Source organism: Humitalea rosea (assembly GCF_003253705.1).
Lineage (GTDB): Bacteria > Pseudomonadota > Alphaproteobacteria > Acetobacterales > Acetobacteraceae > Humitalea > Humitalea rosea.
In genome coordinates, this window is sequence record NZ_QKYU01000013.1 from 111578 (window position 1) to 152860 (window position 41283).

Below are 41283 nucleotides of genomic sequence, written 5' to 3' on the forward strand. Positions count from 1 at the left end.
GCTGGAACAGCGGATGAATGATGCCCTGGCCGAAACCGACTGGGGCTTCGTCGAGATCTCCTTCGACCAGGAGCGCGACCGCCTGGTGTTGAGCCACGCCGCCGCCCCGGCCATCGCCACGGAAAGCGATGCCGGCGGTGGCTGGATCGCGCCGGTGCTGGAGGGGCTCTACACCGCCTGGTTCGCCGCCCAGGAGGGCAGCGTGCCCGAGCTCGCCGCCACCGCCGTCGAGGTGACCGTCGGCCGGCTGCAGCTGGATTACGGGCTGGCGTAAGCCGCCGTCGAGGCCCGCACCACAAGCTGTGGCACAAGCCGGACGGACTCGGCTGGCTCCTCCGTGCCGCACAGCCGCCCGAGCAGCGCCTCGGCCGCAAGGCGCCCCATGGTCGCGTGCTGGATCCGCACCGTGGTCAGGGGGGGCGCGACCCGGTCCATCAGCGGCATGTCGTTGAATCCGGTGACCGACATCCCCCCGGGCACGGCAATGCCCGCTTCCTCCAGCGCGTCATAGGCGCCCATCGCCAGCAGATCGTTGGCGGTGGTGATCGCGGTAAATCCGCCCGTGGCCAGCAAGGCCTGCATGGCGACCCGCCCGGCGGCGCGGGAATAGGCGCTGGCCTGGGCCAGGGGGGCGGCATCGAGCACCAGCCCCGCTGCGGCCAGGCCCTCGCGGAAGCCCTGCAGCCGGTCGGCGGCGGTCGCGGTGCCGGCCGGGCCGCCCAGATGGGCGATGCGCCGATGCCCCAGGGCCACCAGATGCGCCACCGCCGCCCGCAGCCCCGCCGCATCATCCGAGCCGAAGCTGATCGCCGAGCCGTCCTCGCCAGGCGGCAGGCGCCGGTTCACCAGAACCAGCGGCAGGCCTAGCCGCGCGGCGAGGGCGACCGCCGGCCCGCCGCGCGCCGCCGAGGCCAGGATCAGCCCATCCGCGCCCTGCGCCGCCATGCGCTCGACGATCAGCCGCTCACGCTCCACATCGCCCGCGGTGTTCGCGAGCAGGGTGACGTAGCCGCGCGCGGCCAGGCTCTGCTCGATCGCTTCCACGATCGGCGGGAACACCGGATTGGTCAGGTCGGGCACCAGCACCCCCACCGTGCGGCTGCGGCCGGAGCGCAGCCCCGCCGCCAGGGCGGAGGGCCGGTAGCCGAGCGCCGCCGCGGCCTCGGTCACCCGCAGCGCCACGGCATCGCTGATGCGGTGGCGCGCGGCCGGGTCCATCGCGCGGGACACGGTGGAGGCATGGACGCCCGCGGCACGCGCGACATCGGCGATGGTGGGGCGGGTGGGGGGCGGCGCGTCACGGTTCATGTCGGAAGCCTATCACATCCAGGGCGCATCGAGCTGCCGTGTGCAATCGGTTGCATTTTTTGCTTGACCCTGTTTCGCCATCACCTCTATGCCGCTGCCAACGTCAGGAGCGCCCCATGTCCGCAGCGGAAAGCACCGCCCCTTCAGCCGGATACCGCGCCGCGCGCTTCGCCGGTTTCGGCGCCCCGGAGGTGCTTGAGGTCGTGTTCCGCGATCCCCCGTGCCTGGATGTGGGGGAGGCGCTGGTGCAGGTGCGGGCCGCCAGCATCAACCCGTCGGATGTGAAGAACGTCGCTGGCCGGATGCGCCAGACCGTGCCGCCGCGCACCCCCGGCCGCGACTTCGCGGGAACTGTGGTCGCGGGTCCGGCGGAGTGGCTCGGCGTCGATGTCTGGGGCACGGGCGGCGACATCGGCTTCACCCGCGACGGCAGCCATGCGGAGATGCTCGCGCTTCCCGTCGCCGCTTTGACCCGCAAGCCCGAGGCGCTGTCCTTCGCCGAGGCCGGGGCGGTCGGCGTCAACTATGTCACGGCCTGGATCGGGCTGATGGACGACGCCGGGCTGCGCGCCGGGGAAACCGTGATGGTGCTTGGCGCGAGCGGCGGTGTCGGCGGCGCGGCCTGCGCCCTTGCCCGTGCCAAGGGCGCCCGTGTGATCGCCTGCGTGCGGGGGGAGGTCGCCGAGACCGCCGTTTGCCGCCAGGTCGGCGCGGAGCTTCTGGACCTGCGCGGCATCGATTTGGCGCAGAGCCTGCGCGAGATGACCGGCGGCCGTGGTGCGGATGTCATCTATGATTGCGTCGGCACGCCTGCGCTGTTCGAGCCCGCCATCGAGGCCCTGGCCCAGCGCGGCCGCATGATCGTCATCGCCGGTACGCCGGGGGAGGCGATGCGGATCGAGCTGATCCCCTTCTACCGCAAGGAAGCCCGGCTGATCGGGGTGGACAGCCTCAAGCGCGGGGCTGCCGCCTGTGCGCCGATGATGGCGGCCATGGCCGAGGGCTTCGTGACCGGCGCCTATCCCGCCCCGGTCATCGCCCAGTCCCTGCCGCTCGACCACGTCCGCGAAGCCTATGCCGCCGTCGCCGCCGGCACCCGTGGCCGTGTGGTCCTGACCCAGCCGGCCTGAAACGAGGAGGAGAACCCCCCATGCCCGACATCCACAGCGCCACCGATACCGAGACGACGCTGACCGACCAGGTCATCGCCCGCATCCGTCCCGATGCCGATGAGCGTGTGCACCAGGTGATGACCGCGCTGATCCGCCACGTGCATGGCTTCGTGAAGGAGGTCGAGCTGACCCCCGCCGAATGGGAAAAGGGCGTCGCCTTCCTCTCCGAGCTTGGCAATTGGTGCAACGAGAAGCGGCAGGAGGTGATCCTGCTGTCCGACATCCTCGGCGTCTCGATGCTGGTCGATGCCATCGCCCATCGCCACCACAACCCCGAGGTGACCGAGAGCACCGTGCTCGGCCCCTTCCACCGCATGGGCGCGCCGCATGTCGAAAATGGCGCCGATATCTCGGGCGGCATCGCCGGCGAACCGCTCGACGTGCGCGTGACCGTCACCGACCCGGCCGGCACGCCGATCGAGGGCGTGCAGGTCGATGTCTGGCACACCAGCCCCGATGGGCTCTACGACAGCCAGTTCGGCGATGAGCACGCGCTGCGCGGCGTGTTCCGCACCGATGCTGCGGGGTTGGTCGCCTTCACCAGCATTATGCCCAGCGCCTATCCGGTGCCGCATGATGGGCCGGTGGGCCAGGTGCTGGCCGGGATGGGCCGCGGCCCGATGCGCCCCGCGCACGTGCATTTCTGGCTGCGGCGGGAGGGTTACCGCCCGCTGGTCACCCAGGTCTTCGCGGCGGGCGATGCGTATCTGGCCGATGACGCGGTGTTCGGCGTGAAGGCGAGCCTGATCCACGACTACCGCGCGGAGGCCGCCGCCGCCGGTCAGCCCGGCCATAAGCTGAGCTGGACTTTCGTGCTGCCGCCCGAACAGGTCTAATTCGCGGGCCGCATCCATTTGGGGGAAGTCACTTGAAGAACAAGGTCATAATCAGCTGCGCCGTCACCGGCAACATCACCCAGCCGAGCCAGACGCCGTACCTGCCCATCACCCCGGAACAGATCGCCCAGGCCTGCATCGACGCCGCCGATGCCGGCGCCGCCATCGCCCATATCCATGTGCGTGACCCGGAGACGGGCGCGCCCTCGATGCGGGTCGACCTCTACGAAGAGGTGATGAACCGCATCAAGGCCAGCGGCCGGGACGTGCTGATCAACCTCACCACCGGCCCCGGCGGGCGCTTCATGCCCTCGCGCCAGGACCCGCGCATCGCCGATCCCTCCAGCACCATCCTGCCCCCGGAAAAGCGCATCGAGCATATCCTGGCGCTGAAGCCCGATATCGCCACGCTCGACCTCAACACCATGTGGTCGGGCACCGCCGTCGTCATCAACGCGCCCTGGGCGGTGAAGGTGATGGCGGATGCGATCTATGCCGCCGGCTCGATCCCGGAGCTTGAGGTCTTCGACAGCGGCGATATCCAGCTCGCCCATGCGCTGATCGCCGATGGCACGCTGGCGGCGCCCTGCCTGTTCCAGATCGTCATGGGCATCCGCTACGGCTTCGCCTGGGATCCGATGACCCTGGCCTATGCGAAGTCCATGTTGCCGGCCGGCAGCCATTGGGCCGCCTTTGCCATCGGCCGCATGGAATTCCCGATGGTGGCGCAGGCCGCCCTGCTTGGCGGCCATGTGCGCGTCGGGCTGGAGGACAACATCTATTATGCGCGCGGCGAACTCGCGACCAGCAACACCGTGCTGGTGGAACGCGCGGTGCGGCTGCTGCGGGAAATGGGCGTCGAGCCGATGAGCCCGGCCGAGGCCCGCGCCGAACTTTCCACAGTCGGCCGCCGCGCGTGACCGGGCTGCTGCTCGTCACCGGGGCCGGTCGCGGCATCGGCGCGGCCATTGCCCGCGCCGCCGCCCGTGACGGCTGGCAGGTCGTGGTGAATTACGCGCGGGACGCCGAGAGTGCTGCCGCCGTCGTCGCCGCGATCACGGCGGCGGGCGGCAGCGCCCAGGCGGTGCAGGGCGATGCGACCACGGTCGAGGGCATTGCCGCCCTCTTCGCCGCTGTGGACGCCATCGGCCCGATCAAGGGGCTGGTGAACAATGCCGGCGGCAGCGCGGATTTCGCGATCGCCGACATGACCGCCGGGGATTACGACGGCATCCTGAACGCCAACCTGCGTTCCACCGCCTTCTGCTCCGCCGCCGCCGTGCAGCGGATGACGGCGGGGGGTGCCATCGTGAACATCGGCAGCCGGGCCAGCCAGACCGGCGGCCAGCCGCTGCGGGTGATGTATGCCGCGGCCAAGGGCGCGGTGGATGGCTTCACCAAGGGGCTGGCGAATGAGGTCGGCAAGCGCGGCATCCGCGTGAACTGCGTCCGCCCGGGCGTGATCCGCACCGCCACGCATGAGGCCCGCGCCGGCGCCCAGCGCCTGGCGCAGATGACGGCGCCCGCGGCCCTCGGCCGGCCGGGTGAGCCTGAGGAGGTGGCCGAACTCGTCGTCTTCCTCCTCAGCGATCGTGCCGCCTACATGACCGGTGCCCTGGTGGACATCGGCGGAGGGCGCTGAAGCCAACACAACACCACCGGGAGGCAAACAAAAGATGTCCATGATCCGTCGCGTATTCGCGGGGGCGGCCGCGGCTGCCCTGCTCGCGTTGCCCGCCTTCGCCCAGAGCTACCCCACCCAGGCGATCAGCCTCGTGGTGCCCTTCGCGCCCGGGGGGCCGACCGATGCGCTCGCGCGGCTGATGGTCGAGCCCTTCTCCCGCGAGTTGGGCGTCTCGGTCGTGATCGAGAACCTTGGCGGTGCGGGCGGCACCATCGGGGTCGGGCGCGTCGCCTCGGCGCGGCCGGATGGCTACACGCTGCTGCTGCACAACATCGGCATGGCGACGGCGCCGACGCTGTACCGGCGCCTGCCCTACGACCCGCTGACTGCCTTCGAGACCATTGGCCTCGTCGCCCCGGTGCCTATGGTCTGGATCGGCCGGCCGAATTTCCCCGGCACGAACTTCGCCGACATGCTCGCCTTCATCCGCGAGAACGGGGACAAGGTGAATGTCGCCCATGCCGGGCTCGGCAGCGCCTCGCAGCTATGCGCCACGCTGTTGCAGGCGCAGATACGACAGTCCGTGACCACTGTCGCCTTCCGCGGCACCGGGCCGGTGTTCGCCGAGATCATGGGCGGCCGCATCGATCTCGTCTGTGACCAGACCAGCAGCACCACGCCCTACATCACCTCCGGCCGGGTGAAGGCCTTCGCCATCACCAGCGCCCAGCGCCTGTCCAGCCTGCCGGATCTGCCCACGGCAACCGAGCAGGGCACCCCTTTTGAAGTTACCGTGTGGCATGGCATGTATGCTCCGCGTGGGACACCGCGCGCGATTGTCGATCGGGTGAACGCGGCGCTGCGCGTCACGCTGGGCGAACCCCGGCTGATTGCGCGGCTCGCCGAGCTTGGCATCGCGCCGGAGCCCCAGGAGCGCATTACGCCGGAAGCGCATCGTGCCTTCCTGGAAGCCGAGATCGCCCGCTGGCGGCCGATTCTCACTGCTGCTGGTGAATATGCCGACTGATCTGACTGCCCTTCTCGACCAGACCGCCGCCCGGCGCCCAGATGCGCCGGCGGTCATGGCCTATGGTGGCGCGGCCCTGACCTGGGCCGCCTTCGCCGCCGCCAGCCGGCGCATCGCCCAGGGCCTGGCGGCCGCCGGCATTGGTCCGGGGGACCGGGTGGCCATCTGGCTGTCGAACCGCCCCGAATATCTGATCGCGCTTTTCGCCTGCGCCCGCCTCGGCGTCACGGTCGTTCATATCAACACCCGCTTCCGCGCGCCCGAGGTGCAGGCGTTGCTGGACCGCACCCGGCCCTCCGCGCTGCTGACCGCGCCGCCGCTGATGGCGCTCCTGCCCGAGATCCTGGCCGATGCGCGGGGCCCGCTGCGCTTCGTCATCGGCCTCGATGCCGGCGGCGTCACCGAGGTCGGCGGCCTGCCCGTGATGGCCTGGGCGGCGCTGGATGCGGCCCCCGAGCGCCTCGCCAATGACGCGACGGCCGAGACCGCCTGCCTGACCTTCACCACCTCCGGCACCACCTCGGGGCCGAAGCTCGTGCTGCATACCCAGGGCTCCATCGCGACCCATGCGCGGGACGTCGCCGCGGCGACCGGCACGGATGGGGAAGGGGCGGCGCTGCTTTCGGTGGTGCCGCTCTGCGGGACCTTTGGCCTCGCCTTCGCGATGGCCGGCGTGGCCGGCGGCGCCCTGATCGTGACCATGGAGCGCTTCGATGCGGAGGCCGCCGATGCCGCCATCCGGGCGCATGGCATCTCGCATCTGATCGGCTCGGACGACATGTTCCTGCGGATCGCGGCCGTCGCCGGGGAGCGTGCCTATGCGCCCTTCCGCTTCTCCGGCTTCGCCAGCTTCAGCCCCGGCGCGGATCGGGTCATGGAGGTGTGCGGCGGGTTGAACATGGCGCCCCGCGGCATTTACGGCAGCAGCGAGATGCAGGCGCTGTTCGCGCAGCAGGATGCGGCCGACCCCATCCGCGCCCGCATCGGCGGCGGGACCCCGGTGAGCAAGCGCGCGGAAGTGCGCGCCCGCGACCTGGAAACCGGCATCCTGGCCGCGCATGGTGAGTTGGAATTCCGCAGTCCGTCGATGTTCTCGGGCTACCTGAACAATCCGGAGGCGACCGCCAAGGCGATGACGGCGGATGGCTTCTACCGTTCGGGCGACCTTGGCCGGGTGCATCACGGCCATAGCTTCGATTTCGAGACGCGGATCGGCGATGCGCTGCGCCTCGGCGGCTTCCTGGTGAACCCGGAGGAGATCGAGGTCTTCCTCAAGCGCCAGGCGGGCGTGGTCGAGGCCCAGGTGGTCGGCGCCCGCGGCGGCACCGTGGCCGTCGCCTTCGTGCAGGGCGATGCGCCGGACCCGGAGGCCCTGCGCGCCGCCTGCGTCGCCTCGCTCGCGCGGTTCAAGGTGCCGGCGGCGATCCTGGCGCTGGAGGCCTTCCCGGTCACCGACAGCCCGAATGGTGTGAAGATCCAGCGCGCCCGCCTGCGCGAGATGGCCGACGCGGCCTTGGCCGAGACCGTTTAGCAGGCCTCTTCGCGGAGTTTTCACCAGGCGGCGTTTATGCTGTGGCTGGGAGCGTGCCATGCTGGCGCGCACCCGTGCCAAAGAAGGCTGATCCAATGCCTCGTCTGCTTGCCCTGCTGATGTTTCTCCTGGCCGTTCCGGCCTCGGCGCAGATGCTGAATTTCGAACCGCAGGGCGTGCAGCGCGATGGGGCGGCCTATGAGGCCCAACTCAGCCGCCGCTTCCCCGCCGGGGGCACGCCGGCACAGCGGACGGCAGCCGAGGCGCGTGCGACCGCCGCCGAGCGTTCGGGCAAATGGGACCAGGCGGTGCAGGCCTGGGAAGAGCGGATCGGCGCCGGCAACCCGACCGCGGAGACCTGGCTGGCGCTGTCCCGCGCCCAGCTTGAGCGCACCCCGCCCGAGGCCGCGCGCGCGCTGCAGGCGGCGTGGCAATCCTTCATGCTGGTTCCCTCCGGGCCGCCGGAAATCCCCTCGCTGCGGATGATGGCCCAGGCCCTGGCCCGGCAGGGCCAATTGGGCGAGGCGCTGGCCGCCACCGCCGCCGCGCAGTCCCGCGACCCGGAGAATCCGGCGCTGCGGCGGGAACTGGCCGATGCGCGGCAGGCCGCCGGCATGCTCTTCACCCGTGCGAGGGTGGAGGCGGAGGCCGAGCCCGCCCGCGCCTGCCTCGCCTTCACCGTGCCGCCGCGCCGGGGTGATGACTGGCAGCCGCAGGATTGGGCCCGCGCCGAGCCGCCGCTGCCGGGGATGGCGGTGGAGCGCGACGGCGACCAGATCTGCGTCACGGGCCTGCCCTATGGCCGCGCGACGCGGGTGGTGTTGCGCGCCGGGCTGCCCGGTGAGGGCGGGGTGAACCTGCGGACCGAAACCACGGTCGCGGTGTCGGTGCCGAACCGGCGGCCGCGCATCGCCTTCGACAACCGCTCCTATTTGTTGCCGCGCGGTCAGGCGCCGCGCATCGCCGTCGCCACCATCAACGTCTCCAGCCTGGATATCCGGGTGATGCGGGTCGGCGAGCGCGGGCTGGTGCCGCTGCGGCGGGACTGGAAGCCGGGCGATGAGATGGAAGGCTGGACGGCCATGCGCCTTTCCGAGGAGAGCGCGCCGACGATCTGGTCCGGCCGCGCCGAGGTGCCGCGCTTCCAGGCCAACCAGTCCCAGAACACCATCCTGCCGCTGCCGGAGGCGGTGCGCACGGCGGGCCCCGGGCTCTACGTCGTCTGGGTCAAGGCCGGGGATGGGCAGGACCAGGGCGTGTCCGGCGCGGCGCTGCCGCTCGTCATCACCGACCTTGGCCTGACCGCGTGGCGGTCCTCGCAGGGGCTGGCGGTGCAGGCGCGGTCCTTTGCCGAGGCGATGCCGCGTGCCGGCGTGCAGGTCACGCTGATGTCGCGGGGGAATGAGATCCTGGCCAGCGCCGAGACCGGCGCGGATGGCGTGGCCCGTTTCGCCGCGGCGCTGCTGCGCGGGCAGGGGCCCCTGGCGCCGATCTCGGTGCATGCGGCGACGGCGGATGACCTCGCGGCGCTGGATCTGGAGGCGGCCTCCTTCGACCTGTCGGATCGCGGCGCCAGCGGGCTGCCGCATCCGGGGGCGCTCGACGCCTTCCTGTGGCTGGACCGCGGCATCTACCGCCCCGGCGAGACGGTGCAGACCATGGCGCTGCTGCGCGATGCCAGCGGCGTGCCGCAGGAACTGCCGATCCGCCTGCGGCTGCGCCGCCCGAATGGCCAGATCGCGGAGGAGTTCGTGCCGTCGCGGCAGGAAGGTGGCGCCTTCGCCTGGCCGATCCGCCTCTCCCGCTCCGCCCAGGTCGGCGTCTGGACGGTCGAGGCGCTGGCCGACCCCGACGCGCCGCCGATCGGGCGCACCACCTTCCGCGTCGATGCCTTCGTGCCGGAAACCCTGGCGATCGAGGCCGGGCCGCTGCCGCCCGCGATCACCCTGGGCCGGCCGGTCACGGTGCCGCTCTCGGCGCGCTTCCTTTATGGCGCCCCGGCCGCCGGGCTGTCGGGGCGTGCCGAACTGCGGCTGCGGCAGGCGCCCGAGCAATGGCCCGCCTGGCGCGGCTGGCACATCGGGCTGATCGAGGACCCCTTCGATCCGGGCCTGGGTTCGGCCGATATCGCGCCGCTCAACGAGCAGGGCCGCGGTGAGGTCGGTTTCACCATCGACAGCATGCCCGACACCAGCCGGCCGGTGGCGCTGGAGGTCGCGGTCAGCCTGTCCGATCCGGGCGGGCGGGAGAGCCGGACCAGCTTCTCGCTGCCGGTGATCGGCACCACCCCCTTCCTCGCGATCCGCCCGGCCTTCAAGGATGACGCGGTGGATGATGGCGCCGAGGCGGCCTTCGACATCGCCGCCCTGTCGCCGGCCGGCGAGGCGACCGCCGCCGCGCTGAAGCTGCGTCTGGTCCGCGAACGCCCCGATTGGCGCATGGTCGTCAGCGACGGGCAGGCCCGTTGGCAGACGGTCTGGCGCGACGAGGCGGTGGATACCGCCGATCTGCAAACCACACCCGGCCAGCCGGCCCGCTTCGCCCGCTCTTTGGGCTTCGGCCGCTACCGGATCGAGGTGACGCGCCCCGGCACGCTGGCCATCGCCAGCTACCGTTTCCGCGCCGGCTGGGCCACCAGCGAGAACGCCGAGGTCCCGGACAAGGTCGATGTCGCCGCCGATCAGGCCAGCTACGCCCCCGGTGCCTCTGCTCGCATCCGCATCACCCCGCCCTTCGCCGGCCACGCCAGCGTGGCGGTGCTGACTGACCGCCTGGTTTCGGTGCAGGAGGTCGAGGTTCCTGTGGGCGGCGCCGAGGTTTCGGTGCCGGTCGATGCCGCCTGGGGGCCGGGCGCCTATGTCGCCGTCACCGTCTTCCGCGCCGGTACCGCCGCAGCCGGTGCGCCCGCCCGGGCGCTCGGCCTTGCCTGGGTCGGGCTGGACCCGGCCACGCGCACCCTGGCCGTCGCCATCGAGGGCGAGCCCATGGTCCGCCCCCGCACCCGCGTCACCATCCCCGTCCGCCTCACCGGGGCCACCGGGGCGGCGCGGCTGACCCTGGCCGCGGTGGATGAGGGCATCCTGCGCATCACCCGCTTCCCCACCCCCGATCCGGTGCGCCACTTCACCGGCCGCCGGGTGCTGGGCGTGGATATCCGCGACGATTACGGCCGGCTGATCGCGCCCCCCGATGGCGAGGCCACTGTGCTGCGCCAGGGTGGCGACGGGTTTGAGGGTGACCTCTCGGTGCAGCCGCCGCAGCGGGTGGTGGCGCTGTTCAGCGGCATCGTCACCCCCGGCCCGGATGGGGTCGCGATGGTGCCGCTCGACCTGCCGGATTTCGCGGGCGAATTGCGCCTGATGGCGGTTGCCTGGGATGGCACGCGCATCGGCGCCGCCGCCCGGCCGCTGACCGTGCGGGACCAGGTGGTGGCCGAGGCGTTGCTGCCCCGCTTCCTCGCCCCCGGCGATGAGGCGCGGCTGCCGCTGCTGGTCCACAACCTGGACCTGCCCAGCGGCGAGATCATCGTGACCTTGGCGACCGAGGGGCCGTTGGCGCTCCAGGGCCCGGCGCGCTTCGCGACCATGCTCGCGACCGGCGAACGCGCCCGGCCCGTGACCACCCTGGCCGCGACCGGGGCGGGGGAGGCGGTGTTGCGCCTGACCGTCACCGGACCGCAGGGCTTCTCGGCCACGCGCGAATCCCGCATCACCATCCGCTCCGCCCGCCCCTGGGCGAGCAGCGTCGCGACCAGCACGCTGGCGCCGGGCACGGAGGCGCGGATCGAACCGCCGCTCGCGCGCTTCGTGCCGGGCACGACGCGGGCGACCGTCACCTTCGGCGGCATCCTGCGCTATGACGCCGCGGCACTTTTGCGGGCGGTGGTCGATTATTCCTTCGGCTGCACCGAACAGACCGCCTCCCGCATCATGGCGCTGGCGACCGCCCCCCCGGCGCTGGCACCGGAGAACAGGGAGGCCGCGCTGACCCAGGCGATCACCGCGCTCTTCGACCGCCAGCGCTACGATGGGATGCTGGGGCTGTGGTCCTCGGGCGGCGAGGCCGAGGATTGGGTCAGCGCCTATGCCGCCGAGACGCTGCTGCGCGCCAAGGCCGAGGGCGCGGTGTTGCCGGAGGCGGCGATGGGAGCATTGCTCTCGGCGCTGGAGGAACGCAGCGAGCGGGCGCCGGATGACCCGTCCTCCCGCGCCAACCAGGCCTATCGGCTGCATGTGCTGGCCATGGCCGGGCGGCACCGGCTGGGTGCGGCGCGGCGGCTGATGGAGCAGTTGGATGACCTGCCGACGCCGCTGTCCCGTGCGCAGCTTGGCTCGGCCTTCGCGCTGGGCGGGGATACGCCGCGGGCGGAGCTGGCCTTTGCCGCGGCTTTGGCCAGCCCTGCGCGCCAGTATTGGCACCAGGACTATGGCAGCCCGGCCCGCGATGCCATCGCCGTCGCGGTGCTGCTGCGGGAAAGCGGCGTGCTGGCGGCGCGGCTGTCAGACGCCATCGGGCGCCTGCCGGGGGCGGATTTCACCCCCGAACGCAGCTCGACCCAGGAACAGGCCTGGGCGGTGCTTGCCTCCCGCGTGCTGAACGCGGGCGGCCGGCCGGTGCAGGTCTCGGTCGGGGGGCGGAGCCTGCCGGTCGGGCTCAGCGCCATGGCGCCGCTGACGGGGCCGCTGACGGGGCCGGTCGCGGTGCGGAATCTCGGCGATGCGCCGGTGCTGCAATCCATCAGCGTCACCGGCCTGCCGGCGCAGCCGCTGCCGGCGGCGCGGGCGGGGATGCGCATCACCCGGCGCTTCTTCACACCGAACGGGGAGGCACTGAACCTCGACGCGCTGAAGCAGACGCAGTCCTTCGTGCTGCTGCTGGAAGCCACCAGCGAGACCGGCGACACACATAACGCGCTGATCCAGCAGGGGCTGCCGGCGGGCTTCGAGATCATCGGCCGGCTGCCGGCGGGCGAAGTGCCGGGGATGGATTTCCTTGGCGAATTGTCGAGCGTCGAGGCCGAGCCGGCGCTGGACGACCGCTACGCCGCCGCCGTCGTCCTGAGCCCCGACTCCCGCGTGGCACGGGTCGCGGTCCGGCTGCGGGCCGTGACGGCGGGCCGGTTCGAACTGCCGGGGGCCGAGGTCGCGGACATGTACCGCCCCGCCGTTTTCGCGCGGCAGAACACCGGGCGGCTGACCATCGCGCCGCAGGACTAAGCAATGCGGCGGTGGCGGCGCTGGGGCTTCGGCCTGGCTCTGGTGGTGGGATCGGTCCTGCTGCTGGACCGGCTCTGCCCGCCCGACCTGTCGCGGTTCGAGGCGGTGGCGCGGGAGGTGGTGGACCGTCAGGGCCGGCCGCTTTCAATGCTGCCGGTGCGGGGCGGCATCTGGCGGTTGCGGACCACGGCGGCGGATGTGCCGCCCTCGCTGCTCGCTATGCTGGTGGCGGCCGAGGACCGCCGCTTCGACTGGCATCCGGGGGTGGATCCCATCGCCGTGCTGCGCGCCGCCGGGCAATGGATCGCGGCGGGGCGGGTGGTTTCCGGTGCATCGACCTTGTCGATGCAGGCGGCACGGCTGCTGGAACCGCGCCCGCGCAGCCTGCGCGCCAAGGCGATCGAGGCCTTCCGGGCCGTCCAGCTTGAGGCCCGCTACGGCAAGCAGGGCGTGCTGTCGATCTGGCTGACCCTGGCGCCCCAGGGCGGCAATCTGGAGGGGGTGCGCGCTGGAGCCCTTGCCTGGTTCGGGCGCGAGGCGCGTGACCTCGACCCCGCCGAATCCGCGCTGCTGATCGCTTTGGCCCGGCGGCCGGAGGCGCTGCGTCCCGATCGCCACCCCGTCGCCGCCCGCGCCGCGCGGGACGCCGTGCTGGCGATCCGCGCCGCCGATGCCAAGGGGCTGAGCGCCGCCGACCAGCGCATTGGCCTTGCCAGCGCCATGCCCGCGGGGCGGCAGGCGATGCCGCATCTGGCGCCGCATCTGTCCCGTTCGCTGGAGGCCAACGGAATCCGGGTGCCGACCACGCTGGATGCCGCCTTGCAACGCTCGGCCGAGGCGCTGGCCGAGGCCACGCTGCTGCGCCTGCCGGAGCGCGCCGCTCTGGCCATGGTCATCGCCGAGATCGGTCCGCGCGAAATGCGGGCGCTCGTCGGCGGCGACTGGCTCTCGGCCTCCCGTGCCGGATCGCTGGACCTGACCCGTGCCGTCCGCTCGCCGGGCAGCGCGCTGAAACCCGCGCTTTATGCCCTGGCGTTCGAGATGGGCGTCGCGGAACCCGGCCGGGTGCTGGAGGATTTGCCGCACCTGTTCGGCGGCTATGCGCCCGAAAATTTCGATCGCGCCTTCACCGGTCGGGTGACGGCGGCCACGGCGCTACGGCATTCGCTTAACCTGCCCGCCGTCGCCTTGCTCGACCGGGTCGGACCGTTCCGCTTCGCCGGGCTGTTGCGCGATGCCGGGGCGGCCCCGCGCCTGCCGGCACGCGCGGCCCCGAGCCTGCCGCTGGCATTGGGCGGCGCGGGGCTGACCTTGCGGGAACTGACCGGACTCTACGCCATGCTGGGCGGGCAGGGGATGGCGGCCCCCTTGGCGGTGCAGCCCGGACCGGCGCCAGAGTTGCACCGCGTGCTCTCGGCCCGCGCGGCAGGGCAGGTCGCGGGCGTGCTGGTGCAGAATTTTCCGGGTGGTGGTCCCACCGGGATTGCCTGGAAGACCGGCACGAGTTGGGGCGGGCGTGACGCCTGGGCCTTTGGCTTCGACGGCAAGCATGTGGCGGGCGTCTGGATCGGGCGGCCGGATGGCACCGCGCTGCCCGGGGCGACGGGGCTGCATCTGGCGCTGCCGGTGCTGGCGCAGATTTTTTCCCGCCTGCCCGCGGCACCCCTGGAGCCGATGGTCGTGCGGGCTTCGACCAATGACAGGTCGGCCGATCGCCTGCGGCTGGTCTTCCCCAGCCCCGGCGCGGTGCTGCGGCGCGACGATGAGGCGATGTCCGTCACTTTGCGGGCCCAGGGCGGCCAGCGGCCGCTGGCCTTCCTGGTGGATGGCGCCCCGCTGCCGGCGGAACCGGCGCGGCGGGAGGCCGCCTGGCACCCACCCGGACCCGGATTCTATCGCATCACGGTGCTGGATGCGCTGGGCGGTGCCGCGCGGGCGGAGGTCAGGGTGGTGGAGCCCGAGTAGAACAGGCCGCAATCGCCGCGCGCATGTGCTCGGGCACCGGGGCTTCCACCTCGATCCGCCCCCCCGGCGAATCCCCGTCCGGCCAGTCGAAGCCGATCCGCCGCGCCAGCAGGTGCAGCCCGCCGCCGGCCTTGCCATACACGGGGTCGCCGAGGATCGCCCCCCCGAGCGCCGCCGCCGCATGCACCCGAAGCTGATGGGTCCGCCCGGTGCGGGGCGTGAATTCCAGCCAGCACAGCCCATCCCCGCGCCCCAGCACGCGCCAGCCAGTCACCGCCGATTGCCCCGCGGGATCGGGGATCATGCGCCAGCCCGCCGCCTTGGTGCTGTGCTTGAGCAAGGGCAGGCTGACCTCGCCCGACTCCCCCGCCGGCCCGCCGCGCGTCACCGCCCAATAGGTCTTGGCCACCGCGCCCGCCGCGAACAGCGCCCCCAGGGCGGCCAGCGCGGGCTTGGTCCGCCCCAGCACCAGGCAGCCGGCGGTATCGGTGTCCAGCCGGTGCGCGGGCTGCGGCAGATGCCGCTTGCCCATCTGCAACCCCGGCAGCCAGGCTTCCAGGCTCGGCTTTCCGCCCGGCCCCGAATGGACCGGAAGGCCGGCCGGCTTGTTCAGCACCATCAGCGCCGGGTGTAGAAGCAGGATAGGGTAGGATAAGACGGAGGCTTCAGCGCGCATGGGCAAGGATACGACCGCATCCCCTTCGGCGACAGTGATCTGCTGTGGCCAGGTGGTCATCGACCACACCTTCCGGGTCGATGAGATCGATCCTCCCCCCTCCAAGACCACGGCGCGGGCCTATCATCTGGGGGTTGGCGGGATGGGCGCGCATGCCGCCATCGCGGTGGTGCGCCTCGGCGGCCGGGCGCTGTTCTGGGGCCGGGTCGGGGATGACGAGGCCGGCGCCGCCGCCTGCGAGGCGCTGGCCGAGGAGGGGGTGGACGTCACCCATCTGCGCCGGATCGAGGGCGCCAAGACCGCGCTCTCGGCGGTGATCGTGGACAAGCATGGGGAGCGCGCGATCGTCACCTATCGCGGCTCCGGGCTCGGCACCGACCCAGCATGGCTGCCGCTGGACCAGATGGGTCAGGCCGGGGCGATCCTGGTCGATCCGCGCTGGCCGGAAGGGGTGCATCATGTGCTGGACGCGGCCCGGGCGCAGGGCGTCCCCACCGTGATCGACGCCGAAAAAAGCGAGGCCCGCATCCTGCACGATCTGGTGCCGCGGGTGGACCACGCGATCTTCGCGATGACGGGGCTCTCGGTGTTTGCCGGGGGCGCGCCGCCGCTGCGCGGTCTGCGCCAGGCGCTGGACTCGGGCGTCACCAAGCTGGTTGCGGTCACGCGGGGCGAGAACAGCACCCTGTGGATGCGGCCGGGCGATGAGAAGGCGCATGAGATGCCGGCCTTCCCGGTCGCTGCCACCAACACCACGGGGGCGGGGGATGTGTTCCACGGCGCCTATGCGCTGGCGATCGCCGAGGGGCAGGAGATCGAGGCCGCCCTGCGCTTCGCCTCCGCCGCCGGGGCGCTGCGGGCGCGGGACGGGCAAACCCCCGACCGGGCGATGGTTGAGGCCCTGATCGCGGGGGGCTGAACGCGGCACCGCCCCGACGCCCGTCTCCGGCACGTCGGGGCGGCCCATGGGCTGTGAGGTCTCAGGCGGCCTTGAGCGGGATCGCCACGAAGCTGTGCTGCCCGCCACGCGCGACCTGCAGCAGCAGCGCCTCCTTGCCCCCGCTGCGGGCCGAGGCCAGCGCGCGGATCACATCCTCGGGCCGCGTCACCGCGGCATTGCCGGCGCGGATGATGAGGTCGCCCGGCCGCAGCCCGGCTTCGGCACCGGGGCCATCCGGCTGCACCGCCGCGATGACCGCGCCTGCCTCATCCGCGCCCTTCGGGGCCGGGGCGAGAGCCAGGCCGAGGGACTGCGGCCCCGACTGCTGGCCGGCATTGGCCTCGCGCTGCTGCTGCGGCTGGGTGCCGATCCGCAGGGTCACCGTGCGCGAAGACCCATCCCGCCAGAGCTCCACCGTGCTGCTCTCGCCCGGTTTGGCATCGGCCGCGGCGCGGGCCACGGCGCCGGCATTCACCACGGCGGTCCCGCCGAAGGCGAGGAGCAGGTCGCCCTCACGGATCCCGGCCTGCTGCGCCGGGGAATTCGGCTCAACCGCCGCAACCAGCGCGCCCTTGCGGTCCGGGCGGCCCAGCGCCTGGGCCATGGCCGGCGACAAGGTCTGCAAGGTGACGCCGAGGAAGCCGCGCTCCACCGAGCCATGTTCGCGCAGCTGCGACACCACATGCGCCGCGATCGAGGAGGGGATCGCGAAGCCGATGCCGATGCTGCCGCCGGAGGGCGAGAAGATCGCCGTGTTCACGCCGACCACCTGGCCATGCAGGTCAAACAGCGGGCCGCCGGAATTGCCGGGGTTGATGGGCGCATCGGTCTGGATGAAGTCATCATAGGGCCCGGCGCCGATCTGGCGGCCGCGGGCCGAGATGATGCCGGCGGTCACGGTGCCGCCAAGGCCGAAGGGGTTGCCCATGGCCATCACCCAGTCACCGACCCGGGCCGAGCTGTCATCGCTGAAGGCAACCGTGGGCAGCGGGCCATCCGCATCGATCTTGATCACCGCCAGATCCGTGCGGGCGTCCTTGCCAAGCACGCGGGCCGCTATTTCACGCCCGTCGGTCAGGGTGACGGTGACGGTCTGGGCGGAGCCGACGACGTGGTTGTTGGTGACGATGATGCCGCTGGGATCGACGATGAAGCCCGAACCCTCGCCGCGGACGCGCCGCTGCGGTTCGGCGAAGCGCCGCATGAAGGGGGGCAGGTTTTTTCCATCCTCATCGGATTGCGGCTCGGAGGCGGTGCCGGTCACGGCGATCCGCACCACCGCCGGGCTGACGCGTTCGGCCAGGTCGGCGAAGGAGGAGGGGGCCATCGCTCGCGGCATCACGATCGCCGGGGGCGTGTCGGAGGGACTCGCGGCCATTCCCTGCTGCCACAGGATGCCGGTCAGCGCGGTGCTGGCCAGCGCCAGCGTGGCCAGGGTGCCGGCAATGCGGCGGCGGCGGCGGGGGGCCTCGGGGTGGATTGTCTCAGTCATCGCTTGTCTCCTGGGCCGCGGCCTTGGGGTGCCGCTCGGCCAGCATCAGGCACTGCCGGCCTTCGCCGCGTGCTGGCCGGTCCTATACGGATCGGTTATCGCGGGAGGCCGGGGGACGGGATCATGACGGATCGGTATAGCCACCGTGCTGCCGCGACGAGGAAGGCCGCGCCAGGATGTGGCGACAGAAGCGGAAAGGCCGGACAACATGAAGATCCTGCTGGTCGAGGATGACCGGGAGACCGCCGACTACGTCGCCCAGGGCCTGACCGAGGCGGGCCATGTCATGGACACGGCGGCGACGGGGAAGGAGGGCCTCTTCCTGGCGGCCGGGGAGGCTTATGACGTCATCATTCTCGACCGGATGCTGCCGGGGCTGGATGGCATCGGCATCGTCAGGACCATCCGCGCGGCGGGCATCGGCACGCCGGTGCTGATGCTGACCACGCGCGGCGGGGTTGCCGACCGGGTCAGCGGGCTGGAGGCCGGGGCCGATGACTATCTGGTCAAGCCCTTCGCCTTCGCCGAGCTGCAGGCCCGTGTGAACGCCCTGGCCCGCCGCCCGGCGGTGAGCGGGGAAGCAACCGTGCTGCGCGTGGCCGATCTGGAGATGGACCTGATCCGCCGCAGCGTCACCCGCGCGGGCAAAAGGATCGAGTTGCAGCCCCGGGAATTCCGGTTGCTGGAATATTTGCTGCGCCACGCCGAGCAGGTGGTCACCCGCACCATGCTGCTGGAGGCGGTGTGGGATTTCCATTTCGACCCGCAGACCAATGTCGTGGAAACCCACATCAGCCGGGTGCGGGGCAAGATCGACCGCGGCTTCCCCGCCGAGCTGATCCACACTGTCCGCGGCGCCGGCTACGTCATTCGCGCGCCTGACTGAGATGCTGCGCTCGCTCCTCGGGCTGGTCCGCACCAGCGCCAGCCGGGCCGGGCTGCTGCATGCCGGGCTGACCCTGCTCGCGACGCTCGCGATCCTCGGCACCGTCTATGTCACCACCGCCGTCTATGAACGCCGCGCGACCGAGGATGCGATCTCGGCCGAGGTCCGCGCCCTGGGCCGTGCCGGGGCCGAGGGCGGGTTGCCGGAGCTGGCGCGGCAGCTCGACCTGCGGGCCGCCACGGATACGACCGGGCGCGCGCTCTACGCGCTGCTCGACCGCAGCGGCCGCACCGTCGCGGGGAATCTGGTGCGGCTGGAGCCGACCGTCGGCTGGCATTCCATCGCGATTTCCGGCGGCGCGCATGAGGGGGACCGGGCGCTCGGCTTCGGCGTGGTGGTGCCGGGCGGGGCCTTCCTGTTTGTCGGGCGGCATCTGGGCCAGTTGGAGGAGCTGGAGGCACTGATGGTCCGCGCCATCGCCATCGCCGGCGGCGTCGCCATCCTGCTCTCGATCCTGGGCGGGGCGCTGCTCGGCCGTTCGGTGCAGCGGCGGGCGACGGAGATCAACCAGGCGCTGGCGGCGGTGGCGGAGGGCGACCTCGGCCGCCGCCTGCCGGCACGCAAGGGCGGTGACGAGTTCGACGCTTTGGCCACGTCGGTGAACGCGACCCTGGCGCGGCTGGAGGCCGCGGTCGCCGGGATGCACCAGGTCACCGGGGATATCGCGCATGACCTGCGGACGCCACTCTCCCGCATGCGGCAGCGGCTGGAACGCGTGGCGCGGGAGGCGGGCGAGGGCAGCGTGCCGGTCGAGGTGGTGGAGCGCGCCATCGCCGATATCGACGAGGTGCTGCGCATCTTCGCGGCCCTGCTGCGGATCGCGCAGATCGAATCCGGCGAGCGCCGCGCGAGCTTCGCTGAATTCGATCTGTCGGCGGCGTTGGGCGACGTGGTCGAGGCGCTGACGCCGAGCGCCGAGGATGCGGGCCGCGTGCTGGTGGTCGAGATCCAGCCCGGCATCCGGCTGCGCGGGGACCGGGAGCTGGTGCAGCAGGCGCTGGTGAACCTGATCGAGAATGCCTTCCGCCACACGCTGCCCGGAGCGCCGGTGCGCGTGGCGCTGACGCAAGGCGGTGGCGCGATCCGGGCCAGCGTCACCGATCGCGGGCCCGGCATCCCCGAGGCGGATCGGGAGCGCGTGCTGCGCCCCTTCGTGCGGCTGGATGAAAGCCGCTCGACGCCCGGCACGGGACTCGGGCTGGCGCTGGTGCAGGCGGTCGCGGAGCTTCATGGCGCGACGTTGATCCTGGCGGATGCGGCGCCAGGGCTGCGGGCGACGCTGCGGTTTCGCCCGAACGGTCAGGCCGGCGCTTCCTCGGCATAATGGCAGGCCGCCTGGCGGCCGCCGGCGAAGCGGCGCAGTTCCGGCATCTCCACGCCGCAGCGGTCGGTGCCGATCGGGCAGCGGCCATGGAAGCGGCAGGCATTGGGGTCGGGGTCGATCGGGCTCTTGGGGTCGCCAACCAGGCGCAAGGCATCGGCGCGGACGCCATCCAGCCGCGGCACAGCCGCGACCAGCCCGCGCGTATAGGGATGCAGCGGCGCATCGAAGACGGCGCGCGCCGGCCCGACCTCCACGATGCGGCCGAGGTACATCACCACCACCCGGTCGCACAGCAGCCGCACCACATTCAGGTCATGGCTGACAAAGACATAGGAGATGCCGAGGCTTTCGCGCAACGACACCAGCAATTGCAGGATCGTGACCTGGACGGAGACATCCAGTGCCGCCGTCGGTTCATCCAGCACCAGCAGGTCGGGGCGCGGCCCGATCGCGCGGGCGATGCCGACGCGGGCGCGCTGCCCCCCCGACAGCTGATGCGGAAAGCGCGCCAGCAGTTCCAGCGGCAGGCCGCAGAGGGTGGCGGCTTCCTCGACCTTCTGGCGCAGCGTGTCGCCGGTCAGTCCTTGGAGCTGGCGCAGCGGGTCGGCGATGGCATCGGCGGCGGTAAAGCGCGGGTTGATGCTCTCGCCCGCGTCCTGGAAGACGATCTGGATGCGGGCGCGATCGGGGTCTCGGGCGAAATCCTTCGCCGGGATCGCCGACAGTTCGCGGGTGCCGAAGCGGATGGAGCCGGAGGTCGGATCGGTCAGCCGCGCCAGCAGCCGCACCAGGGTCGATTTGCCGCAGCCGGATTCCCCGACCAGGCCCAGCGTCTCGCCCCGCGCCAGGGTCAGGGACACGTCATCGACGGCATGCACCAGCGAATGCGACTTGCCGCTGAGCCAGCCGGTCTTGCCGACCGGGAAGCGCTTGGAGACTTCGGCGATATCGAGCAGCAGCGGGCCTTCGGCCTCGGGCGGGGTCGGCTGGTTGCCGATCTGGCCGCTCATGCCGGGTTCCAGCAGGCGACGCGGTGGTGCGGTTCCAGCTCCCGCCACTGCATCGGCGCCTCGCAGGCCGGCAGGCGCCGGTCGCAGCGCGCGGCGAAGCGGCAGGGCGGCAGATCGTCACGCCGCAGATCCGGCAGATTGCCGGGGATGGAGCGCAGATCAGCAAGATTGCCCGCCGCTGTCGGTGTCGCCGCCAGCAGTCGGCGCGTATAGGGGTGGCGCGGATACAGCAGCAGGGTCTTGGTCGGCGCATCTTCGACGATGTGGCCCGCATGCATCACGGCGATGCGGCCGCTGCGTTCGGCCGCCAGTGCCAGGTCATGGGTGATGAGGATGGTCGCCATGCCGGTCTCGGCCGCGAGCCGCCCCATGATGTCCATCACCACGGCCTGGGTGGTGACATCCAGGCCGGTGGTGGGCTCGTCGGCGATCAGCAGCGCGGGGCGGGTGGCGACGGCGATGGCGATCATCACGCGCTGGCACATGCCACCCGAGAGTTCGAACGGATAGGCGCCGGCGCGGCGCGCCGGGTCGGGAATGCCGACGGCGCGCAGCATCTCGATGGCCTCGGCGGCGGCGGCACGGGCGCCCAACCCGGCATGGCGGCGCAGCACATCGCCGATCTGCTTGCCGACGTTGCGGATCGGGTTCAGCGCCGCGCGCGGATTCTGGAAGATCATCGCCGCCCGCTTGCCACGGATGGCCGACAGCGCGGCGGGGGAGGCGGAGGTCAGTTCCGTGCCCTCCAGTCGCGCGCTGCCGCCGGTGATGCGCCCGGCCGCATCCAGCAGCCCCAGCAGCGCATAGGCGGTGACGGATTTGCCCGAACCGGATTCTCCGACCAGCGCCATGGTTTCACCGCGCCCAACGCTGAAGGCGACGCGGTCCAGCGCGCGGACGATGCCTGCGCGGGTGCGGAATTCGACCGAGAAATCGGTGACGTCGAGCACTGATTGAGAGGCAGCAGCCGCGGGCGTCGCCGCGCTCACGTGCGCCGCCGCGGATCGACGATGTCGCGCAGCCCATCGCCGAGCAGGTTGAAGCAGAACACCGCCGTCATCAGCATCGCACCCGGGAACAGCGCCACCCACCATTCGCCGGAGACGATGAAGGAGGCGCCCTCGGCCACCATGATCCCCCATTCCGGCGTCGGCGCCCGCACGCCCAGCCCGATGAAGGACAGCCCCGCCGCATTCAGGATCGCATAGCCCATGGTCAGCGACATCTGCACGACCATGATCGGCATGATGTTGGGCGCGACCTGTCCCAGCAGCACGCCCATGTCACGATGCCCGGCGATGCGGGCGGCATCGACGAAACCGGCCTCGCGCCGCTGCACCGTCTCGGCTCGCGCGACGCGGACATAGAGCGGGAAGTTGATGATCCCTGTCGCCAGCACGATGTTCGGCACGGTATTGCCGAGTGCGGCCACGATCGCCATCGCCAGCACGAAGAGCGGAAAGGCCATGATGGTGTCGGAGACGCGTCCGATCACCTGATCCACCCAGCCGCCGAAAAACCCCGAGACCAGCCCGGCGAAGCCACCGAAGGCGAAGACCAGCGCCACCGAGGCCGCGGCGATGCCAAGGTCCAGGCGCGTCGCCACCACCACCCGTGAAAAAATGTCGCGCCCGATCTGGTCGGTGCCGAACCAGTGCTGCCCCGAGGGGGCCTGCAAGGCATTGGCGGTATCGCTCGCCAATGGATCATAGGGCACGAGGCTGGGGCCGAAGATCGCCGCCAGTACGAAGAGGATGAACAGCGCCAGCGCGAAGCCGGTGACGGGATTCTCCGTCACCACATGGCGGGCGTGACCAAGCGCGGTGTCGCTCATGTGTGCCGCGCCCGTGGGTCCAGCGCCCGGTTCACGAGATCGATGGCCAGGTTCAGTAGGATATAAAGGATTGCCATGGTCAGGACGAAGCCTTGCACCGGCGCGCCATCGGAGGCGATCAGCGCCTCGACCGCATAGCTGCCGATGCCAGGCCAGGCGAAGACCTTCTCCACCAGCACATTCGCGCCGAGCAGGAAGGAGAAGACCATGCCGAGCGTCGTCACCACCGGCAACAACGCGTTCCGCAGCGCATAGGTCAGGATCAAGGTGCGCGACGACAACCCCGAAGCACGCGCCGTGCGGATGAACTCCGCCCCGAGCACGGCCAGCATCGAGGCGCGGGTGATGCGCGCGATCGGCGCCAGCGCGAACAGCCCGAGCGTCACCGCCGGCAGGATCAGCTGCGCCGCGGCACCGCGCCAGGTTTCCCAATCGCCGATCAGCGCCGCGTCGATCAAATAGAAGCCGGTGACGGCGGGCGGCGGCGAGGCGAAGGCATCCAGCCGCCCCAGCGGCGCCGGCGACCAACCCAGCAGGAAGTAGAAGACGTAGACCAGCAACAGCCCGGTGAAGAACACCGGCAGCGACACCCCCGCCGTGACGATTACCCGGCAGGCGTGGTCGGCCAACGACCCCTGCCGCACCGCGGCGATGATGCCGAGCGGAATGGCGATGGCCATGCCGATGAGCAACCCACACAGCGTCAATTCGGCCGAGGCCGGCAGCCGCGCCAGGATGTCGGTCAGCACCGGCTGCCCGGTGGTGAGCGACATGCCGAGATCGCCATGCACCAAGGCCTGCACATAGCTCCAGAACTGCTCCGGCAACGGCCGGTCCAGGCCGAGCTCCGCGCGGATCTGCGCGATGGACTCCGCACTGGCGGTCGGCCCCGCGAAATAAGTCGCGGTGTCGCCCGGCAGCACGCGGGTCAGCACGAAGGTGACAATGATCACCGCCACCAACGCCGGCAGCGACCCCGCGAGCCGAAGCAGGAGCCCGCGCATCAGCCCTTCGTCAGGTAGCGGAAATCGGGCTCGCGGCAGGGCCAGAACTGGTAGCCGCCGATGGTCCGCTGCATCGCCACGTCGTGGTAGGGCTGCACGATCGGCACAAAAGGCACGTCATGCATGCCGAGTTCCAGGAAGCCGCGGACATTGGTGTCGTAGCTCGCCTCATCCGGGGCGAAACGCGCCGCATCGATCAGCCGATCCATCGCCGGGTTTTGGTATGATGGGATGTTGAAGATCGAATTGTTGCCGTGATAGTTCCAGAAGAAAAAGTAATCCGGCCAATCGAGCCAGCCGCCGAAGCGGTTGATCACCATCGGCGCGGTCTTCTTGTTCAGCTCGCCCCGGAAATTCGCGCCGGGGATCTTGTTCAGCTCGATGGTGATGCCGAGTGGGGCGAGGGCTTCCTTGATCAGCACGGCCATGGGTTCACCGATGGTGCCCGAACCCGCGTCATAGAGCAGCGTGGTGCTGAAGGGCGCCACGCCCGATTCCGCCATCAGCGCGCGGGCGCGCTCGATGTTGGTGGAATAGGGGAAGGGCACCGGCCATTTCAGCTCGGCCGGCGTCGAGGGCCCGCCCCACATCGGCACGCCGCGCCCGAACAGCGAGCCTTGCAGGATGTGCTCATAGGGCATCGCCCAGGCGACGGCCTGACGCAGCTTCACGTTGTTGAAGGGCGGCAGCGCCGCGTTCAGCGCCACATACCAGATCGCGTTCGGCACTGGCACGGCCGAGACCTTCAAGCGCCCGGCGTCCACCAGATCCTTGAAATCCTTCGGCGGCAGGCCGTAGCTGATGTCGGCATCGCCACGCTCGATCAGCGCCCGGCGGGTGCTGGGGGAGGGGATGTCGCGCGCAATGATCCGGCGCAGCTTGGGCAGCGGCCCGCTCTTCCAGTCGTCGAAGCGGGAATAGATGGTCTCGGTGCCCGGCCGCCAGGCCTCGACCTTGAAGGCGCCGCCGCCGCAGATGTTGTTCTTCAGGTAATCCTTGGCCCAGACATCGCCGCCGGAATTGGCGATCGCCTTCTCGCTGTCGAAGACGAAGGGGATGGTGACCGCGAGGTTCGGCATCGTCAGCTTGTCGCGGCGCAGGAAATCGACCCGAAAGGTCTTGTCGTCCACGGCGACGAATTGTTCGGCCTTCTCAAGGCTGCCGGCGGCCATCTGGGTGGTGGCGAAGCCGCCGATGCTCACGGCGCGGTCCAGTGACCACTTCACATCGCGGGCGGTGACACTGCGGCCGCTATGGAAACGGGCATCTGCACGAATCTTGAACGTTACGCTGGTGCCATCGCTGGCTTCCTGCCAGCTCTCGGCCAGCTCCGGCTCCAGCGCCTTGATGTCGAAGGAGGTGGTGACATCGTCGAAGGGCTTGCGCTTGAAGCGCACCAGCCGGTCGTAGCAGTTCAGCGCCACGCCATTGACCGGCTGCGAGGAGCCGATGCCCTGCATGTCCAGGCTGTTGGGGCCGTATTCCTGGACCAGCAACAGGGTTTCGTTGCGGGTCGGGGCCGCCTGTGCCGCCGCGTCGCGCGGGGCCGCACCGATGGCGGGTGCGGCAAGCGCGATGGCGGGCGCTGCCTTGAGGAAACTACGGCGCTTCATGCGGAACTCCCGATGGAGGGGCGTGCCGATCTGCTGCCCCGTTTGAGGTGATGCAGCAAAGCATGTGCCATGGTCCCCGCCCGGGCGGATTTGTTGCGGCAGCGACTGCCAAGCTCCGGTTCGAGAGAACTGAGCCATCCATATCCATATACGCAGGGCGCGCGGTGCCCCCCCGCAGTCATGAAGACGGATCGGATGGTGGCGCGGGTGCAGTTTGGCTTCCGAAGGAGCAATGGCATGCCAACCCCGTCACTGGACGAGGCCAACTGAGTCCGGCCGCCTCGCCCCGGCTGGCGCGCGCCTGGCCTGCCAACCGGCACGCCATGATCCGCAGCACCCCGGTTGCGCTTGCCGCCCCGCCGGGCGACACCCGGTGCGCATGACCGCCTGGATCGACGCCTTCGCCCCCGCCTTCGGGCTTCTCATCCTCGGCGCCGTCCTGCGGGCGCGGCTGCTGCGGGATGACGCGGTCTGGGCCGGTATCGAGCGGCTGGTCTTCTGGGTGTTGCTGCCCTGCCTGCTGGCCGCGAGCATCTCCAGCGTCGATCTGATGGCGCTGCCCTTCGGGCGGATGGCGGCGGTGTTCTGGGTCGCGCTGCTGTCGGGGACGGCGCTGAGCCTGCTCGTCGCGCGCGTGCTGGGCCTCGGGCATCCGGCCATGACCTCGGTGCTGCAAGGCGGCATCCGCTTCAACAATCTGATGGGGTTCGCCATCGCGGGCAGCGTGTTCGGCCGTGAGGGGTTGGTGCTGGGCGCGGTCGCGACCGGGCTGATCGTGCCCTGCGTGCAGGTGGTGACGACGCTGGCCTTCGCCTTCGGCCGCGGCGTCCGGCCACGGCCCCTGGCGGTGGCGCGGCAGGTGTTGCTGAACCCGTTGATCATCGGCTGCGCCGTGGGTTTTGCCGTGGCCCTGCTTGGCGGCATGCCGCCGGGGATCGGGCCGATGCTGCGGGTGCTGGGCAATGCCTCGGTGGCGCTGGGGCTGCTGACCGTGGGGGCGGCGCTGTCGGCCGATGCGATGCGCGACCGGCTGAAACTGCAGGCGGTGACCGGGGCGCTGAAGCTGATGGTCATGCCGCTTCTCACCTGGGGGCTGGCGATGGCGTTCGGCCTGGGCCCGCTGCCGACGGCGATCAGCGTGCTGTTCATGGCGCTGCCGACGGCCGCCACCTCCTATGTCATGGCGCGCGCGATGGGCGGCGACGCGCCGCTGATGGCGGCGATCACCACCACCGAGCATATCGCCGCGGTGCTGACCCTGCCGTTGTGGGTGCTGCTGCTGACATCACCATAGCTGCCTGCCGCCTTCCTGCCCGGCTTGGCATATCCGGGCGGGGTTCACACCAGCGCGTGATCGCTTCGCGGTATTACGCTGCACCTATATTTTTTTGCGCAATTTCATCATCTTATGAATTTAGACCGATTTGATGTGAGGCGTCCTTTTCTTGCCTGAGACCATCAGTCTCAGGTACAATTACACGTTAATAATCAATAAAGCTGCTGCCGATGCTCTCTCTCCCTGGTATTCTTAAAAAAGTATTTGGAATCCGTACTGATCGGTCGCTCCGCGGCCCCGCGGCCACGGCGCCAGTCCCCAAGGAGGAGAATCTCTTTCAGGTGCTGGCGGACCATAGTGCCGACTTGATCGTACGGCTCGGGCCGGACCATGTGGCGAGGTATGTCTCGCCCTCCTCGCTGCGCATTCTCGGCTGGACGCCGGAAGAAATGGTTGGGCAGTCCCCGGAGAATTTCGTTCTGGCGGAAGATATTCCGGTCATGGCCGCCGCAGTCGGCCGCATCGTGGCCGGGGAAGCCGAGACCGGTACTGGCGTGGTCCGCATGCTGCGCAAGGACGGCTCTGCCGTCTGGACCGAAGGCAGCCTTCGCATGATCCGTGATCCTGTCACGGGCGCGCCTGGCGACCTTGTCGTCATCGTGCGCGACATCACGGACCGCAAAGCTCTGGAAGACAAGCTTACCGCCCTGGCAATGACGGATGGGCTGACCGGTCTGATGAACCGGCGTGCCTTTGACCAGGCATTGGAACGTGAATGGCAGCGCACCTTGCGCGAGGGCACGCAGATGTCCTTGCTGCTGCTGGACCTCGACCACTTCAAGATGTTCAACGATCACTACGGTCATCAGGTGGGCGACGATTGCCTGCGCGCCGTGGCTGCCGCCGTGCAGAAGAATATGCGCCGCCCTGGCGATGTCGCGGCCCGTTATGGCGGGGAGGAGCTCGCCGTGATTTTGCCCAATACCGATGCCACCGGGGCCGTCCAGGTTGCAGGACAGCTGCGGTTGGCGGTTGAGGTGCTGCACCTGCCCCAATTGCCCAGTGCAGAGCATGGCGACTGGCTGACGGTAAGCATCGGCGCTGCCACGGTGCTGTGCCGGGAGGGAGGCAGGATGCAGATGCCGGAAGCCTTGCTCGCGGCGGCGGATGCCGCGCTCTACCGGGCCAAGCGCGACGGGCGCAACTGTGTGGCGAACACTCTGCTGCTGGCGACCGGAGAGCGCTCCTAGGGCAGGATCGCTTTGCGATGCTGCCGGGGGGATGCTGCCTTGCGCCGCCGTTCCTTGCGGTTGGCGGCCAATTCGCCTAATCGCCGCAGTCATTCTTCGGATCAAGGATCAGGAACATGGGCTACAGGATCGCGGTCATGGGCGCCACCGGGGCGGTCGGGCGCGAGACGATCAAGACGCTCGCCGAACGGGGTTTCCCCGCCAGCGAGGTCATCGCCTTGGCTTCCGCCCGCTCGGTTGGGCAGGAGATTTCCTATGGCGAGAAAACGATCCTGAAGGTCCGCAACCTCGACACCTTTGATTTCACCGGTACGGATCTGGTCTTCGGCGCCGCTGGCGCCTCGGTCTCGGCGATCCATGCTCCCCGCGCCGCCGCGGCCGGTGCCATTGTGATCGACAAGACCAGCCAGTTCCGCATGGAGCCGGACGTCCCTTTGATCGTGCCCGAGGTGAACCCGCATCACCTCTCCCAGGTGCGCCGCCGCGGCATCATCGCGGTGCCGAACTGCTCGACCATCCAGATGGTGCTGGCGCTGAAGCCGCTGCATCAGATCGCGCGCATCAAGCGCGTCGTCGTCTCGACCTACCAGGCGGTTTCGGGCGCCGGCAAGGAAGCGATGGATGAGCTGTTCAACCAGACCCGCGGCGTCTACGTGAACGACCCGCCGACGGTTGAGCAGTTCACCAAGCCGATCGCCTTCAACTGCATCCCGCACATCGATTCCTTCATGGCCGATGGCCAGACCAAGGAAGAGTGGAAGATGGCGGTCGAGACCCGGAAGATTCTGGACCCGGATATCAAGGTCATCGCGACCTGCGTCCGCGTGCCCGTCTTCATCGGCCATGCCGAAGCGATCAACGTCGAGTTCGAGACGGCGATCACCGAGAAGCAGGCCTGGGATGCCTGGCGTGGGCAGGAAGGCCTGACCGTGCTCGACCACCGCGAGGATGGCGGCTACGCGACCCAGACCGAGACCGCCGGCGAAGACCCGGTCTTCGTCTCCCGCCTGCGTCGTGATCCGACGGTGGAACACGGCCTGGTCTTCTGGTGCGTCGCCGACAATCTGCGGAAGGGTGCGGCGCTGAACGCCGTCCAGATCGCGGAGCTTCTGGTCAAGGAAGGCATGCTGGGGAAGAAGAAGGCAGCGTAAGCCTTCAGGCCTCGGCTGAGCGGCGGACTTCCTCCCGGATGTCCGCCATCAGCCTGGCCTTCAGCGCCGCGAATTCCGGTGAGGTTTTGACGGTCCAGTCGCGCGGATAGGGCAAAGGCACCGGCACCTCGGCCTTGATCCGACCCGGCCGCGCCGAGATGACCAGCACGCGCGAGGCGAGGAAGACCGCCTCGTCGATGTCATGCGTGACAAAGAGCACGGTCTTGCGGTCCGCCTCCCAGATCTCCAGCAGCAACTCCTGCATCAATTCGCGGGTCTGGTGGTCCAGCGCGCCGAAAGGCTCGTCCAGCAGCAGCATTTCGGGGTCATTCGCCAGGGCGCGCGCCAAGGCGCAGCGCTGCTGCATGCCGCCCGAAAGCTGCTTGGGCCAGTGGTTCTCAAACCCTGTGAGGCCGGTGCGGGCGATGAAGCGGGCGGCGATCTCCCGCTGTTCGGCCTCCGGCCGGCCGGCCTCGCGCAGGCCGAAGCGGATGTTCTGCTCGACCGTCAGCCAGGGAAACAGCGTGTAGGACTGGAACACCATGCCGCGTTCCGGCCCCGGGCCGGTGACGGGGGTGGCGTCCAGGGCGACCGTGCCCGCGGTCGGCCGGTCCAGCCCCGCGACGATCCGCAGCAAGGTCGATTTGCCGCAGCCGGATGGGCCGAGGACGGCGACGAACTCGCCCGGCGCCACGGTCAGGTCGACCGGCTGCAAGGCCAGCATATCGCCAAAACTGCGGGTGACGCCCTGGATATGCAGGGTCTTATCCGACATCAGATCACCGCCCAGGGAAACAGCCGGCGGTTCAGCGCCTTCACCAGCACATCGGTGACGAGTCCGATCAGCCCGATCATCACGATGCCGAAGATCATCTGCCCGGTGTCGAGCAGCCTCTGGCTGTCCATGATCATATGGCCGATGCCCGATTGCGCGCCGATCAGCTCGGCCACGATCACATAGGTCCAGGCCCAGCCGAGCACGAGCCGAAGCGTCTCCGCCACCTGCGGTGCCGCCGAGGGGATGATCACCCGGAATACCACGCCCCAGGAGCGTGCGCCCAAGGTGCTCGCCGCCTCCACCAGATCGCGGCGGGTGGCGGCGGCGATGACGGCCACCATGATGATGATCTGGAACACGCTGCCGATGAAGATCACCGCCAGCTTCTGGGCCTCATCCACCCCGGCCCAGAGGATCAGCAGCGGGATGAAGGCAGAGGCCGGCAGGTAGCGCGCGAAGGAGACGAAGGGTTCGAGAAAGGCCTCGACGGATTTGAACGCGCCCATCGCTAGCCCGACCGGCACCGCGATGGCGGCGGCGATCAGGAAGCCGCAGACGACCCGGAACACGGTGATCGCGATGTCGCCGATAAAATTGAATTCGGTGAACAGCGACCAACCCGCCACCAGGGTCGCCCCCGGCGAGGCCAGGAACAGCGGCGGCACCATCCCGCCATAGGTGATCGCCGCCCAGGCAGCGACGAACACCACGAAGAAGCCGATCCCGAGCAGCAGCCGTGCTGCGCGGGAGACCGGGGCGAGAGGTGTCACCCGCCCTCGTCAGCCGCGGATGAAGCGGTCGTCAAACAGCTTGGAGACATCGACATCGGCGCGCAGCACGCCGGTCTCGCGCTGCACGGTATGCGCCTTGCGGGCGAAATCGAGCAGGCCACTGCCGAAATACGCGCGGTTCTTCGCCTGATCCTGCCATTCGATGTATTGCGCGGAGGCCCCGAAGGCCTCGGCATTCTGGTTCACCCGCTTGCCCATGATCTCATTGGCGCGGGCGCTCTCGCGCTGGATCATTTCCAGCGCCTGCCACCAGGAGGCGACGAGGCGGCGCACCGCATCGGTATTCGCGGCGATGAAGGCGGGCTGGAAGGCCAGCGTATCGACGACGCAGGCGTAGTCGATCGTCGTCGCCAGGATCTTGCCGGTCGGCCCCATGGCGCGGACCTGGGAGAGGTAGGGCTCATAGGTCGAGCAGCCGTCGAACTGCCCGGCGACGAAGGCCTGGGCTGCGGGCTGCGGCGCCAGGGTCGGTGTCTGCACATCGCGGATGCTGAGCCCGTTCTCGCGCAGCATATAGGCCAGCACGAAGTAGGGGGTGGTCCCGGCGCCATCGACGGCGATGGACTTGCCCTTCATGTCGGCCCAGCCGCTGATCGCCGGCCGCACCGCAACGCCATCGCCGCCGCGTGACTTGTCGAGCACCAGAACCTGTACCAGCGGGATCGCGCTGGCCCATTGGATCATGGTGTCCACGGTGGTGACGACGCAGTTGAGCGCGCCCGAGGCCAGCGCCAGGTTGCGCTCCCGCTGCGGCACGAAGCGGGTTTCGACATCCAGCCCATTGGCGCGGAAGATGCCGGCCTCCTGCGCCAAGGTCAGGGGGGCGAAGCCGGTCCAGCCGCTCATCCCGATGGTGATCTTGGGCGCCGTCTGTGCGTGCAGCAAAACGGGGCTGGCCAGGACGCTGGCGGTCGCGGCGGCGGAGCCGGCGAGGATGGTGCGGCGAAGCATCGGCAGGGTCTCCCGGAAATCACGGTGACGTTACGCGGTCGCGGGCTTCGCCGCCAAGTGTCTAGCGACCGCCGCCGGTCACGGCGCCGATCACCGCGCCACCAGCGCCGCCCAGGACCGCGCCCGTCACCAATGAGCCGCCGGTGACGGCACCCAGGACCGCACCACCCGCCGCACCGATGGCGCCGCCGGAGAGGGCGCGCTGCTGGGTGCGCGACATGTTCTCGCAACCAGCAAGAAGAAGCGTGATGAGGGCAAGGCTGGCGAACAGGCGGGAGGTCATGTGCGGGTTCCGATGCTGTGCGGGCCGGGGCGGGGCCCGGCCGAGCGGGAACCATGGTCCGCGATTGCGGCGCGGATGCGACTGCCGGACATGCAAACGGCGCCGGGGTTGCCCCCGGCGCCGTCGCCATCTGGTTACGCTACCGGCTACCGGCTACCGGCTATCAGCTGCGGACGCGGGCCGGCTGGGTATAATGCGTGGTCACGTCATCCGCGAAGATGTCGCGCTTGTAGGTCTCGGGCACGAAGAAGATGCCGATGACCACCGTCCCAAGCGCCACCACCACCGGGTACCACAGCCCGTAATAGACATCGCCGGTCTGGGCGATCATCGCGAAGGCGGTCGCCGGCAACAGGCCGCCGAACCAGCCATTGCCGATGTGATAGGGCAGCGACATCGAGGTGTAGCGGATGCGGGTGGGGAACAACTCGACCAACGCCGCCGCGATCGGGCCATAGACTGCCGTCACATACAGCACCATCACCGTCATGATGAGGATCAGCAGCGCCGGCTGGGCGCGGAAGATGTCGAATGGGTGCGACATCTTCACGACGGTCGGGTTGGACGCCGAGGGATAGCCCGCGGCGGTCAGGGCCGTGGACAACTCGCCCGCGAAGGTCGGCGTGCCCGCCAGGATGGGCGTTCCGCTGGCGATCCGCACCGCGGCCTGGGTGCCGACCGGCACCTCCTCCACCAGATAGTTCACCGAGGCCCGGGCCAGCGCCGCCTTGGCGACGTCGCAGGGCTTGGTGAAGGTGACCGTCCCGGTCGGGTTGAACTGGAAGGAGCAATCGGCCGGGTTGGCGAGGACGCGGACCGCGATGTTCTCATGCGCCGCGGCCAAAGCGGGGTTCGCTTCCTTGCTGAGCATGTGGAACAGCGGGAAGTAGGTCAGCGCCGCGATCAGGCAGCCGCCGAGGATGATCGGCTTGCGACCGATCTTATCCGAGAGCCAGCCGAACAGGACGAAGCCGCCGGAGCCGAGCACGAGCGACCATGCGACCAGCATGTTGGTCGTGAAGCCATCGACCTTCAGCACCGCACCGAGGAAGAACAGCACGTAGAACTGGCCAGTGTACCAGACCACCGCCTGCCCCGCGACGAGGCCGAGCAGGGCGAAGATCGCGATCTTGGCGTTCTTCCACTGCCCGAAGGCCTCGCTGATCGGCGCCTTGGAACCGGTACCCTCTTCCTTCATTTTTTTGAAGGCGGGGCTTTCGTTCATCTGCAACCGGATCCAGACCGAGATGCCGAGCAGGAAGACCGAAACCAGGAAGGGCACGCGCCAGCCCCAGGCTGCGAAGGCCTCATCGCCCACGGCGACGCGGGTCAGCAGGATCACCAGCAGCGACATGAACAGGCCGGCCGTCGCGGTGATCTGGATGAAGGAGGTGTAGAAGCCGCGGCGCCCATTCGGCGCGTGCTCGGCGACATAGGTCGCGGCCCCGCCGTATTCGCCACCAAGGGCCAGACCCTGCAGCAGGCGCAAGCCGATCAGGATGACGGGCGCGAGGATGCCGATGCTGGCCGAGGTGGGCAGGATGCCGACGAGGAAGGTCGAGGTGCCCATGATCACGATGGTGACCAGGAAGGTGTATTTTCGCCCAACGAGGTCGCCAAGCCGGCCGAACACCAGCGCGCCGAAGGGGCGAACCAGGAAGCCCGCGGCAAAGGCCAGGAGCGCGAAGACGTTCCGCGTCGCCTCTGGGTACATGCCGAAGAAATTGGCGCCAATAATGGCGGCCAGTGACCCATACAGATAGAAATCATACCATTCGAAAACGGTACCGAGCGACGAGGCCAGAATGACCTTCCGCTCTTCCTTGGTCATGGGGGCCGTCTTTGCCCCGCTCGACGTTGTTGCCGACATGAGCCGGTCTCTCCCCGTAATTCGTTGCAATCGCTGGCCGCAAACGATGCGGCAGCGCGTGCTTGATCACCCGTCAAGATGTCGAGCCAACCAAGCATATCCATGCGTGGCTTACGTCAAGCAAGACGAAACGTGATCTGCACCGAATTATCCCGCGAACGGGGAGAGATTTGCGGCCGCCAATGGCCGTCGCAATGGCCGGCGAGGCGTCCGGGAGGGCCCGGACGCCTTGAAATCAGCCGGCCTTGCGCTGCTTCGATTCGCTATTGGCCGGGGTGAGGCCAGCGGTGCGGATGGAGGCCTCGGCCTCGGCCATCGTCGAGCGGATTTCGCGCAGCAGGGCGGCGCCCTTCACGGTGCGCTGGACGAGCACGCTGCGGCGATCGGCCGGATCGGTCTTGCGGCGGGCGAGATCGAGATCACCGAGGCGATCGAGCGCACGGGTGATCGCCGGCTTGGACACGTTGAGCTGTCCGGCCAGGCCACGGACCGTGTGCGGCCCTTCGTTGAGGTACACTGTCAGCAATACGGCCTGCTGGCGCGCGGACAAATCGGGACCATCACGGCGCACCAGGGCGACGGTGGTTTCGCGCAGGATGCTGACGAGCTGTTCGGCGGTGAGATATGCGGGCATTACATGAAAATCCTTTTCTGTCAGGGCGGCTCTCTGGCCGCCGCAAAGTCGTCGCTCCCCAGGAATGGTGGGGCGATAAAAACTGGCCGGCCCGACGGGAACCCCGGGACGAGGTCCGCTCGGGTCGTTGCGACCAGTTGGCCGGATCAGTGCGTTATCAACGCATCCGGCCGTGGTTTCGTTGCACCAAATTGGCGAACGAGGGCAGCGAGTCCATCCCGCAGCCCACGCATAGCCTGACACTCCCCGCCTTCAGGCCGCCCGGGCCGGCTTTGGTCGTTCCAGGCATACACGTCGAGATGCGCCCAAGGCACATCCGAAGGCACGAACCGCCGCAGAAATAATGCGGCCACGACGGCACCCGCCATCGGCCTCGTTGCGACATTGACCAAATCTGCCACAGGGCTGTCCAGCCACGAACCGTAACTTTCATGTATCGGCAGGCGCCACACCGCATCGTGAGCGGCCATCCCTGAGTTACAGAAGGCCGCAGCGACCGATTCATCATCCGAGAACAGTGCTGGCAGGTCGGGGCCGAGCGCGACCCGGGCGGCGCCAGTCAGCGTCGCGGCATCAAGGATCAGCGCCGGCGCCTGTTCGGCGGCATAGGTGAGCAGATCCGCGAGAACAAGGCGTCCTTCGGCATCGGTATTACCAACTTCGACCGTCAACCCCTTGCGGGTGCGCAGGATATCTCCCGGACGGAACGATAGCGGGCCGACACTGTTTTCGACCGCGCCGACGAGCAAAAGCAGCCGCACCGGCATGCGCGCGGTCATGATCGATTCGGCCAGTGCGATCATGATCGCGGCCCCGCCCATGTCCTTCTTCATGCGGCGCATGCCCTCGGCGGGCTTGAGGTCCAGCCCCCCGGTATCGAAGCACACCCCCTTGCCGCACAGGGCGACCAGCGGATGCGCGGGATCGCCCCAGCGCAGCACCGCCACGCGGGGCTCACGGCCCGAGGCGGCGGCGAGGCCCACGGCGCGCAGCGCCGGGAAGCCGGCGGCCAGGGCCTCGCCCTCGATAATGCCGGTGGTGGCGCCATGCGTCGCGCCCAGCGCCAGCACGGCCGCGGCCAGCTCAGCCGGGCCGCAATCCGCGGCGGGGGTGTTGATGAGGTCGCGGGCGCGGCAGATGGCGCGGGCGGTGGCGATCGCCGGCTCGGCTTCGGCGGGCGGAAGCAGCCGCGCGGGATGATATGGGCCGCTGCGGAAGCGGCGGAAGCGATAGGCGCCGAGCAGCCAGCCAAGCGTCGCCGCCTGGGGATCCGCGCCGGCGCCAAGATGCCAGCAGGACCCTTCCGGCAGCGCCAGGGGCAGCGCGCCATAGGCCCACGGGCTATCCGGCGCCTGCTCCCCCAGTCCAAGCACCGCAGCGGAAACGCCATCGGCCGTCGGTAGCAGGGCAATCTGCTGCGCCCGGGCCTTGAAGCCGCTGGCACGGAGGAATTCGGCCTGCTCCGGCGCAAGTCCGCCCAGCCAGGCCTCGAGGCCGGCGGGCGCGACAACATGCACGGGACGACTAGGGGTAAGGGCGGCGGCAAGCCCGTCCAATTGCGTATCCATTCTGATTGCTGGGCCAGAAGAATACGGCGACGGGCCTTCAGTGGGAAGGTCGAGATGCCGCTTTGAAGGTGTACAGGACAAGATCTTTTCTTGAGCAACTCACGGCCGGTGGAGTCGTCAGCGGCTGCTCGTGGCCAAGGTCGCGGCATGCGCCCGCGGTACGCCATCGATCATCGCTTCCGCAACGGCGGCAGAGAGGCAGGCATAGCCGCGATCATTATGATGCAGCCCGTCGGGGATCAGCATGGCCTCGGGGGGCGCGCCACGCGCCGTCCAGGCATCCATCAGAGCACCGCGGGGGAACAGCGCGACCCCCGGCAGGTCGGCAAGGTCGGCGAGGACTTGGTCGAAGGCAGCCCGCTCCGGTGCTGCGCGGGCCCAGGCGCCACGCTGGCTGTCCATCAGCAGCACATCCACGCCGGCGGCGCGCGCCTGGTCGACGCCGGCTGTGATCATCTCGCGGAAGCGGAGCGGCGAGTTGCGGCGCAGCGCGCCATTCACCCCCACCTGCCAGATTAGCAGCGTCGGATGCAGGGAGAGCGCATCGGATTCCAGCCTTTGCAGCATCTCGGAGGCATCCTGACCGCTGACGCCCTTGTTGATGACCTCGATCTCCTGGCCTGGCAGGGCCGCCCGCAGATCGGCCTCCAACTGCGCCGGATAGGTCGCACCCCGGCTGCTGGCGCCGACACCCTCGGTGGAGGAGGAGCCCAGGGCCACGATCCGCAGCGGCCGCCCCGCCGCCAGTGCCGCGGCGACACTGGGCAGGCGCAGCACCGGCATGGCGGCCTGAGGACAATCCAACGGGCCCGCCATGGCGGGTCGCGTCAGGGCGAGGAGCAGCCCCAGGAGGGGCAGGAGGGAAGGGCGGGTCAAGGCGAGATCGACCTTAGCAAGCGTCGGGCCGCGGGCAACAGCCCATTTCCGGGCGGCCTCATCGCTTCAGGAAATGCGTCCCCGTCGCGTCCAGCACCACCACCCCATCGGCAATGCGGGTGGCGAGGTAGCGCAGCCGTGCCACGCCCAGCGCGGGGCGGCTCGCTGATGGCCGGACGTCCAGCACCTCGACCCGCACCGCCACCTCCTCATCCGGGCGCAGGGCGGCGGGCCATTTCACATCCATCTGGTTGCCGCCGAGGGAGATCTCGCTGATCAGCCCCGAGGCGATCACATGGCCGAAAACTGCCGAAAGCGTGTGCAGGCCAGAGGCGACCAGGGTGCGGAACAGGCTCGTCGCCGCCGCCGCCTCGTCCAGGTGGAAGGGCTGGGCATCATAGCGCGAGGCGAATGCGACAATCTCCGCCAGCGACAGCGACAGGGTGCCGAGCTCGAAGCTCTGCCCCGGCGCCAGATCGTCGAGCGAGGCGAGGCGGGCGACCATCAGCGCGGCCCCGCCTTGATGATCCCGCCCGCTAGGGTCGCCGGGTTCCGCAGCGGCCAGCGCCCGGCATCGACCATGGTCACGAAGTCCAGCACCGCGGCGTTGAAGGCGGCGGGCTCCTCCAGGTTCATGGTGTGCCCGCAATGCGGCAGCACCATCAGCGCCGCGGAGGAGATGGTGCGCTTGAGGAACAGGGCGGGCTCCAGGGTGGGCTCGTCCTCATCGCCGGCGATGATGAGGGTCGGCACCGTCATGGCGCGGAACCCGGCCTCAAGGTCCAGCAGGGCGGGGCGCTCGCGCTGCACCGCCATCATGGTGTTGACGCTGCCGAGGGTGGAATGTCCGGCAAGCTGCGCCACGAATTCGGCGAAGCCGCGCGGGTCCTTCCGCTCGTGCTGCAGCCGGGTCGGGCCATGGGCATAGATCGGGGCGAAGTGGCCCATGCCCTCGCCGCGCATGCGGGTGGCGGTGGTCTCGACCTCGGCACGGAACTGCTCGCGCTTGCCGGGGGCGGCGCCATAGCCGACGCCGGCGGCGACCAGGCTGCGGGCCAGTTCCGGGTAGCGCAGGCCCAGATGCAGGGTCGCGAAGGCGCCCATGGAGAGGCCCACGACATGCGCGGGCGCCAGGTCCAGCCCCTTGATGACCGCCGCGACATCATCCGTCGCCCGATCCTGGCCGTAGGAAGCGGGGCTTTCGGGCACATCCGAGGGCGGATAGCCGCGGGCCGAAAAGGCGATGCAGCGGTAGCGGCGGGCGAAGAAGCGCAGCTGCGGCTCCCAGGAGCGGGCGTCGCCCGCGAATTCATGGACGAACACCATAGGCGCGCCGCTGCCGACATCCTCATAATGCAGCCGGACGCCATCATCGGTGGTGACATGGGGCATGGGTCGTCCTCCTGCGTTGCGGCGGCGCATCCTGTTCGCGCTGGCAGGGCTCGGCAAGCCGGTCGGGGTCCTTGACGAAGCGGGGGGGCAAGCGCATTTGAGATCGCATAGAGGACCGTACTGGTCCTGTATGATGATCGAGAGGGGTCCCATCGTTGTTGCGTCTGTCGAAACTGGCGGATTATGCGGTGGTCGTGCTCACCCGGCTGGAAGAATCCGGCGGCGCCGCCTCCGCTCCCGGCCTGTCGGTCGCGACCGGGATTGCCGAGCCGACCGTCGCCAAGGTGCTGAAAACCCTGGCCCAGGCCAATCTGGTGATCGGGACGCGTGGCGCCCAGGGTGGCTACCGCCTTGTGCGCCCCCTCTGCGCGGTGCCGATCTCGGAGGTGATTGTCGCGGTCGACGGTCCCATCGCCCTGACCGCCTGCGTCGATGGCGCGGTCGGGGCCTGCGATGCCGAGGCGACCTGCCCGGTGCGCGGCCGTTGGGATCCGGTAAATGACGCGATCCGCTCCGCCCTCTCCGCGATCACTTTGGCTGACCTGAAGCGCCCCGCGCGCCAGCCGAAAACCCCTTCCCCCGTGGCCGCCTTGGCCGCCGAGTAGGACAGATACGATATGGCCGCCGTCGCCGAGACCCTCGACACCGTCCAGACCGTCACAGATGGCGGCTACAAGTGGGGGTTCGAAACCGAAATCGAGATGGACTTCGCCCCCAAGGGGCTGAACGAGGACATCGTGCGTTTCATCAGCGCCAAAAAAGAGGAGCCGCAATGGCTGCTCGACTGGCGGCTGAAGGCCTTCGCGCTGTGGAAGACGATGGTGGAGCCGAACTGGGCCGCCGTCGGCTACCCGCCGATCGATTACCAGGACGCCTTCTACTACGCGGCACCCAAGAACAAGGTCGTACCGAAGAGCCTGGATGAGGTCGATCCCGAGCTGCTGCGGACCTATGAGAAGCTGGGCATTCCGCTGCGCGAGCAGGAGCGGCTGCAGAACATCGCCGTCGATGCGGTGTTCGACAGCGTCAGCGTGGCCACGACCTTCAAGGACCGGCTGCACAAGGAAGGCATCATCTTCTGCCCGATCAGCGAGGCGGTGCGCGACCACCCCGAGCTGGTCCAGAAATACCTCGGCAGCGTGGTGCCGCAGGGCGATAATTTCTTCGCGGCGCTGAACAGCGCTGTCTTCACCGATGGCAGCTTCGTCTACATCCCGAAGGGCGTGCGCTGCCCGATGGAGCTGTCCACCTATTTCCGCATCAACGCCAAGAGCACCGGCCAGTTCGAACGCACGCTGATCATCGCCGATGCGGGCTCCAAGGTCTCCTATCTGGAAGGCTGCACCGCGCCGATGCGCGATGAGAACCAGCTGCATGCCGCGGTGGTCGAGCTGGTGGCGATGGAAGATGCCAGCATCAAATACAGCACGGTGCAGAACTGGTACCCCGGCGACGCCGAGGGCCGCGGCGGCATCTACAACTTCGTGACCAAGCGCGCCGCCTGCCGTGGCGCCCGCAGCAAGGTCTCCTGGACTCAGGTCGAGACCGGCAGCGCCATCACCTGGAAATATCCATCCTGCATCCTGCAGGGCGATGATTCGGTGGGCGAGTTCTACTCGGTGGCGATCACCAACAACCGCCAGCAGGCCGATACCGGGACGAAGATGTTCCATATCGGCAAGAACACGAAGTCCACCATCGTGTCCAAGGGCATCTCGGCCGGGCGCGGCCAGAACACCTATCGCGGGCTGGTGCGGATCGGGGCCAAGGCCACGGGCGCGCGCAATTACACGCAATGCGACAGCCTGCTGATCGGCGACCAGTGCGGCGCGCATACCGTGCCCTATATCGAAAACCGCTGCATGACGGCCAAGGTCGAGCATGAGGCGACCACCAGCCGCATCGCCGAGGACCAGCTGTTCTATTGCCGTCAGCGCGGCATGACGCAGGAAGACGCGGTGGGCCTGATCGTGAATGGGTTTTGCCGCGAGGTGTTGAAGGAGCTGCCGATGGAATTCGCCGTCGAGGCCCAGAAGCTCTTGCAGATCTCTCTTGAAGGAAGTGTTGGCTGATGTTGCGGATCGAGAATCTTGTTGTCGAGGTTGAAGGCAAGCGGATCCTGGATGGGCTGCATCTGACGGTCCCCTCCGGCGAGGTGCATGCCATCATGGGCCCCAATGGCTCGGGCAAATCGACCCTGTCCTATGTGCTGGCCGGCCGCGAAGGCTATGAGGTCATCGATGGCAGCGTCGAGTTCGACGGCCAGGACCTGCTGGCCATGGAGCCGGAGCTGCGCGCGACCAGCGGGTTGTTCCTGGCCTTCCAGAGCCCGGTCGAGCTGCCCGGCGTCGGCAATGCGACCTTCCTGCGCACCGCGCTGAACGCGATCCGTCGCGGCCGTGGCGAGAGCGAACTGGACGCCATGCAGTTCCTGAAAGTCGTGCGCGGCAAGATGACCGCGCTCGGCATGAAGGACGAGATGCTGAAGCGCGGCGTCAACGAAGGCTTTTCGGGTGGCGAGAAGAAGCGCAACGAGATGCTGCAGATGGCACTGCTGGAGCCGAAGTTCGCGATCTTGGACGAGACCGACAGCGGGCTCGACATCGATGCGCTGAAGCTGGTCGCCGATACGGTGAATTCCATGCGCAACCCGGGCTTCTCAGCGCTGGTCATCACCCATTACCAGCGCCTGCTGGACCATATCGTGCCCGACCGGGTGCATGTCCTGTCGCGCGGGCGGATCATCACCTCCGGAGGCCCGGAACTCGCCCACAAGCTGGAAGCGGAAGGCTATGCCGGCGTGGTGAAGGCGGCAGCCTAATGGCTCAGTCAAGCGGCCATTTTGAATCTGGTCTGGAAGGGCGTGCGGTTTTGCACGACGGCCCAGAGCACGTTCACGCGGCGTCTTGCGAGGGCGATGACGGCCTGATGGTGGCGTTTTCCTT

Annotated in this window: 36 protein-coding genes (1 of these 36 running past the window's edge); 18 read left to right on the forward strand and 18 right to left on the reverse strand. The window is 69.5% G+C overall.

Annotated elements, in window-relative coordinates; genetic code table 11:
* Positions 1-274: the 3' portion of a cellulose biosynthesis protein BcsD gene (bcsD, locus tag C8P66_RS12770; protein WP_146422849.1), read on the forward strand. The gene continues 194 nt to the left of window position 1, outside the view; only the last 274 of its 468 coding nucleotides appear in the window; its start codon lies off the left edge, out of view; its stop codon occupies positions 272-274.
* Here bcsD and C8P66_RS12775 read toward each other — a convergent pair.
* Positions 259-1308 (reverse strand): LacI family DNA-binding transcriptional regulator, encoded by a 1050-nt coding sequence (locus C8P66_RS12775; RefSeq protein WP_111398652.1) that lies wholly within the window; start codon positions 1306-1308, stop codon positions 259-261. The two genes, bcsD and C8P66_RS12775, sit on opposite strands and share 16 nt — an antisense overlap.
* 116 nt (positions 1309-1424) lie before the next feature.
* Here C8P66_RS12775 and C8P66_RS12780 point away from each other — a divergent pair, with 116 nt between their 5' ends.
* The 8 genes from C8P66_RS12780 to pbpC all read left to right on the forward strand — a co-directional run bounded on the left by C8P66_RS12780 (position 1425) and on the right by pbpC (position 14679).
* The gene (locus tag C8P66_RS12780; protein WP_111398653.1) at positions 1425-2438 is read left to right on the forward strand and encodes a quinone oxidoreductase family protein; all 1014 of its coding nucleotides are present in this window, start codon (positions 1425-1427) and stop codon (positions 2436-2438) included.
* A 20-nt stretch (positions 2439-2458) separates the two neighbouring features.
* Complete coding sequence (locus C8P66_RS12785; protein ID WP_111398654.1) at positions 2459-3316, forward strand: dioxygenase family protein; 858 nt, start codon at positions 2459-2461, stop codon at positions 3314-3316.
* Positions 3317-3348: 32 nt separating this feature from the next.
* Positions 3349-4236, forward strand: coding sequence for a BKACE family enzyme (locus C8P66_RS12790; protein ID WP_111398655.1), 888 nt, complete (start codon positions 3349-3351; stop codon positions 4234-4236).
* Complete coding sequence (locus C8P66_RS12795; protein ID WP_111398656.1) at positions 4233-4958, forward strand: SDR family NAD(P)-dependent oxidoreductase; 726 nt, start codon at positions 4233-4235, stop codon at positions 4956-4958. The genes C8P66_RS12790 and C8P66_RS12795 overlap by 4 nt, the downstream gene beginning before the upstream one ends.
* A 34-nt stretch (positions 4959-4992) precedes the next feature.
* The gene (locus C8P66_RS12800) at positions 4993-5967 is read left to right on the forward strand and encodes a tripartite tricarboxylate transporter substrate-binding protein (RefSeq protein WP_245903486.1); all 975 of its coding nucleotides are present in this window, start codon (positions 4993-4995) and stop codon (positions 5965-5967) included.
* Positions 5957-7498, forward strand: a complete 1542-nt coding sequence (locus C8P66_RS12805) for an AMP-binding protein (protein ID WP_111398658.1) — start codon at positions 5957-5959, stop codon at positions 7496-7498. The genes C8P66_RS12800 and C8P66_RS12805 overlap by 11 nt, the downstream gene beginning before the upstream one ends.
* Positions 7499-7593: 95 nt before the next feature.
* The gene (locus tag C8P66_RS12810) at positions 7594-12714 is read left to right on the forward strand and encodes an alpha-2-macroglobulin (protein WP_111398659.1); all 5121 of its coding nucleotides are present in this window, start codon (positions 7594-7596) and stop codon (positions 12712-12714) included.
* A 3-nt stretch (positions 12715-12717) separates the two neighbouring features.
* Positions 12718-14679, forward strand: coding sequence for a penicillin-binding protein 1C (gene pbpC / locus C8P66_RS12815; RefSeq protein ID WP_111398660.1), 1962 nt, complete (start codon positions 12718-12720; stop codon positions 14677-14679).
* Here the strand turns inward: pbpC and C8P66_RS12820 are convergent.
* Positions 14657-15355, reverse strand: a complete 699-nt coding sequence (locus tag C8P66_RS12820) for an RluA family pseudouridine synthase (RefSeq protein WP_111398661.1) — start codon at positions 15353-15355, stop codon at positions 14657-14659. The two genes, pbpC and C8P66_RS12820, sit on opposite strands and share 23 nt — an antisense overlap.
* Here C8P66_RS12820 and C8P66_RS12825 point away from each other — a divergent pair.
* Complete coding sequence (locus C8P66_RS12825; RefSeq protein ID WP_111398662.1) at positions 15354-16274, forward strand: PfkB family carbohydrate kinase; 921 nt, start codon at positions 15354-15356, stop codon at positions 16272-16274. The genes C8P66_RS12820 and C8P66_RS12825 overlap by 2 nt on opposite strands.
* A gap of 61 nt (positions 16275-16335) precedes the next feature.
* Here C8P66_RS12825 and C8P66_RS12830 read toward each other — a convergent pair whose 3' ends face one another.
* Entirely contained in the window at positions 16336-17787 is a 1452-nt protein-coding gene (locus tag C8P66_RS12830; protein ID WP_111398663.1) for a Do family serine endopeptidase, read from the reverse strand.
* 208 nt (positions 17788-17995) lie between these two features.
* On the opposite strand from C8P66_RS12830, the gene C8P66_RS12835 reads away from it, so the two are divergent.
* Both C8P66_RS12835 and C8P66_RS12840 read left to right on the forward strand, forming a co-directional pair.
* Positions 17996-18673: a winged helix-turn-helix domain-containing protein gene (locus tag C8P66_RS12835; RefSeq protein ID WP_111398664.1), complete on the forward strand. Its 678-nt coding sequence runs from the start codon at positions 17996-17998 to the stop codon at positions 18671-18673.
* A gap of 1 nt (position 18674) precedes the next feature.
* Entirely contained in the window at positions 18675-20057 is a 1383-nt protein-coding gene (locus C8P66_RS12840; protein ID WP_111398665.1) for a sensor histidine kinase, read from the forward strand.
* Here the strand turns inward: C8P66_RS12840 and C8P66_RS12845 are convergent.
* Genes C8P66_RS12845 through C8P66_RS12865 form a run of 5 tightly spaced genes read right to left on the reverse strand, consistent with a single transcriptional unit; the run spans position 20033 to position 25518 of the window.
* Complete coding sequence (locus C8P66_RS12845) at positions 20033-21067, reverse strand: oligopeptide/dipeptide ABC transporter ATP-binding protein (protein ID WP_111398666.1); 1035 nt, start codon at positions 21065-21067, stop codon at positions 20033-20035. The genes C8P66_RS12840 and C8P66_RS12845 overlap by 25 nt on opposite strands.
* Positions 21064-22017, reverse strand: a complete 954-nt coding sequence (locus C8P66_RS12850) for an ABC transporter ATP-binding protein (RefSeq protein ID WP_245903488.1) — start codon at positions 22015-22017, stop codon at positions 21064-21066. Before C8P66_RS12850 ends, C8P66_RS12845 begins: the two co-directional genes overlap by 4 nt.
* A 35-nt stretch (positions 22018-22052) precedes the next feature.
* The gene (locus C8P66_RS12855) at positions 22053-22901 is read right to left on the reverse strand and encodes an ABC transporter permease (protein WP_111398668.1); all 849 of its coding nucleotides are present in this window, start codon (positions 22899-22901) and stop codon (positions 22053-22055) included.
* Positions 22898-23905, reverse strand: coding sequence for an ABC transporter permease (locus C8P66_RS12860; RefSeq protein ID WP_111398669.1), 1008 nt, complete (start codon positions 23903-23905; stop codon positions 22898-22900). Before C8P66_RS12860 ends, C8P66_RS12855 begins: the two co-directional genes overlap by 4 nt.
* A complete protein-coding gene (locus C8P66_RS12865) occupies positions 23905-25518 on the reverse strand; it encodes an ABC transporter substrate-binding protein (protein ID WP_111398670.1) in 1614 nt (537 codons plus the stop codon). Before C8P66_RS12865 ends, C8P66_RS12860 begins: the two co-directional genes overlap by 1 nt.
* 379 nt (positions 25519-25897) lie before the next feature.
* On the opposite strand from C8P66_RS12865, the gene C8P66_RS12870 reads away from it, so the two are divergent.
* The 3 genes from C8P66_RS12870 to C8P66_RS12880 all read left to right on the forward strand — a co-directional run bounded on the left by C8P66_RS12870 (position 25898) and on the right by C8P66_RS12880 (position 29195).
* Complete coding sequence (locus tag C8P66_RS12870) at positions 25898-26812, forward strand: AEC family transporter (protein WP_111398671.1); 915 nt, start codon at positions 25898-25900, stop codon at positions 26810-26812.
* A gap of 212 nt (positions 26813-27024) precedes the next feature.
* Entirely contained in the window at positions 27025-28044 is a 1020-nt protein-coding gene (locus C8P66_RS12875) for a sensor domain-containing diguanylate cyclase (protein WP_111398672.1), read from the forward strand.
* A 116-nt stretch (positions 28045-28160) separates the two neighbouring features.
* Entirely contained in the window at positions 28161-29195 is a 1035-nt protein-coding gene (locus tag C8P66_RS12880; protein WP_111398673.1) for an aspartate-semialdehyde dehydrogenase, read from the forward strand.
* Between the two features lie 4 nt (positions 29196-29199).
* On the opposite strand, the gene C8P66_RS12885 is transcribed toward C8P66_RS12880, so the two are convergent.
* The 10 genes from C8P66_RS12885 to C8P66_RS12930 all read right to left on the reverse strand — a co-directional run bounded on the left by C8P66_RS12885 (position 29200) and on the right by C8P66_RS12930 (position 38338).
* Entirely contained in the window at positions 29200-29970 is a 771-nt protein-coding gene (locus C8P66_RS12885; protein WP_111398674.1) for an ABC transporter ATP-binding protein, read from the reverse strand.
* Positions 29970-30743: an ABC transporter permease gene (locus C8P66_RS12890; RefSeq protein WP_211314131.1), complete on the reverse strand. Its 774-nt coding sequence runs from the start codon at positions 30741-30743 to the stop codon at positions 29970-29972. The genes C8P66_RS12885 and C8P66_RS12890 overlap by 1 nt, the downstream gene beginning before the upstream one ends.
* Positions 30744-30752: 9 nt before the next feature.
* Positions 30753-31715 carry an ABC transporter substrate-binding protein gene (locus tag C8P66_RS12895; protein WP_111398675.1) on the reverse strand — a complete coding sequence of 321 codons (963 nt, stop codon included), beginning with the start codon at positions 31713-31715 and terminating at the stop codon, positions 30753-30755.
* 61 nt (positions 31716-31776) lie between these two features.
* Positions 31777-31998: a hypothetical protein gene (locus C8P66_RS12900; protein WP_111398676.1), complete on the reverse strand. Its 222-nt coding sequence runs from the start codon at positions 31996-31998 to the stop codon at positions 31777-31779.
* 163 nt (positions 31999-32161) lie between these two features.
* Entirely contained in the window at positions 32162-33829 is a 1668-nt protein-coding gene (locus C8P66_RS12905; RefSeq protein WP_111398677.1) for an MFS transporter, read from the reverse strand.
* Between the two features lie 274 nt (positions 33830-34103).
* A complete protein-coding gene (locus C8P66_RS12910; RefSeq protein ID WP_111398678.1) occupies positions 34104-34502 on the reverse strand; it encodes a MarR family transcriptional regulator in 399 nt (132 codons plus the stop codon).
* Positions 34503-34648: 146 nt separating this feature from the next.
* The gene (locus C8P66_RS12915) at positions 34649-36151 is read right to left on the reverse strand and encodes a leucyl aminopeptidase family protein (RefSeq protein WP_245903490.1); all 1503 of its coding nucleotides are present in this window, start codon (positions 36149-36151) and stop codon (positions 34649-34651) included.
* Between the two features lie 36 nt (positions 36152-36187).
* Positions 36188-36946: an SGNH/GDSL hydrolase family protein gene (locus C8P66_RS12920; RefSeq protein ID WP_111398680.1), complete on the reverse strand. Its 759-nt coding sequence runs from the start codon at positions 36944-36946 to the stop codon at positions 36188-36190.
* A 58-nt stretch (positions 36947-37004) separates the two neighbouring features.
* Entirely contained in the window at positions 37005-37451 is a 447-nt protein-coding gene (locus tag C8P66_RS12925) for a MaoC/PaaZ C-terminal domain-containing protein (RefSeq protein ID WP_111398681.1), read from the reverse strand.
* Entirely contained in the window at positions 37451-38338 is an 888-nt protein-coding gene (locus tag C8P66_RS12930; protein ID WP_111398682.1) for an alpha/beta fold hydrolase, read from the reverse strand. Before C8P66_RS12930 ends, C8P66_RS12925 begins: the two co-directional genes overlap by 1 nt.
* A 155-nt stretch (positions 38339-38493) precedes the next feature.
* Between C8P66_RS12930 and C8P66_RS12935 the strand changes: the two genes are divergently transcribed.
* From C8P66_RS12935 to sufC, 3 genes are read left to right on the forward strand one after another with little or no spacing between them, the layout of a single operon-like run.
* The gene (locus C8P66_RS12935; protein ID WP_111398683.1) at positions 38494-38943 is read left to right on the forward strand and encodes an SUF system Fe-S cluster assembly regulator; all 450 of its coding nucleotides are present in this window, start codon (positions 38494-38496) and stop codon (positions 38941-38943) included.
* A gap of 12 nt (positions 38944-38955) precedes the next feature.
* Positions 38956-40410, forward strand: coding sequence for a Fe-S cluster assembly protein SufB (gene sufB, locus C8P66_RS12940; protein ID WP_111398684.1), 1455 nt, complete (start codon positions 38956-38958; stop codon positions 40408-40410).
* Entirely contained in the window at positions 40410-41159 is a 750-nt protein-coding gene (gene sufC, locus C8P66_RS12945; protein WP_111398685.1) for a Fe-S cluster assembly ATPase SufC, read from the forward strand. The genes sufB and sufC overlap by 1 nt, the downstream gene beginning before the upstream one ends.
* The last annotated feature ends 124 nt before the right edge of the window (positions 41160-41283 follow it).

What these genes read in the sequence shown, in the direction of transcription:
- C8P66_RS12775 (WP_111398652.1), bottom strand. Translation starts at nt 1,308, where the DNA reads ATGAACCGTGACGCGCCGCCCCCCACCCGCCCCACCATCGCCGATGTC.
- C8P66_RS12780 (WP_111398653.1), top strand. Translation starts at nt 1,425, where the DNA reads ATGTCCGCAGCGGAAAGCACCGCCCCTTCAGCCGGATACCGCGCCGCG.
- C8P66_RS12785 (WP_111398654.1), top strand. Translation starts at nt 2,459, where the DNA reads ATGCCCGACATCCACAGCGCCACCGATACCGAGACGACGCTGACCGAC.
- C8P66_RS12800 (WP_245903486.1), top strand. Translation starts at nt 4,993, where the DNA reads ATGTCCATGATCCGTCGCGTATTCGCGGGGGCGGCCGCGGCTGCCCTG.
- C8P66_RS12805 (WP_111398658.1), top strand. Translation starts at nt 5,957, where the DNA reads ATGCCGACTGATCTGACTGCCCTTCTCGACCAGACCGCCGCCCGGCGC.
- C8P66_RS12810 (WP_111398659.1), top strand. Translation starts at nt 7,594, where the DNA reads ATGCCTCGTCTGCTTGCCCTGCTGATGTTTCTCCTGGCCGTTCCGGCC.
- pbpC (WP_111398660.1), top strand. Translation starts at nt 12,718, where the DNA reads ATGCGGCGGTGGCGGCGCTGGGGCTTCGGCCTGGCTCTGGTGGTGGGA.
- C8P66_RS12825 (WP_111398662.1), top strand. Translation starts at nt 15,354, where the DNA reads ATGGGCAAGGATACGACCGCATCCCCTTCGGCGACAGTGATCTGCTGT.
- C8P66_RS12820 (WP_111398661.1), bottom strand. Translation starts at nt 15,355, where the DNA reads ATGCGCGCTGAAGCCTCCGTCTTATCCTACCCTATCCTGCTTCTACAC.
- C8P66_RS12830 (WP_111398663.1), bottom strand. Translation starts at nt 17,787, where the DNA reads ATGACTGAGACAATCCACCCCGAGGCCCCCCGCCGCCGCCGCCGCATT.
- C8P66_RS12835 (WP_111398664.1), top strand. Translation starts at nt 17,996, where the DNA reads ATGAAGATCCTGCTGGTCGAGGATGACCGGGAGACCGCCGACTACGTC.
- C8P66_RS12840 (WP_111398665.1), top strand. Translation starts at nt 18,675, where the DNA reads ATGCTGCGCTCGCTCCTCGGGCTGGTCCGCACCAGCGCCAGCCGGGCC.
- C8P66_RS12845 (WP_111398666.1), bottom strand. Translation starts at nt 21,067, where the DNA reads ATGAGCGGCCAGATCGGCAACCAGCCGACCCCGCCCGAGGCCGAAGGC.
- C8P66_RS12855 (WP_111398668.1), bottom strand. Translation starts at nt 22,901, where the DNA reads ATGAGCGACACCGCGCTTGGTCACGCCCGCCATGTGGTGACGGAGAAT.
- C8P66_RS12860 (WP_111398669.1), bottom strand. Translation starts at nt 23,905, where the DNA reads ATGCGCGGGCTCCTGCTTCGGCTCGCGGGGTCGCTGCCGGCGTTGGTG.
- C8P66_RS12865 (WP_111398670.1), bottom strand. Translation starts at nt 25,518, where the DNA reads ATGAAGCGCCGTAGTTTCCTCAAGGCAGCGCCCGCCATCGCGCTTGCC.
- C8P66_RS12870 (WP_111398671.1), top strand. Translation starts at nt 25,898, where the DNA reads ATGACCGCCTGGATCGACGCCTTCGCCCCCGCCTTCGGGCTTCTCATC.
- C8P66_RS12875 (WP_111398672.1), top strand. Translation starts at nt 27,025, where the DNA reads ATGCTCTCTCTCCCTGGTATTCTTAAAAAAGTATTTGGAATCCGTACT.
- C8P66_RS12880 (WP_111398673.1), top strand. Translation starts at nt 28,161, where the DNA reads ATGGGCTACAGGATCGCGGTCATGGGCGCCACCGGGGCGGTCGGGCGC.
- C8P66_RS12885 (WP_111398674.1), bottom strand. Translation starts at nt 29,970, where the DNA reads ATGTCGGATAAGACCCTGCATATCCAGGGCGTCACCCGCAGTTTTGGC.
- C8P66_RS12895 (WP_111398675.1), bottom strand. Translation starts at nt 31,715, where the DNA reads ATGCTTCGCCGCACCATCCTCGCCGGCTCCGCCGCCGCGACCGCCAGC.
- C8P66_RS12900 (WP_111398676.1), bottom strand. Translation starts at nt 31,998, where the DNA reads ATGACCTCCCGCCTGTTCGCCAGCCTTGCCCTCATCACGCTTCTTCTT.
- C8P66_RS12905 (WP_111398677.1), bottom strand. Translation starts at nt 33,829, where the DNA reads ATGACCAAGGAAGAGCGGAAGGTCATTCTGGCCTCGTCGCTCGGTACC.
- C8P66_RS12910 (WP_111398678.1), bottom strand. Translation starts at nt 34,502, where the DNA reads ATGCCCGCATATCTCACCGCCGAACAGCTCGTCAGCATCCTGCGCGAA.
- C8P66_RS12925 (WP_111398681.1), bottom strand. Translation starts at nt 37,451, where the DNA reads ATGGTCGCCCGCCTCGCCTCGCTCGACGATCTGGCGCCGGGGCAGAGC.
- C8P66_RS12930 (WP_111398682.1), bottom strand. Translation starts at nt 38,338, where the DNA reads ATGCCCCATGTCACCACCGATGATGGCGTCCGGCTGCATTATGAGGAT.
- sufB (WP_111398684.1), top strand. Translation starts at nt 38,956, where the DNA reads ATGGCCGCCGTCGCCGAGACCCTCGACACCGTCCAGACCGTCACAGAT.
- sufC (WP_111398685.1), top strand. Translation starts at nt 40,410, where the DNA reads ATGTTGCGGATCGAGAATCTTGTTGTCGAGGTTGAAGGCAAGCGGATC.